At 72.1% G+C, this 56,233-nt stretch carries 55 protein-coding genes (1 of these 55 only partly in view); 35 read left to right on the forward strand and 20 right to left on the reverse strand.

From position 1 onward, the window contains the following. Nucleotides 1-348, forward strand: a 348-nt coding sequence (locus P696_RS0138435) for a hypothetical protein (RefSeq protein WP_026416483.1), incomplete at its 5' end; no start/stop codon positions are given. Nucleotides 349-803: 455 nt separating this feature from the next. Here P696_RS0138435 and P696_RS0138440 read toward each other — a convergent pair. Further along, nucleotides 804-1,154: a hypothetical protein gene (locus P696_RS0138440; RefSeq protein WP_026416484.1), complete on the reverse strand. Its 351-nt coding sequence runs from the start codon at nucleotides 1,152-1,154 to the stop codon at nucleotides 804-806. A 284-nt stretch (nucleotides 1,155-1,438) separates the two neighbouring features. Between P696_RS0138440 and P696_RS56660 the strand changes: the two genes are divergently transcribed. Then, nucleotides 1,439-2,008, forward strand: coding sequence for a hypothetical protein (locus P696_RS56660; protein WP_157430191.1), 570 nt, complete (start codon nucleotides 1,439-1,441; stop codon nucleotides 2,006-2,008). Between the two features lie 1,250 nt (nucleotides 2,009-3,258). After that, nucleotides 3,259-4,230, forward strand: coding sequence for a DUF8189 domain-containing protein (locus tag P696_RS0138445; RefSeq protein ID WP_026416485.1), 972 nt, complete (start codon nucleotides 3,259-3,261; stop codon nucleotides 4,228-4,230). 382 nt (nucleotides 4,231-4,612) lie between these two features. Here the strand turns inward: P696_RS0138445 and P696_RS50950 are convergent, their stop codons facing one another. Further along, the gene (locus tag P696_RS50950; protein WP_084338853.1) at nucleotides 4,613-5,524 is read right to left on the reverse strand and encodes a LysR family transcriptional regulator; all 912 of its coding nucleotides are present in this window, start codon (nucleotides 5,522-5,524) and stop codon (nucleotides 4,613-4,615) included. Nucleotides 5,525-5,605: 81 nt separating this feature from the next. Between P696_RS50950 and P696_RS0138455 the strand changes: the two genes are divergently transcribed. Beyond that, nucleotides 5,606-6,502, forward strand: a complete 897-nt coding sequence (locus tag P696_RS0138455; RefSeq protein WP_026416486.1) for an MBL fold metallo-hydrolase — start codon at nucleotides 5,606-5,608, stop codon at nucleotides 6,500-6,502. 83 nt (nucleotides 6,503-6,585) lie between these two features. Here the strand turns inward: P696_RS0138455 and P696_RS0138460 are convergent, their stop codons facing one another. Further along, complete coding sequence (locus tag P696_RS0138460) at nucleotides 6,586-7,125, reverse strand: DUF1062 domain-containing protein (RefSeq protein WP_245627970.1); 540 nt, start codon at nucleotides 7,123-7,125, stop codon at nucleotides 6,586-6,588. Between the two features lie 294 nt (nucleotides 7,126-7,419). Between P696_RS0138460 and P696_RS50955 the strand changes: the two genes are divergently transcribed. From P696_RS50955 to P696_RS50960, 4 genes are all read left to right on the forward strand, one after another. Then, the gene (locus P696_RS50955; RefSeq protein WP_051468814.1) at nucleotides 7,420-7,902 is read left to right on the forward strand and encodes a DsbA family protein; all 483 of its coding nucleotides are present in this window, start codon (nucleotides 7,420-7,422) and stop codon (nucleotides 7,900-7,902) included. A 98-nt stretch (nucleotides 7,903-8,000) separates the two neighbouring features. After that, a complete protein-coding gene (locus P696_RS0138470; RefSeq protein ID WP_026416488.1) occupies nucleotides 8,001-8,531 on the forward strand; it encodes a VOC family protein in 531 nt (176 codons plus the stop codon). After that, nucleotides 8,524-9,327 carry a MerR family transcriptional regulator gene (locus P696_RS0138475; RefSeq protein ID WP_026416489.1) on the forward strand — a complete coding sequence of 268 codons (804 nt, stop codon included), beginning with the start codon at nucleotides 8,524-8,526 and terminating at the stop codon, nucleotides 9,325-9,327. The genes P696_RS0138470 and P696_RS0138475 overlap by 8 nt, the downstream gene beginning before the upstream one ends. A gap of 298 nt (nucleotides 9,328-9,625) precedes the next feature. Next, nucleotides 9,626-12,325, forward strand: coding sequence for a GH92 family glycosyl hydrolase (locus P696_RS50960; protein ID WP_281175032.1), 2,700 nt, complete (start codon nucleotides 9,626-9,628; stop codon nucleotides 12,323-12,325). 17 nt (nucleotides 12,326-12,342) lie between these two features. On the opposite strand, the gene P696_RS0138485 is transcribed toward P696_RS50960, so the two are convergent. Beyond that, entirely contained in the window at nucleotides 12,343-13,227 is an 885-nt protein-coding gene (locus tag P696_RS0138485) for an aldo/keto reductase (protein ID WP_026416490.1), read from the reverse strand. Between the two features lie 14 nt (nucleotides 13,228-13,241). Then, the gene (locus P696_RS0138490) at nucleotides 13,242-14,186 is read right to left on the reverse strand and encodes an NAD-dependent epimerase/dehydratase family protein (protein ID WP_034489071.1); all 945 of its coding nucleotides are present in this window, start codon (nucleotides 14,184-14,186) and stop codon (nucleotides 13,242-13,244) included. 79 nt (nucleotides 14,187-14,265) lie between these two features. On the opposite strand from P696_RS0138490, the gene P696_RS0138495 reads away from it, so the two are divergent. Continuing rightward, a complete protein-coding gene (locus P696_RS0138495; RefSeq protein WP_245627995.1) occupies nucleotides 14,266-15,162 on the forward strand; it encodes a LysR family transcriptional regulator in 897 nt (298 codons plus the stop codon). A 14-nt stretch (nucleotides 15,163-15,176) separates the two neighbouring features. Here the strand turns inward: P696_RS0138495 and P696_RS0138500 are convergent, their stop codons facing one another. After that, on the reverse strand, nucleotides 15,177-15,935 hold the full coding sequence (locus P696_RS0138500; protein ID WP_026416493.1) for a class I SAM-dependent methyltransferase: 759 nt from the start codon (nucleotides 15,933-15,935) through the stop codon (nucleotides 15,177-15,179). A 73-nt stretch (nucleotides 15,936-16,008) separates the two neighbouring features. Between P696_RS0138500 and P696_RS0138505 the strand changes: the two genes are divergently transcribed. Beyond that, nucleotides 16,009-16,551 carry a winged helix-turn-helix transcriptional regulator gene (locus P696_RS0138505; protein ID WP_026416494.1) on the forward strand — a complete coding sequence of 181 codons (543 nt, stop codon included), beginning with the start codon at nucleotides 16,009-16,011 and terminating at the stop codon, nucleotides 16,549-16,551. Here the strand turns inward: P696_RS0138505 and P696_RS53395 are convergent, their stop codons facing one another. Continuing rightward, a complete protein-coding gene (locus tag P696_RS53395) occupies nucleotides 16,552-17,160 on the reverse strand; it encodes a GNAT family N-acetyltransferase (RefSeq protein ID WP_051468817.1) in 609 nt (202 codons plus the stop codon). Nucleotides 17,161-17,196: 36 nt separating this feature from the next. On the opposite strand from P696_RS53395, the gene P696_RS0138515 reads away from it, so the two are divergent. Then, complete coding sequence (locus P696_RS0138515; RefSeq protein WP_026416495.1) at nucleotides 17,197-17,724, forward strand: CGNR zinc finger domain-containing protein; 528 nt, start codon at nucleotides 17,197-17,199, stop codon at nucleotides 17,722-17,724. Here the strand turns inward: P696_RS0138515 and P696_RS56665 are convergent, their stop codons facing one another. Continuing rightward, nucleotides 17,725-18,084, reverse strand: a complete 360-nt coding sequence (locus P696_RS56665) for a DoxX family protein (protein WP_026416496.1) — start codon at nucleotides 18,082-18,084, stop codon at nucleotides 17,725-17,727. Between the two features lie 78 nt (nucleotides 18,085-18,162). Here P696_RS56665 and P696_RS56670 point away from each other — a divergent pair, with 78 nt between their 5' ends. Continuing rightward, nucleotides 18,163-18,762, forward strand: a complete 600-nt coding sequence (locus P696_RS56670; RefSeq protein ID WP_211245968.1) for a helix-turn-helix domain-containing protein — start codon at nucleotides 18,163-18,165, stop codon at nucleotides 18,760-18,762. 20 nt (nucleotides 18,763-18,782) lie between these two features. Here P696_RS56670 and P696_RS0138530 read toward each other — a convergent pair whose 3' ends face one another. Further along, the gene (locus tag P696_RS0138530; RefSeq protein ID WP_026416497.1) at nucleotides 18,783-20,135 is read right to left on the reverse strand and encodes a TrpB-like pyridoxal phosphate-dependent enzyme; all 1,353 of its coding nucleotides are present in this window, start codon (nucleotides 20,133-20,135) and stop codon (nucleotides 18,783-18,785) included. Nucleotide 20,136: 1 nt separating this feature from the next. Then, a complete protein-coding gene (locus P696_RS0138535) occupies nucleotides 20,137-20,421 on the reverse strand; it encodes an acyl carrier protein (RefSeq protein ID WP_026416498.1) in 285 nt (94 codons plus the stop codon). A 525-nt stretch (nucleotides 20,422-20,946) separates the two neighbouring features. Here P696_RS0138535 and P696_RS0138540 point away from each other — a divergent pair. Genes P696_RS0138540 through asnB form a run of 4 tightly spaced genes read left to right on the forward strand, consistent with a single transcriptional unit; the run spans nucleotide 20,947 to nucleotide 26,400 of the window. Beyond that, a complete protein-coding gene (locus P696_RS0138540; RefSeq protein WP_051468821.1) occupies nucleotides 20,947-22,152 on the forward strand; it encodes an acyl-CoA dehydrogenase family protein in 1,206 nt (401 codons plus the stop codon). Further along, on the forward strand, nucleotides 22,149-23,717 hold the full coding sequence (locus tag P696_RS0138545; RefSeq protein WP_026416500.1) for an amino acid adenylation domain-containing protein: 1,569 nt from the start codon (nucleotides 22,149-22,151) through the stop codon (nucleotides 23,715-23,717). Before P696_RS0138540 ends, P696_RS0138545 begins: the two co-directional genes overlap by 4 nt. Nucleotides 23,718-23,729: 12 nt before the next feature. Continuing rightward, nucleotides 23,730-24,527: an alpha/beta hydrolase gene (locus P696_RS0138550; RefSeq protein WP_026416501.1), complete on the forward strand. Its 798-nt coding sequence runs from the start codon at nucleotides 23,730-23,732 to the stop codon at nucleotides 24,525-24,527. Between the two features lie 49 nt (nucleotides 24,528-24,576). Continuing rightward, nucleotides 24,577-26,400 (forward strand): asparagine synthase (glutamine-hydrolyzing), encoded by a 1,824-nt coding sequence (gene asnB / locus P696_RS0138555; protein ID WP_026416502.1) that lies wholly within the window; start codon nucleotides 24,577-24,579, stop codon nucleotides 26,398-26,400. Between the two features lie 6 nt (nucleotides 26,401-26,406). Here the strand turns inward: asnB and P696_RS0138560 are convergent, their stop codons facing one another. Together P696_RS0138560 and P696_RS0138565 are read right to left on the reverse strand one after the other, a co-directional pair. Next, nucleotides 26,407-28,056, reverse strand: a complete 1,650-nt coding sequence (locus P696_RS0138560; RefSeq protein WP_026416503.1) for an AMP-binding protein — start codon at nucleotides 28,054-28,056, stop codon at nucleotides 26,407-26,409. A gap of 121 nt (nucleotides 28,057-28,177) precedes the next feature. Continuing rightward, nucleotides 28,178-30,499, reverse strand: coding sequence for a lantibiotic dehydratase (locus P696_RS0138565; protein ID WP_026416504.1), 2,322 nt, complete (start codon nucleotides 30,497-30,499; stop codon nucleotides 28,178-28,180). A gap of 92 nt (nucleotides 30,500-30,591) precedes the next feature. Between P696_RS0138565 and P696_RS0138570 the strand changes: the two genes are divergently transcribed. The 11 genes from P696_RS0138570 to P696_RS0138620 all read left to right on the forward strand — a co-directional run bounded on the left by P696_RS0138570 (nucleotide 30,592) and on the right by P696_RS0138620 (nucleotide 40,198). Further along, nucleotides 30,592-31,641: a ketoacyl-ACP synthase III family protein gene (locus tag P696_RS0138570; protein ID WP_026416505.1), complete on the forward strand. Its 1,050-nt coding sequence runs from the start codon at nucleotides 30,592-30,594 to the stop codon at nucleotides 31,639-31,641. A 221-nt stretch (nucleotides 31,642-31,862) separates the two neighbouring features. Then, entirely contained in the window at nucleotides 31,863-32,783 is a 921-nt protein-coding gene (locus P696_RS50975; RefSeq protein ID WP_034489074.1) for a sulfotransferase, read from the forward strand. Between the two features lies 1 nt (nucleotide 32,784). Then, the gene (locus P696_RS0138580; RefSeq protein WP_026416506.1) at nucleotides 32,785-33,564 is read left to right on the forward strand and encodes an SDR family NAD(P)-dependent oxidoreductase; all 780 of its coding nucleotides are present in this window, start codon (nucleotides 32,785-32,787) and stop codon (nucleotides 33,562-33,564) included. Nucleotides 33,565-33,576: 12 nt separating this feature from the next. Continuing rightward, complete coding sequence (locus tag P696_RS0138585) at nucleotides 33,577-34,404, forward strand: family 3 encapsulin nanocompartment shell protein (protein ID WP_026416507.1); 828 nt, start codon at nucleotides 33,577-33,579, stop codon at nucleotides 34,402-34,404. Next, the gene (locus P696_RS0138590) at nucleotides 34,401-35,261 is read left to right on the forward strand and encodes a transketolase (protein ID WP_051468823.1); all 861 of its coding nucleotides are present in this window, start codon (nucleotides 34,401-34,403) and stop codon (nucleotides 35,259-35,261) included. The genes P696_RS0138585 and P696_RS0138590 overlap by 4 nt, the downstream gene beginning before the upstream one ends. A 53-nt stretch (nucleotides 35,262-35,314) precedes the next feature. Further along, a complete protein-coding gene (locus P696_RS50980; RefSeq protein WP_051468825.1) occupies nucleotides 35,315-36,328 on the forward strand; it encodes a transketolase family protein in 1,014 nt (337 codons plus the stop codon). After that, nucleotides 36,303-36,470: a lysine biosynthesis protein LysW gene (gene lysW, locus P696_RS0138600; protein WP_026416509.1), complete on the forward strand. Its 168-nt coding sequence runs from the start codon at nucleotides 36,303-36,305 to the stop codon at nucleotides 36,468-36,470. The genes P696_RS50980 and lysW overlap by 26 nt, the downstream gene beginning before the upstream one ends. After that, on the forward strand, nucleotides 36,467-37,366 hold the full coding sequence (lysX, locus tag P696_RS50985) for a lysine biosynthesis protein LysX (RefSeq protein WP_211245970.1): 900 nt from the start codon (nucleotides 36,467-36,469) through the stop codon (nucleotides 37,364-37,366). The genes lysW and lysX overlap by 4 nt, the downstream gene beginning before the upstream one ends. After that, nucleotides 37,363-38,370 carry an N-acetyl-gamma-glutamyl-phosphate reductase gene (gene argC, locus P696_RS0138610; RefSeq protein WP_026416510.1) on the forward strand — a complete coding sequence of 336 codons (1,008 nt, stop codon included), beginning with the start codon at nucleotides 37,363-37,365 and terminating at the stop codon, nucleotides 38,368-38,370. The genes lysX and argC overlap by 4 nt, the downstream gene beginning before the upstream one ends. Then, complete coding sequence (locus P696_RS0138615) at nucleotides 38,370-39,170, forward strand: [LysW]-aminoadipate kinase (RefSeq protein WP_026416511.1); 801 nt, start codon at nucleotides 38,370-38,372, stop codon at nucleotides 39,168-39,170. Before argC ends, P696_RS0138615 begins: the two co-directional genes overlap by 1 nt. Next, the gene (locus tag P696_RS0138620; RefSeq protein ID WP_026416512.1) at nucleotides 39,167-40,198 is read left to right on the forward strand and encodes a M20/M25/M40 family metallo-hydrolase; all 1,032 of its coding nucleotides are present in this window, start codon (nucleotides 39,167-39,169) and stop codon (nucleotides 40,196-40,198) included. The genes P696_RS0138615 and P696_RS0138620 overlap by 4 nt, the downstream gene beginning before the upstream one ends. A gap of 54 nt (nucleotides 40,199-40,252) precedes the next feature. On the opposite strand, the gene P696_RS0138625 is transcribed toward P696_RS0138620, so the two are convergent. After that, entirely contained in the window at nucleotides 40,253-41,704 is a 1,452-nt protein-coding gene (locus P696_RS0138625) for an MFS transporter (RefSeq protein WP_034489078.1), read from the reverse strand. Nucleotides 41,705-41,769: 65 nt separating this feature from the next. After that, complete coding sequence (wrbA, locus tag P696_RS50990; protein ID WP_084338859.1) at nucleotides 41,770-42,483, reverse strand: NAD(P)H:quinone oxidoreductase; 714 nt, start codon at nucleotides 42,481-42,483, stop codon at nucleotides 41,770-41,772. A 94-nt stretch (nucleotides 42,484-42,577) separates the two neighbouring features. Here wrbA and P696_RS0138635 point away from each other — a divergent pair, with 94 nt between their 5' ends. Next, entirely contained in the window at nucleotides 42,578-43,021 is a 444-nt protein-coding gene (locus tag P696_RS0138635; RefSeq protein ID WP_026416514.1) for a MarR family winged helix-turn-helix transcriptional regulator, read from the forward strand. A gap of 64 nt (nucleotides 43,022-43,085) precedes the next feature. On the opposite strand, the gene P696_RS0138640 is transcribed toward P696_RS0138635, so the two are convergent. Next, nucleotides 43,086-44,018, reverse strand: a complete 933-nt coding sequence (locus P696_RS0138640) for a LysR family transcriptional regulator (RefSeq protein ID WP_026416515.1) — start codon at nucleotides 44,016-44,018, stop codon at nucleotides 43,086-43,088. 196 nt (nucleotides 44,019-44,214) lie between these two features. On the opposite strand from P696_RS0138640, the gene P696_RS0138645 reads away from it, so the two are divergent. Further along, nucleotides 44,215-45,369 (forward strand): coiled-coil domain-containing protein, encoded by a 1,155-nt coding sequence (locus P696_RS0138645; protein ID WP_026416516.1) that lies wholly within the window; start codon nucleotides 44,215-44,217, stop codon nucleotides 45,367-45,369. A gap of 78 nt (nucleotides 45,370-45,447) precedes the next feature. On the opposite strand, the gene P696_RS0138650 is transcribed toward P696_RS0138645, so the two are convergent. Further along, on the reverse strand, nucleotides 45,448-46,164 hold the full coding sequence (locus P696_RS0138650; RefSeq protein WP_026416517.1) for a MerR family transcriptional regulator: 717 nt from the start codon (nucleotides 46,162-46,164) through the stop codon (nucleotides 45,448-45,450). 62 nt (nucleotides 46,165-46,226) lie between these two features. Between P696_RS0138650 and P696_RS0138655 the strand changes: the two genes are divergently transcribed. From P696_RS0138655 to P696_RS0138670, 4 genes are all read left to right on the forward strand, one after another. Beyond that, entirely contained in the window at nucleotides 46,227-46,700 is a 474-nt protein-coding gene (locus P696_RS0138655) for a DUF6194 family protein (protein WP_026416518.1), read from the forward strand. Between the two features lie 92 nt (nucleotides 46,701-46,792). Next, a complete protein-coding gene (locus P696_RS0138660; protein WP_211245971.1) occupies nucleotides 46,793-47,221 on the forward strand; it encodes a hypothetical protein in 429 nt (142 codons plus the stop codon). A 48-nt stretch (nucleotides 47,222-47,269) separates the two neighbouring features. Next, nucleotides 47,270-48,412: a sensor histidine kinase gene (locus P696_RS0138665; RefSeq protein ID WP_034489080.1), complete on the forward strand. Its 1,143-nt coding sequence runs from the start codon at nucleotides 47,270-47,272 to the stop codon at nucleotides 48,410-48,412. Then, the gene (locus P696_RS0138670; protein WP_026416521.1) at nucleotides 48,409-49,017 is read left to right on the forward strand and encodes a response regulator transcription factor; all 609 of its coding nucleotides are present in this window, start codon (nucleotides 48,409-48,411) and stop codon (nucleotides 49,015-49,017) included. Before P696_RS0138665 ends, P696_RS0138670 begins: the two co-directional genes overlap by 4 nt. 84 nt (nucleotides 49,018-49,101) lie before the next feature. Here P696_RS0138670 and P696_RS0138675 read toward each other — a convergent pair whose 3' ends face one another. From P696_RS0138675 to P696_RS0138690, 4 genes are all read right to left on the reverse strand, one after another. Beyond that, on the reverse strand, nucleotides 49,102-49,905 hold the full coding sequence (locus tag P696_RS0138675) for an ABC transporter permease (protein ID WP_026416522.1): 804 nt from the start codon (nucleotides 49,903-49,905) through the stop codon (nucleotides 49,102-49,104). After that, nucleotides 49,902-50,876 (reverse strand): daunorubicin resistance protein DrrA family ABC transporter ATP-binding protein, encoded by a 975-nt coding sequence (locus P696_RS0138680; RefSeq protein WP_026416523.1) that lies wholly within the window; start codon nucleotides 50,874-50,876, stop codon nucleotides 49,902-49,904. Before P696_RS0138680 ends, P696_RS0138675 begins: the two co-directional genes overlap by 4 nt. A gap of 60 nt (nucleotides 50,877-50,936) precedes the next feature. Next, entirely contained in the window at nucleotides 50,937-51,785 is an 849-nt protein-coding gene (locus tag P696_RS0138685; RefSeq protein ID WP_026416524.1) for a DUF4097 family beta strand repeat-containing protein, read from the reverse strand. A 207-nt stretch (nucleotides 51,786-51,992) separates the two neighbouring features. Beyond that, nucleotides 51,993-53,111 (reverse strand): sodium:calcium antiporter, encoded by a 1,119-nt coding sequence (locus tag P696_RS0138690; RefSeq protein ID WP_342669060.1) that lies wholly within the window; start codon nucleotides 53,109-53,111, stop codon nucleotides 51,993-51,995. A gap of 473 nt (nucleotides 53,112-53,584) precedes the next feature. Here P696_RS0138690 and P696_RS55355 point away from each other — a divergent pair, with 473 nt between their 5' ends. Then, nucleotides 53,585-56,008: a cytochrome P450 gene (locus P696_RS55355; protein WP_245627971.1), complete on the forward strand. Its 2,424-nt coding sequence runs from the start codon at nucleotides 53,585-53,587 to the stop codon at nucleotides 56,006-56,008. Nucleotides 56,009-56,202: 194 nt separating this feature from the next. Then, nucleotides 56,203-56,233: the 5' end (the start) of an MFS transporter gene (locus P696_RS0138700; protein WP_245627972.1), read on the forward strand. It continues 1,361 nt past the right edge of the window; the window shows 31 of its 1,392 coding nt (coding positions 1-31); the start codon lies at nucleotides 56,203-56,205; its stop codon lies off the right edge, out of view.

Consider the following 56,233-nt stretch of genomic DNA (forward strand, 5'->3'; position numbering starts at 1 on the left):
CACGCCCGCCAACTCCCCGACCAGCTCGACGCGCCGCCCGTTCCCGAGGAGCCGTCCGGCCCCGCCGCGGACACGCCCGTGACGCTCGACCTGCCCGGCCTGCTCGCCGACCACCTGCGGGCCGTCGGCGACGACACCATCCGCAAGGTGCTCATCCGGGGGCGGATCATCCGCCGCGGCAAGGGCTACTCCATCCGCCTCACCGTGCCGCCCGAACTCCACCACGCCGCGCTGCACCAGAGCGCAGCCCCCGCCGCCGAGGGCGCCGGGCCGACCGAACACAAGGCCCACCGGGTGCACGCCACCCGCATCACAGCCGCTCAACAGCACAGGACGCCCGGCCGCTGACCAGCGCACCCCGCATCAATCCCCGAGTGAGTGTGGCCGCGAGAAGCAGGAACGGATGTCCACCCGTTCGAGCAACGTTCGCGCCGCCGGTGTTGTGGGATTGTCGATGAGATTCAGGAACGCTGTGGACGGCGTCCTGCTCTCGGGGCAGCCGAAGTCCGCGGGCCAAGACCGGGGATGAGGAACGGCCGGACAGCCGTTGGCGGTGCCCGCCGGTAGCGCGGCAGAGTAGAGGGACTGTCCCGGCTGGGGCATCACATCGCCCCAGGTCACCGCGCCGAGAGTGACAGCCCGCCATTTCGGCCCTCGTCGTTGGTGTCCCGAACCAGTGCCGAAACCCAGGGCAAGACCGACGCGCCACCGACGGGCGCGGCTCGCCGGTGGTCGCAGAGGGGCACGGCGTCCGCCGCCTCCTCCGGGTCACCTCCTGGTGCCTGGCAGGCGGGGACGGCGGGTCAGGGCGCTTCGAACAAGATCGCGGACACCCGGTGAGAGCCCTGGAAGTTCTGCTTCTGCCCCGGGTCGATGGTCGCCTCGGGCGTGCCGGTGCAGTCATTGGAGGTGAACAGCGAGGCGCTGTATTCAGTGTTGCGGTTGGCGGCCGACCGGGTCTGGAACGGGCTGTCCAGCGGGGCGCAGCCTTCCAGCTCAGGCTCCGGCACGTTCTTGGAGGTGCCGGTCTGGTTGGGCTGGCTCCACAGCACCAGGGCACCTCTGGCGGTGGTGGCGTTGGCCGCGCCGGTGCCAGGGCTGAGGGCGGCGGCCACCAGGACAGTCGCCGCGAGGGCCCGGAAGGGTTTCATCATGGGTGCTCCTTTCGAGGTCACCCCCCAAGCATTAACCATGGGTCGCCACGCGATGACTGTTGGTGATGCTTCTGAGGTGACGGGGCCATCCAAAGGGCGCCCCCCCAGGTCCTCACTTGTGGGTCGGTCGGCCTGTCGCTACTGACCGTTCCGATCCCCCCGCAGGCCGATCATCGCCAGTTACTGCCTTGTACCGCCAACGGCTGTCCGCAGGGTCCCCGCCCCGGAGACCGCGAGCGGGCCGTGGGCGAGTCAGTCGAGCCGGACGCCCGGGGAGAAGAGGGGTGAGCGAGATCGAAGAGCAGGACCAGGCGCTCTGGCCGAAGCCTTCACCGTTGGGATCTGCTGCGGCACTGGATGCGATGGCTTCGATTGCAGCGCCCCCGCTGGCAGGTTTCGCTCTCGCGACCATCGCCGTCGTAGCCCAGAGCGCAGGGTCGTTTCGGTGGCCAGGACTGTGCATCCTGTTCTGCGCTGCCACCGCGGCATTTCTGGTCATGTCAATCCAGTACGGCTTCACCGCCCGAGCGTTCTTCTACTCGCCCGCCGACATAGGGACTTGGTGGCCGGAAGCCTCCGATGACCGCACGCGGCAAGCGTGGTTGAAAGCCGAGCACGAGCAGCACCACGAGCAGTGGCGCCGGTACGCCACACGCGCACGATTCGCCTACAACGCCGGCGTGATCGCCTTGTCGCTCACTCTCGCGGTGCTCGCGGCTCCTCCCGCTGGAGCCGGCCAAGCCTCTCTGCGCTGGGTTGCCGCCGGGCTCAGCCTTCTTGCCGCAGCCGGGACAACGACGACAGCGATACGCCGCACACGAGTTCTCCCCAGGGCACGAACCGAGGAGCCATGAACCCCATCAGCCGCTGGATAACCCGTCTTCGCGACCGTAGAAGGATTCGACGGATTCGACGGGAAGCTCGCCGGATCGAGCCCGGCAGCGCCGGCCCAATCGGCAACTCAGGAGGGGGAACCGTGGGCCGTCCAGACCTCACCCCCTGCCCCGGCTGCCATGGCAGCGTCACGCACTTCCCCGGGTGCCGCTACACACCGATCTCCATGAACCGCATCAATGCAATGCGTGGCAGTTCGAGGGCTGTTCGCACACGCCTGAACAAGATGCTTCGCCCCTGACCAGGCACGACACGGGCCCCAGGCGACCCAAAACGACAAACTTTCCTGGACACTGTCGATTCCCGTAGTCGTGTTCATCAACGGCCCCCATGCTCGATCGGCGGCAGGCCGCCAACCGGTGTGCACACGACTTCAGATATCCGTGCAGAGGACTTCGGAAATCGACATCGGGAAGCTCGTGGAGCATCTCGCCACTCCGATGTGACAGGGAATGGGCCATTCCCTGTCACATCACGGGTTCGCGTGCGGGATCCACCGCGCCCGCATCTGCTGGGCGGCGTCCAGGGCGGCCTGTCCCACCAGATGGCCGTTCTCGGCCTCGGTGGTGGTGTCCAGTACGACGTAGATCGCGGCTTCGACGGTCCTCCGCTCCTCCTGGAGCTACTGCCGGGTGATTCCGTCGTACCGCTCCAGCCTGCCGGTAGATCCGTTGGGTCTGGCTCATCAGGGTCTCGTAGGTCGCGGGTGGGTCCGGGGTCTCCTCCATGGCTCCACGGTGCCACCTTGCGTTCCGCCGTGCTGGTCAGTGCCTGTTTCTCAACGCCTACGTGCGCCCTGTTCAGGAACAGTTTCGGGGGCACCGGGCCACGGCGGTCGTGGAGCTTCGATTCGTTCGGAGATCCGTCACCGTGATGCTTGTCCGATCGGATCTCGACGCTGCTGCTCACGTGTCGGGCGCGAGTGAGCGTCACACGCAGGCGTCACGGTGTGACGATTACAGAACGCGAACGAAGGCTCTTACGAAACCGCGATCAAGCAGACGTCTCACTCAAAGTGACACTCCACAAACCTTGAACTAAAACACAGGTGGCCCCACCCACCTCGCGGACGGCCCTCGTGTTGACTGCATCGGCTCATTGGCTTGTCGCCTCGGTCGAATACGATTGGTTGGTCCCAGCGGCGGTCCGTGGAGGTCATGGCGTGGCGACGTTCAGCTCGGAGCCCTGGGGTGGACAGTGGGATCATCGGATGACGCCGGCGGCGGTGTCGGGCCCACAGCGCCTCGACGTGTTCCTGCTGGGCACCAACTGGCAGCTGTACCACTACTGGTGGCCACGGGTGGGCGGCGGACAGCCCTTCGGTTTGGAGTCGCTGGGCGGTGGGTGGCTCCGCCAGGACGTGTCGGCGGTCCGCTGGCGCGGCCGTCTGGACGTGTTCGTCGTCGGTCCCGACGCGGCACTGCACCACTTCTGGCAGCTACCCGGTGAGCCCTTTCAGTCCGAGTCACTCGGGGGGCGCTGGCGCAACCCCGTGTCCAGAGCGGTCGCTCACGGGTCGGGACTGCACGTCTTCATCATCGGCGACGACTTCCAGCTGTGGCGCTACTCGACGCAACTCGTCGTCGCCGGTTCCCTGACCGTCCGACCGTTCGAACTCGAACCCGTCGGCGGCGGCCCCTACAACCCGGGCTACCCGTGGACCGGCAATCGCCGGATCGCCGCGACCTCATGGGGCCCCGACTGGTGGGACGCGTTCGTCGCCGACAACGACTACGGGCTCGTCCACCACTGGCGGCGACCAGACGGAGCGCCGTCCCACGAACTGCTGGCCCGTCGCCATGCGCAGTGGATCGACGCAGCCTCAGGCCGGCGCGGCCGCCTCGACGTGTTCACCCAACTCGAAGACCCCGACCTCGCCCCCCGGATCGGGCACCTCTGGCAGAACCCGGGCGAGGGATTCCGCTTCGAGGCGCTTGAGTACTACGCTCTCGGCGCCGCCCCACCGGCTGCCGTCACCTGGGGCTACCCCCGGCTCGACGCGTTCGTCCCCTCCGGCGCCGGCCTGCGACACCACTGGCAGGAGAACAACCCGTTCGACTCCGAGGACCTCGGCGGCGTCTGGGTCAACGGACGGGCAGCCGCCACGACATGGGGTCCGCGCCGCCTCGACGTTTTCGCCGTCGGCGACGACCACCAGCTCTACCACTACTGGCAAGGCTGACGTACCCCCAAACCCGGACGTCTCCACGGCCCACACACCGATTCTCACGCGCCGCGACCAACCCGCGCCAGAGATCAACAGCTCAGATCAGCGGATAGGACACAGCTTCTCAGACCTCGTCGTCGTCTTCGGAGGCGCCGGTGTCGCGTAGGTCGCGGATGGCGCCGGGCGCGAGTCCGGGAAGGGCGAAGGTGGCCGTCGCGCTGGAGCATGGTGACGACGTCGTAGGCCCGCACGGTCCCGGTGTAGATCGAGGTGACCACGCGGAGGATGTCCGGCTGAGACCGGTGGCAGACACGACGTCCTCCAACACCGCCGGAGCCGGGGTGGCCGCGGTGGTGTCGCGTCGCTGGTGGCGGGACGCGGCCGGCGCGTCGTCAGATCAAGCCCGTTCGGACCCGGTGGCGGGACGCTGAGCCGTCTGGTCACCGGGGCGCTGTCGGCTCGGGCGGTACGTGGCCGCTGCGATGCGGACGAACGAGGGGATCAGCGGGTTCGGGTCGTCCTTGTTCCACGCCGTCACGACGCGGCTCGGCGGCATGTCGGTCAGCGGTACCGCGGTCAGCCCCTTGGGCATGTCGTGGCCGAGCGGGGTCAGGCCCACCGTGCCGTTCCAGAGCACGGCGTGACGGCATTCCTGGACGGCCCGCACCACCGGCCCTTCGCGAGGTTCCTGGCCGTTCCAGTACGTCCACCAGGCCGGGTCGGTGCCGTCCGGGAACTGGAACCAGCGTCGGCCGGACAGGTCGGCCAGCACCAGGTGCGTGCGCTGGGAGAGGGGGTCGTCGTCGCGGAGCACCGCGCCGACCGGGTCGGCCCGCAGCTCGTGGACGGTCAGTCCCGTCTCGTCGAACGGCGCGCGGGTGAGGGCGACGTCGACCAGCCCGGCGCGCAGCCCGCAGGTCGGATCGGTCAGGTCGGCCTCGCGGATGCGGACCTCGATGCCCGGGTGCCGCGCGCGGAAGGCGTTGGCCAGCCGGACGGCATCCAGGTCGGTGCCGTCGCCGAGGAGGCCGATCGTGATGGTCGCGGGACCGGCCTCCGCCGCCACGCGCGCGCGGATCCGGTCGGCCTGGACGAGCAGCTCGCGCGCCTCGTCCAGCAGCACCGCACCGGCGGGAGTGAGGGAGACACCCGTGGAGGATCGGTTCAGCAGGGTCGCGCCGAGACCGGCCTCCAGCTGCTTGATCGCCCGGCTCAGCGGGGGCTGGCTCATGTGCAGCCGGGCGGCGGCCCGTCCGAAGTGGAGTTCCTCGGCGACCGCGACGAAGTAGCGCAACGTTCGCAGCTCCATGCTGCGACGATACCCGCGAAGTATCGGGTGTTTTCGCATCGGTCTTGGACGGGCGAGGTTCCGGGACGGTGGAATCGAAGCATGAACGCACCGCTGCTTCCCGACCCCGCCGTGCACGTCGACGGCGTCCAGGAGATCGCCCCGGACCTGCTGGTGATTCCGAACCGCGGGGTCCAGCTCGTCCCGAACATCGGCATCATCGGCGGCACGCACGCCGTCCTCGTGGTCGACACGGGCATGGGCACCGCCAACGCCGAGCAGGTCCTCTCCCTGGCGTCCACGGTGGCCCGGGGACGGCGGCTGTACCTGACCACGACGCACTTCCACCCTGAGCACGCCTTCGGGGCGCACGTGTTCGACGGCCACGCGACCTACATCGCCAACCGCGCCCAGGCGGACGACCTGAAGACGAAGGGGCCGGGCTACCTGGAGATGTTCCGCGGCTTCGGTTCGCCGGTCGCCGACCGCCTCGACGGCGACGTCCGCGTGCCCGTCCCTGACGTGGTCCACGACGACGGGTACACCCTGGACCTCGGCGGCCGGACCGTCCGGCTGCGGCCCACCGGCCGGGGACACACCAAGGGCGACCAGGTGATCGAGGTGCCCGACGCCGGTGTGCTGTTCACCGGCGACCTCGCCGAGGCGGGGCAGTTCGCGATCTTCCCCTGGTTCCCGCCGCACGACACCGACGTCTCCGGGATCGGCTGGCTCGCGGTGATGGAGCGGCTGGCGGACAACGGGCACCGGGTGGTCGTCCCCGGTCACGGCGACGTCGACGGCCCGCAACTGCTCGCGGACGTCCGCGACTACCTGCGCGAGCTCCGCGACGAGACCTGGCGGCGGCGCGACTCGGCGATGGACGAGGGCGACGTCCTGGCCGAGGTCCGGGCGCTGCTGGTCGAACGGCACCCCGAATGGGAGGGACGCGAATGGATCGAGAAGGGCGTCGGCTGCCTCTGCGCCGAACACCCCGCGTGAGCTCTGCCGAGCGGTGAAGCCTCGCGCGGGGTCGAGAGGTGAAGCCGCGGCGGGCCGGGTGGCCCGCCGCGGTTGGGTTCCCGCTAGTCCCCGGGCATCACGGTGAAGGTGAATCCGGTGCTCGTCGGACGGCGCAGGGAGGTTTCGGACTTGATCCGGCGCAGCACCTCGCTCCTGCTGAGGCCGAGCCCCTGCGCGATGAGCCGTTCCGGACGCACCGGCACCGGATCCGCGAAGGTGACCTCGACCTGGACCGGCCACGGGTCGTCCAGCCACTCCGACGGAGTGTCCAGCCGCCACGCCCCCGTCCAGTCCAGGGTGAAGCGGTTACGCCGGGCGAGCAGCGGATCCAGCAGCGTGGACGCCACCAGACCGGCGTCGTTGACGCGGTAGCCGCGGAGCTCGGCCGGGTCGAGGGACCTGACCGGCGCCCGGTCGTGCACGGTGATCTTGCTCGTCCGGTCGCAGGACACGCAGCGGACCAGCAGCCACACGTCCAGCAGCTTGCCGTTGGCGTTGACGCGGAACCTGCCCTCGCCGGTGGTGGCCGACTCCGACCGGCAGTCCACGCACCGCAGCGACAGCAGGGGCGGCCTGGTCCGGCGGATGACCCAGGGCAGCACGATATGAGGTTGTGAAGACATGATCTCTCTAGACCTGACACGAGGCCGATTGCGCGCGACCTCAAACGCTGTGTGACCGGGCGCGCGAGGGCAGCCCGGCGGAACCGACGGCGACGTCGGCTACAGGTGAGCGGAAGAAGGTGTCAGGTCTAAAGAGCAGGCGGGGTCACGCGGTCTGTCCTCTGTCTTCACTGCGATCGGGTCGCAGGCAACCTACGGGAAGGCGGAGGAAAGCCTCAAACGGTTTTCCGCCGCAACCTCGTCAGCGCTGCCGGGCTGCTCTCCAGGCCGCACATGCAGGACGTCGAGGCGGACGCGGCGCCACACGTCCTGCGCCTCCGGCGTTCTCCGCGTCCGGCGAGCAGGCGCCCGCGCATCGCCCGGATCCGGTCGCTGGGCATGGCCGAGGGGCTGGAGTTGAACCTGCAACTCGCCCGTCCGGTGAACACCTTCGACGCGCACCGGCTGGTCAAGCTGGCCGCCGTGCGCGGCAGGGCCGACCAGATGATGGAACTGCTGCTGCACGCGTACCACACCGAGGGTCTCAACGTGGCCGATGAGCAGGTCCTACGTCGGCTCGGCGGCGAGGCCGGACTGGACGGCGACGAGGTGCGCGCCGTCCTCGCCGGGGACGACCACGCCGAACAAATCCGCGCCGATCGACGCCGCGCGGCCGAGGCCGGTGTCACCGGCGTCCCCAGCCTGGTGATCGACGGCCGTCCGCCGGTCTCCGGTGTCCAGGCCGTCGCCGACTTGCAGCGGCTGATCGGGCACTGACGGACCAGCCTCCCCTTCCGGCCACAGCGGAGCCACAGGCGTGAGGCCCGCTCCCCTGGTTTGACCCTCACGTTGCGTGAGGCTCGAAGGTGGGCTCCATGAGTGACTACTACAACGCCTTCGAGATCAGCCCTGTGCCTTCTCCCGGCCCGGACGCGGTTCCGCCGGAACCGTTCCGTGGCATCTACGGGATGCCCGCCTTCGTGACGATCCCCACGAGCGATCTGGCGGAGTCGGTGGACTTCTGGACGCGCGGGCTCGGGTTCTTCGAGTTGTTCGGCATCCCCGGCACGCTGGTGCATCTGCGTCGGTGGGCCTTCCAGGACGTCCTGCTCGTCTCGGCGGAGAGCGTCCCGGAGCGGGCACCGGCGATGAGCTTCAGTTTCGCCTGCGTGCTCAGCCAGGTCGAACCGCTTGCCGAGGCCTGTCGCGCGCTGCGTCCGGGCTCGGTCGACGGTCCCCGGGACACTCCCTGGAACACCCGCGACGTGGAGGTGATCACGCCCGAGAACGCACGGATCATCGCCACCGCGGCCAAGCTCCTCGATCCCGCGAGCGAGGAGGCGCGGAACCTGGAGGCCATCGGGATCACCGCCCCGGGCGGCGGCGACAATGGGGAGCATGCCTGATGCCACCGATGCCGACGGCCTGACCGTCGGCCAGGTCTCGACGCGTCTGGGCGTGACGGTCCGCGCGCTGCACCACTGGGACGAGATCGGCCTGGCCCGGCCGTCGATGCGCACGGCCGCCGGATACCGGCTCTACACCGCTGATGATCTGGAACGGCTCCACCGCATCGTCGTCTACCGCGAGCTCGGGCTCGGCCTGGACAGGATTCGGACGGTCCTGGACGACTCGTCCGCGGACGTCCCCGGCGCGTTGCGGACGCAGCGCGCCCAGGTCGCCGAACGAATCGTCCGGCTCCAGAAGCTCAGCGACGGACTGGACCGCATGATCGACGCCCACGAGCGCGGCCTGCTGCTGACGATCGAGCAGCAGGCCGCGATCCTCGGCCCCCAGTGGAACCCGGACTGGCCCGCCCAGGCCCGCCACCGCTACGGAACCACCACTCAATGGCAGCAGTACGCCGAACGCTCCGCCACCCGCGGACCGGAGGAATGGCAGGCCGTCGCCGACGCCGTCGCCGACCTCGACCGAGCCCTCGCCGATGCGATGGACACCGGCGTCACACCCGGCAGCCCGGCGGCGAACCGGCTCGTCGAACGACACCGCGAAGTCTTCGCTTCGTACTTCCCGCTCACCCGGCAGATGCAGGTCTGCCTCGGCCGCATGTACGAGGCCGACCCGGGATTCGCCGCCCACTACAACGGCGTCCGCGCGGGCCTCGCCACATGGTTCCGCCAGATCATCGACGCCAGCGCCCGCGCCCACGACATCGACCCCGACACCGCGACCTGGCAGTAGACGGGCTCACCAGCGGCGCTCCGATACGCCTGGCAGGGCGGACGGTTCGGTTCGACCGGTCGGTGCCGTGGTCGAGCGGGACTCGGGCTGCACGGTCGAGGTGCCCGCGAATTACGTGAAGGATCTTCACGATTCGGGGTCGACCCGGTGATAATGGCGGTCCCTCCGGCTGCGACAACGTTGTCATGGCCGCCTCACCCCCCTCGGAGGCACCATGCTCGTCCGTGCAGGATCTGCCGTGACTCGACGCGCGCCTCGCAGGCCCCGTGTGACGCGGCGGGCGCTGCTGGCCCCGGTGATGTTGCTGACCGTGGTAGTCCCGCTGGCCGGTACGCCGGGCCCGGCATCGGCGCTGGCGGTATCGGCGCGGGCAATGTCGACACGGGCGGCGGGCGGCGGGAACGTGGACCGGGTCGATCCGTTCATCGGGACGACGGGCGCGAGCGACACCGAGTACGGCGGGATGATCCCGAGCACGGCTCCGCCGTTCGGGATGACGCGATGGTCGCCGATGACCCGCCAGAACAAGGTGAGCGTGCTGCCGTACCGTCTGGGCGACCCGAAGATCACGGGGTTCATCGGGACGCATCAGCCGGCGATCTGGATGGGCGACTCGGGGTACGTGGCCGGAATGCCCGGGGTAGGAGAGGTGAAGACCGCCGAGCGGGACCGCGGCCTGCCCTACAGCCACCGGGACGAGACGGCCTCGCCGGAACAGTACGCAGTCGATATGCATCCGTCGCCGGGGCAGACGCTGCGGGCCCGGCTCACCGCCACCTCCCGGGTCGGGTTCCTGCGCCTGACCTACCCGAAGGGGGCGGCGGCCAACTTCGTGGTCCAGGCGACCCGGAGCGGCGTCACCGGGAACGTGCACATCGACCCGGCGCGGCGTGAGATCACCGGCTACAACCCCGACCGGCAGGACAGCGGGCTGGGGCCGTTCAAGGCGCCGCACTTCAAGGGCTACTTTGTGGCCCGCTTCGACACCTCGTTCGCCGGTCACGGCACGGCGAACGGCGCGGTCCGGCACGACGGGCAGTCCGACCGGACGGGCCCGGACGTGGCGGGCTACGTGCGGTTCCCGGCGGGCGCGGTGACCGTCACGGTGCGGATCGCGACCTCGTTCATCTCCGTCGCCCAGGCGCGGGCGAACCTGGACGCCGAGATCCCGGACGGGCGCTCCTTCGACCAGACCGTGGCGCAGGTCAGGGCCGCCTGGGCCGCCAAACTCGACCGGATCCGCGTCCAGGGCGGCACCCGCCCCCAGCTGACCACCCTCTACACCGCGCTGTACCACGCACTGCAGTACCCGTCGGAGATGTCGGAGGGCGGACGCTACTACAGCGCCTACGACGACAAGGTCCACCGCGGCATCAGCTACACCGGGTACTCCCTGTGGGACACCTTCCGGGCCGAGAACGCCCTGCTGATCCTGCTCGCTCCCGAACGCGTCAACGGCATGGTCACCTCGATGCTGCAGGACTACCGGGAGGGCGGCTGGCTACCGGTCTGGAAGAACCTCACCGAGACCAACATCATGGTGGGCACCAACGCCGACTCGGTGATCGCCGAGGACATCGCCAAGGGGTTCCGCGGCTTCGACCTGAACCTGGCCTACCAGGCCGTCCGCAAGGACGCGATGACGCCACCGGACTACGACACCCTGCTGCCCTACTTCGACCGGGAACCGTTCGCGCCCGTCCAGGCCCGCGCGGGACTGACCGCCTACAAGAAGAACGGATGGGTCGCGGCCGACCACAGCTACGCGGCGGGATCGCGGACCCTGGACTACGCCTACGAGGACTACGCGGTCGCCCAGGTCGCCAAGGCGGCCGGCAAGACCTCCGACGCCGCCTACTTCCTGAACCGCAGCAAGAACTACCGCAAGCTGTACAACCGTGCGACCGGGTTCATGCAGGCCCGCAACCGGGACGGGTCGTGGGCGCCCGACGGCTGGGTCGAGGGCGACCAGTGGGCCTACACCGCCGACGTCCTGCACGACATCCCCGGCCTGATCAGGCTCAAGGGCGGGAACGCCGCCTTCGCCGCCTGGCTCGACGACCACTTCGGCGGCGGACACAACGACCCGACCAACGAGCCGAGCCACCACATCCCCTACCTGTACGACTACGCGGGCCAGCCGTGGAAGACCCAGCACCTGGTCCGGAAGATCGCCGCCACGGGTTTCCACACCGCCCCGGACGGCCTGCCCGGCAACGACGACTGCGGCCAGATGTCGGCCTGGTACGTCTTCTCCGCACTCGGCTTCTACCCGGTGAACCCCGCCTCCGGCCGGTACGCGGTGAGCAGCCCCCTGTTCGACAAGGTCACCCTCGACCTGCCCGGCTCCGCCCGGCCCCTGGTCATCAACGCCCCCGGCACCGCCACCCGTCCCTACATCCAGGGCCTGAAGGTGAACGGCCGACCCGTCGGCAGGCCGTTCCTCGCCCACACCGACCTGGCGCACGGAGGGAACCTCGACTTCACCATGAACCAGGCCCCTCAGCGCTGGGGCGCCACCACCACCCCGCCGCCGCTCAACCTCGCCCTCGACCGCCCCGCCACAATGATCAACGGAACCCCGGCGGCCCAGTGGGGCAAACCCACCGCCAACGCCGTCGACGGCTACCCCCAGACCATGGCGCAATCCACCGGCGGAGCCCCCTGGAGCCTCCAGGTCGACCTGGGCCGCGCCGCCTCCGTCGGCCGCGTCGTCGTCGACCCCGACTGGCAGAACCACCCCACGGCCTACGACATCAAGACCTCCACCAACGGCACCGACTGGACCACCGTGGCCCGCGACCCCGCCGCAGGCGGCACCACCGGCTGCTCCGCGCACGGTGTCAAGACCTGCGGCCAGCGCCGCACCTACGCCTTCACCCCGGTCAAAGCCCGCTACCTGCGTCTGGAGGTGCACAGCTGGGCCTCCGCCTGGACCGGCACCCCACTCCCCTGGAACGGCTGGGCCCTCAAAGAACTCCAGGCCTACTCGTCCTGACCTTGCCTGGCCCTGTCTCAGCTCGGCAGTGCCGGATCGAGTTGGGTCAGTTCTTCCTGGGTCAGCTTGATCTGGACGGCCTGGGCGGAGTCCTGGATGGAGGTCGGACGGCTGGCTCCCGGCACGGGGATCACGGCCGGGGAGCGGGTGAGCAGCCAGGCCAGCGCGAGTTGCTGGGGGCTGACGCCGTGCTCGGCGGCGATGCGGTGGAAGGCGGTGCCGCGCGAGGACGAGTCGGACGGGCCGTCCAGGGAGCTGCGGGAGATGCCGCCGAGCGGGCTCCAGGGCAGGAAGGCCAGGCCCAGCTCGGTGCTCAGCCGCAGTTCGGGCTCGCTGTCGCGGACGGCCGGCGAGTACCGGTTCTGCACCGAGACGAGACCCTCCCCGAGGATCTCGTGCGCCTCGCTGATCTGGGCGGTGGTCACGTTGGAGAGACCGGCGGCGCGGATCGTCCCGGCGTCGAGCAGGTCGCGCAGCGCGCCGACGGAGTCGGCCCAGGGGACGTCCGGGTCCGGCTTGTGCAGCTGGTACAGGCCGATGGCCTCGACGCCCAGGCGCTTGGCGGACGCCTCGGCGGCGCGCTTGAGGTGTTCCGGGGTTCCGGTGACGGTCCAGCCGCCGTCGCCGGGACGGCCGCGTCCTCCCTTGGTCGCGACCAGGACATCGGAGGTGTCGCCGCCGTAGCCGGCCAGGGCGCGGGCGATGAGGAGCTCGTTGTGCCCCTCCTCACCGGCGTGCCAGTGGTAGCTGTCGGCGGTGTCGATGAGCGTGACCCCGGCGTCGAGGGCGCCGTGGATGGTGGCGATGGCGCGCTGTTCGTCCGGGCGGTTCTCGATGGACAGCGGCATGGCTCCCAGGCCGATGGCGCTGACGTTGGTGTTTCCGATGCGGCGGTACTGCATGGTGACCCGGTTTCTCAGTTGGAGGGGGCCGCGGCGGCGGTGAGGGCTTCGGCGACGGCGGCGGGCAGCCAGTCGGTGGTGTGGGCGAAGCAGAAGCCCTGCGCCTTGGCGCGTGCGTTGCTCATGGCGTAGTGACGGTCGAAGGAGAACGGTGAGGCGGTCTCGTCCGGGGCGACGGTTCGGAACACGGGCTGCCGCCCGGCCTGCTCGGCGATCGCGGCGCTCAGGGCGCGCACGTCGAGCGGGCCGTCGGAGCAGGCGTTGACCGGGCCGGTGAAGTCGGTGGCCGTCGCCGCCCACAGCAGCAGGTCAGCCAGCTCCTCGTAGTGGACGAAGACCGTCGGCAGTGCCCCGGCGTGGACGGCGATCTCCTGGCCCTGGACGATGCGCTCGACGTAGTGCGCGAGGCGACCCGTGAAGTCCTGCGCGCCGCCGCCGAGCACGTGGGCGCTACGGACGGAGGCGAACTCGAACCGGGCGGCCTGCGTGAGGACGGCCTCGGCCTGGCGCTTGCCCTCGGCGTAGTGCGTTTCGAGGTACGCCTCGTCCTGCCAGGGCAGATCCGTCGACACCAGCCAGGTGGCCGGGTCCACGTTCTCCTCCGGCACCGGAGTGTGCGCCAGCACGGCCGGGAGCGCCGCGGTCGCCGGGTCGTAGACCTCGATCGTGGAGGTCATGACGTAGCGCCGAGCGCGGCCCCCGAAAGCGCGCACGGCGATGGCCGCCTGGACGGGCGTGTAGCAGACCTGGTCGACGACCACGTCGAACGTGCGGCTCCTGAGCGCCGCGACGAGGGCGGCCTCGTCGTTGCGGTCGACGACGAGGTGCTCGACTCCGGCGGGCGGCGGCACGGAGCCGCGGTTGATCACGGTGACCCGGTGACCGTCCGCCCGCAGGCGCTCCACCAGCACTCTTCCGGCGTACCGGCTTCCGCCGATGACACAGATCGCTTTTGGCATGCCTCCATCCTGGAGACCTAGGATCATCAGCAGAAGTACCGACCTACTGGACGCGCATTAAGGAAAACTGTTGATCGACGTGCAGCGGCTCCGCGTCCTGAGGGCGGTGGCGGAACACGGCAGCTTCAACCAGGCCGCCACCGCCCTCCGCCTCACCCCCTCGGCCGTCTCCCAGCACGTCGCCGCGCTGGAGCGCAGCCTCGGCGCCCAGGTCGTCACCCGCAGCACGCGTGGCGTCACCCTCACCCCGGCCGGCCAGATCATGTTCAGCGCCGCCGAGTCGGTCGTCGCCGAGCTCGAACACGCGAAACGGCAGGTCGACCGGCTCAGCACCGGACGCAGCCAGCTCACCATCGCCACCTTCACCAGCGGCGGGCGGCTACTGCTCCCCGGGGCCCTCGAACGGCTCATGACCGTCCACCCGGACACCGTCGTCCACGTCAGGGAGCACGAGCCCGAGGGAAGCCTGCCGCTCGTCCGCCAGGGCGCGGTGGACATCGCGCTCGCCTACTCCTTCGACGGCCCGCTGCCCGGACAGCAAGGACAGGCCCACAGCCTGCACTGGACGCCGCTCATGGACGACCCACTCCACGTCGTCCTGCCGGACGGGCACCCCCTCGCCGGACGCGACGAACTCCACCTCACCGAACTGGCCGCCGAGCCCTGGGTGCTCGGCTGCCTCAAGACCGAGGCGTACCTCCGCCGCTACGCCGAGCGCGCCGGCTTCTCCCCCGACATCCGCGGCACCACCACCGACTACTTCTTCGCCCGCTCACTCGTCGCCGCGGGCATGGGGATCTCCCTCATCCCCACGATCGCCCTGACTCCCCCGGTGCCGGGCCTGCACACCGTCCCGATCGCACCCCCGACCCCAACCCGCCACATCGGCGTCGCCGCAATCCCCCGCCGCCACGACCACCCCCAAATCACCACCCTCATCCAAGCCCTCCGCACCCAAGTAGCCCGGGCAGCCTGAGGGCGCCTTTCGTGTCAGGATTGTGGGCGGGCGTGGCCTAGGTAGGTGACTAGCGGGGGGCCGTTGGGGTCGAGGACGAAGTCGGTCAGGTGTGGGATCGCCTCGTCGTCGATCTTGCCTGCGCGGCGTGCGAGGGTGGCGCGGACGAGGTTGAGGACGTTCTTGGGCTTGAAAGAGCAGACGTCCTCGTTTCGCAGGCCGTGGGCGGCGAGGGCCGCGGCGATCTCGGCGGGTGTGCGTAGACGGGCGGCGGTGTAGCGGCCGGAGGGCATGATCCGGGTGAGCGGCAGCGCCTGGAAGGCCCCGAGGTAGATCAGCCTGGAGACGGGTGTCCGGTTCACGGTGTCGTAGAAGAGGACGCCGTCCGGCCGGAGCAGCCGGGCCGCGTGCGCGACGACCCGGTCGAGATCGCCGGTGATCTCGAAGGTGTCGGCGTAGAAGACGAGGTCGAAGGACGCGTCGGCGCGTCCGGGGTCCTCGGCGGGCGCGGTCACGAACTCGATCGGACCGCCGCCCGCCTCCCGGGCCATCGCGGTCGCCTCGGCGGACGGGTCCAGGGCGACGACGTCCAGCCCGAGTCCGGCCAGTCCGCGGGCGAGGAGTCCGCGTCCGCTGCCGACGACCAGGGCGGACCGTCCCGCGGGATCGATTCCGAGCCGGCGCAGGACCGAGCGCACGTACTCGAGCCGGACGTCCTGGAAGGTGAGGGCCCGGATGTGGCGGCCGTCGATGGCGCCGGCCGTACGCGAGTCGAGTTCGATGGACGGTCCCATGAGGCTCCTCCTCGTGAGTTTCCTTAGGGAACCCGACCATAGTCCCCTCAGGGAACTCACCTACACTCGGGGTGTGACCAGGACCCCGCTCGCCGACGTCGCGTGCTCGATCGCGCGCGCCACCGACCTGTTCGCGGACGCGTGGACGGCGCTCATCATGCGGGACGTCCTGGTGGGCGTGAACCGCTTCGACGACCTGGCGCGTGACCTGGGCATCTCGCGCAAGGTCCTGGCCGCCCGGCTCGCCCGCCTCGTCGAGGAGGGCGTCCTGACCCGCGAGCGCTACCAGGAGCACCCGCCCCGCGAGCACTACCTGGCGACCGAGAAGGGCAAGGACCTGTATCCCGTCCTGCTCGCGCTGATGCGCTGGGGCGACCGCTGGTACGGGGAGTCGGGCCCGCCCGTGCGCATCCGCCATCTGGAGTGCGGGCACGACACCGAGGCCGTCACCGCGTGCGGCCACTGCGGCCACGAACTCACCGCCGACAACACCACCCAACTGCCCGGCCCCGGAGGCCGCATCGGCCCCGGCACCCAGGTGCTCGGCCCCCTCCTCGCCTCCCGCAAGCCCCGGACGGACTCGACGAGCTCCTCACCTGAAGACGGCCGAGCCTGATCAAGTCGTCGCTGGACGGGTGGAGTCGTGGGTCCAGATGAGGCAGTCGTGCCAGGTGTCGTGGTCGGCGTCCGGGTGGGTCCAGGTTCGGCAGTGGCGGGGGATGTGCTGTTCGAACTGGAAGCCGACGCGTTGGGCGAGGCGTTGCGAGGGCTCGTTGCCGGGCTCGATCTCCAGCCAGATCCGGGGGGCGGCGAGGGCGTCGTGGGCCCACTCGGTCGCGGCGAGCGCGGCGCGGGAGGCGATGCCCCTGCCTCGCTCCTCAGGGCGGAGCCAGTACGCCAGCTCGATGCTCCCCGGACCGTCCGGGATCAGCCCGACCGCGCCGAGAAGCCGTCCATGGCGGACGATGCCGAGGCCGAACTGGCCTCCCTTGGCGGGGTCCCAGTCGGCCAGTGCGGCTTGCGCGTCGCCGGGCGAGTAGGGACCTAGGTGGGGGCCCCACAGGGATCGGCCCGGTTCTCCGCTCGTGGCCTCGACCAGCAGGGCGGCGTCGGCGGCGTCCAGGGCGCGAAGGCGCAGGTCGTCCCCCAGGTCCAGGTCCGGGAGCGGCGTCGGGCGCGCGGAGGTGGCGGCGGAGCTGGCAATGTAGCTGGTGTTCATGCCCATGCGGCCTACTATGGAGACAGGAAGGTAGGTGGTCAAGTGCAATACGTCGCCTACATCGGCAACATGGCCAGGCTGACCGTCGAACTGGTCAACGGCGATGACCCCAGTGAGCTGCGGCGGGAGTTCTTCCGTCAGCACCACGTCGCCGATCCGGACGCCGACGAGCTCGCGCGACTCCTTCCGCTGCTTCGCGACGCCGTCGCAACCGTGGCGGACGCGGGGGCGATCGCGCCCGTCAACCTCCTCCTGGAGAGGTTCCCGCCCGCGATGACCGTGAGCACGCACGACGGCGCGGGCGGGCCGCACCTGCACTTCGCGCGCGACGGGGAGGACCCCACGTCCTGGCTGGGACGCAGTTGCGCCGCCGCGCTCGCCCATGTGATCTGCGGCGATCCCCACGTCACCGTCGGGCGCTGCCAGGCGGACGGCTGCGAACGCTTCTATGTGGACGACTCCCGCAATCGCAGCCGCCGGTTCTGCTCCAACACCTGCGCGAGCCGAACTACGGTCGCCGCCTACCGGGCCCGCCGCAAGAACCGCGAGGCCAACGACCAGCCGGAATGATCAGGCGGTGGCCACCGCGATCGCCCAAGCGATGTACAGGGCGTTGACCAGCAGGCGGGCAACGGCCCCGACAGGCCGTTCGAGCAGGGCGGGACGGTCACGGCGGGCGTGCCGGAGGGCGTCGAAGTGGGACGCCAGGTACGCGGTGATCAGCAGGGCGGCGGCCCAGCCGCCCGCCTGCCTCCAGGCCAGCACCAACCCGCCCACCGCGATCTCCGCCACGCCGCTCAGTGCGACGATGGCCCCGGCGCCCCTGAGCCAGGACGGAACCAGAGAGCGGAAGTATCCGGGAACGACGAAATGCATGACTCCGACGACCATCATGAAGGCGGCCAGAGCGTAGGCGGTGAGATCTCGCATGCACCGACCTTCGCCCCGGACGTCCCCGCCGGGCTTGAACGAAACGATCGCCGCCTGGTCGCTGCGACCGGGGTCACCGTGTTCAGCGAGGCCCGTCCGTTCACCGTCGCCGAGCACCGGCATCCAGCGTGGAAGGTCGTCCTGCCGTGGGGCGGCCGGGTCACGGTTCGTCCGCCCGGCGAGCGGCCGATCAGCGCGCCCGGCGTGATCGTGCCACCGCAGTTCGCCCACGCCTGCTCGACCGACTCGGGGTTCACCGCCCTGTTCATCGACGCGTGGCTGCTCCCCGACGCGCTCGTGCCGACGCCCCTAGACGCGAGCACCGCGGAGGGACTTCTGGGCGATCCGTCTCTGGCCGCAGTCGCCGCGCTCATGGGCCCTTGCCCTGACCTGGACCCTCGGGTGGCGTGCGCCCTGCGCGCGGCCCCTGGCACTCCCCTCTCGGACGTCGCCGCGACGGTCGGCCTGTCGGCGCCGAGGCTTCGGGCCCTCGTCCGCGACTCCGTCGGAATCCCGCTCGTCCGGCTGCGGCGGTGGGCCCGCCTCCGCGCGGCGGTCACCGAGCTGCCCCGCGCATCGGTGGCCACCGCAGCGGCCGACGCGGGTTTCGCCGACCAGGCTCACCTCACCCGCACGGCCCGGGACTTTCTGGGCCGCACGCCCGCCTCACTTCGCTGATTCCGGGCAGCCACCCCTCGTCAGGGCGAATCGATGAGAGGCCGAAGGGACGCCTGGATCTGCTCGTCGGTGGGGACGACGTCCACGGTGTTCCCGGCCAGGTGGCTTTCATAGGCCGACAGGTCCAGGAGGCCGTGGCCGCTGAGGCTGAACAGGATGACCCGCTCGGCGCGTTCTTCGCGGGCCTTCAGCGCCTCGTCCATCGCGGCGGTCACGGCGTGGGCCGATTCGGGGGCGGGGACGAGCCCTTCGGCCCGCGCGAACGCAGCACCGCATTCGAAGACGCGGGACTGGCCGTAGGACGTCGCCTCCATCAGGCCCTTGTCGTACATGGCGCTGACGATCGGCGCGGCACCGTGGTAGCGAAGTCCTCCGGCGTGGATGTGGTAAGCCGTGAACGTGTGCCCCAGCGTGTACATCTTGACCATGGGCGTCACGCCCGAGTAGTCGGTGTGGTCCATGAGGTACCTGCCCCTGGTCATCTTGGGGCAGGCGTCCGGCTCGACGGCCAGGAACCGGGTCGCGGCGTTCTCCTCCCGCGCGGCGCGGTAGAACGGGAAGGTGATCCCGGCGAAGTTGCTGCCCGCGCCCATCGCGCCGATCACCACGTCGGGGAACTCCCCGGCCAGCCGCATCTGCAGGAGCGCCTCCTCGCCGATGACGGTCTGGTGCAGCAGGACGTGGTTCTCACCGCTTCCGATCGAGAACCGCGCCCCCTCGCGGGCGGCGGCGTACTCGATGGCCTCGGCGTTCGCGATGCCGAGGCTGCCCGGCGAGTCGGGGTCGGCGTGCAGCGCGGCCCGGCCCACCTCGGTCTCGGTGCTGGGACTCTCGATGACCCGGGCGCCGTTCAGCCGCATCAACGTGCCCCGGTACGGCTTCTGCCGGTAGCTGGAGCGCACCATGAACACGGTGCACGCCATGCCGTAGGGGTGGCACGCCATCGAGAGCGCGGTGCCCCACTGGCCCGCGCCCGTGCCGGTCACCATCTCCCGAGCCCCGGACCGGGCGTAGTAGTAGGCCTGCGCCAGCGCGGTGTTGATCTTGTGGCTGCCGGACGGGCTCGTGCCCTCGTACTTGAAATAGATGTGCGCGGGGGTGTCGAGTTCCTTTTCCAGCCTGGTCGCGCGATAGAGCGGCGTCGGACGCCAGCGCCGGTACTCCGCCCGAACGGGCTCGGGGATCTCGATGAAACGGTCACGGCCGATGCTCGGCCGGTACATGGAGAGCGGCAACTGCGGATTCAGCGTCTTCCGTTCGCCGTTCACCCGTGGCGCCGAGCGCGGCGCGGGCAGCTCGAACGGCAGATCCGCGAGGACGTTGTACCAATGCGTGGGAACCTGGTCCGCCTCCAGGTCGAAAGGCTGGTGCATGTTATTCGTCCGCGCCCTTCGCGTCGACGACCCGGCGGATCATTGCCACGAGACTTCCCACATCCGACAACTCGGCGGCCATCACGTCCTCGTCGTCGATCTCGATGTCGAAACGCTTCTCGACCTGGACGAGGATGTGCAGCAGGCTCAGTGAGTCCAGTCCCACCATCGGCGAGTAGAGCGAGGTCGTCTCGTCGAGCCGGTCGCGATCGACGCCCAATTCGAGCACACCGATCATGACGTCCTTGATCTCTGCAGCCAGATCCTGATTGTTGGCACGATCCACAGCTTGTCCCTCTTCTGCAGGCGTCGTCTCGGGGAATTTCCTTGCGGAACGGGAGGATTGACGGAAACAGATGTCCGGGAAGCCGGCCGCCCTCCGGCGACGGGACTTCGCGTGTCGACGGCTCGGGCCGCCGACCTCGTCCCGCCCGGGTCCCCTGGTCATGCCAGGCGGACCGGCCGGGAGCTGTCCACGGGCTGCGACGTTCACCACTGCGGTTGGCTGACGGTCGGTACCGTACGACAGGCATCTGCGCCATGCAAGAGATCATGTGGAATCCGATCCGCCGCCGAAGTTCACCCTTTCCAAGATCGCTTGTCTCATGGACAATGGGCAGCGGCCGATCCGGCCGAGCCCGGTTTTCCCCGCCGGCTCCCGTGAGGCGAGGGGTGGAGCATTGTGATTCCACACAGTGATGGAACGGTTACCCGTGCCGTCCGGCAGGTAATCGTTCTCCGATCCCGACCCTAGGTCCCCCGACTTCTCGACCGTCCTAGCCGGACCAATGTGTCGGCCGAACGGAGAGCCATGCGATTCGAATGGGATGACGATCAGGACGCGCTGTACCGGGATTTTCGCAGGCTCGGCGAAGAGGCGTTGAGCAAGGACGTCGCCGAACGCGACAGGGACGGCGTGTTCAGCCATGAGGATTGGAAGATCTGCGCCGAACACGGATTGCTCGGCCTGATACTGCCGCCCGAGTACGGCGGCTCCGGACGCGACCCCGTCGCCTATGTCCGCGCGATGGAGGGTTTCGGGCACGGCTGCCGCGACAACGGCCTGACGATGGCGATGGGCGCGCACATCCTGGCCGCCGAGGTCCCGATCTGGAAGTACGGGGACGAGGACCAGCGGCGCCGGTACCTGCCGGAGCTCGCCGCCGGACGGCTCATCGGGGCCAACGCGATGACCGAGCCCGGCAGCGGATCGGACGCGCTCTCCCTCACCACCACCGCCGAGCGCGACGGCGGCTTCTACCGCCTGACCGGGCGCAAGCTCTACGTCACGAACGCGCCGGTCGCCGACGTCTTCGTCGTCTACGCGACCGTCGGCCGGAACCTGGGCTTCACCGGGGTCACCGCGTTCCTGGTGGAGCGCGGCGACCCCGGCGTCTCGGTGAGGGGGCAGGCCGAGAAGATGGGGCTGCGCACCGCCCGCTGGGGAGAGGTCGAGCTGGACGGCTGCCGGATCCCCGCGTCCCGGCGCCTCGGAGCCGAGCGGCAGGGCGGGGCCGTCTTCGCGCGGACGATGGCCTGGGAACGGTCCCTTCTGCCCGCGCCGTGGCTCGGCGTGCTGGAACGCGAGCTCGACGAGTGCGTCCGGCACTGCCGCCGCCGTCGCCAGTTCGGCAAGCACATCGGGCATTTCCAGTCGGTCTCGAACCGGATCGTGGACATGCGGCTCCGGTGGGAGCTGTCCCGGATGCTCCTCTACCGGGCCGCGGCGGAACTCGACGGGCCGAAACCGACCATCTTCCCCGAGGCGGGCAAGCTGTACGTGAGCGAGGCCGCGGTGGAGATCTTCACGAGCCTGACGCAGATCTACGGCGCCCTCGGCTACTCGTCCGGCGGACGCACCGAACGCCACCTCCGGGACGCGGTCGGCATGACCATCTCGTCCGGCACCTCGGACATGCAGCGCGTGGTGATCGCCGGAAAACTCGGCATCACCTGGCCGGACACCGATGCGCCCACAGGCGCCCAGAGCAGCGACGGAAGCGGGGACGCGAGGTGAGCGGTCTCAACGACTACCTCCGCCACTGGGCCAGGACGCGGCCGGAGGCGCCCGCCGTCGAGTTCCAGGGCCGGACGCTGACCTACGGCGAACTGGACGCGCGCAGCTCGGCCCTCGCCGCCACCCTGATCCAGAACGACGTGGCCCCTGGCGACAGGGTCGCCCTGTGGCTGCAGAAGTCGGTCGAGTCGGTCATCGCCATCCACGGCGTCCTGAAGACCGGCGCGGCCTACGTGCCGATCGACCCGAGCGCGCCCTTCAAGCGGGCGGGCCACATCATCGGGCACTGCGACGTGGCCTGCGTGATCGCTCAGGACGACCGCGTCGACTGGCTGCGGGAGCAGTTCTCCTGCCCGATCGTGTCCGTCGGCTCCCGGCGGCCACCGGACGAATCCGTCCTCGGCTGGGAACAGGCGCTGGCCGCCACGGACGACCCGCCCATGCCGGACGTCGATCCCCAGAGCCCGGCCTACATCCTGCACACCTCGGGGACGAGGGGCACGCCCAAGGGTGTGGTGCTCTCCCACGGCAACGCCGTCGCGTTCGTGGAGTGGACGGTCGACGAGTTCGGCCTGGGACCCGCCGACCGGATCTCCAGCCACGCGCCGTTCCACTTCGACCTGTCCGTCCTGGACCTGTTCGCGACGTGCAGCGCGGGCGGCTGCGTGGTGCTCGTGCCGGAGAGCCAGGTCGGGCTCGGCGGCGCGCTCAACAAGTTCATCGCCGAGCAGCGCATCAGCGTCTGGTACTCCGTCCCGGGCGCGCTGACCCGGATGCTCGCGGCCAGGAACAGCGAGCTGCTCGCGGGATCGTCGCTGCGGGTCGTCCTGTTCGCGGGCGAGCCGTTTCCGCTCACGCACCTGCGGCAGATGCACGCGCTCGTGCCCGAGGCCGACTTCTACAACCTGTACGGGCCGACCGAGACGAACGTGTGCCTGTTCCATCCCGTCCGGGCGTCGGACGTCGAGCCGCACCTGACGCGGCCGGTGCCGATCGGCCGTCCCTGCCCGTACGCCGAGGCGTTCGTGATCGACCAGGACGGCCGTCCACTCGGCCGGGAGCCGGGGTGGTCCGGGGAGCTGTGCGTCGCGGGAGACTCGGTGATGCTCGGCTACTGGCGGGACGACGACCTCACGCGGTCCAAGACCGTGCTCATCCCGCAGGACGGCGCGGAGCCCCTGAGGGCGTACCGCACCGGCGACCTGGTCCGGATCGACGACGACCTGAACCATGTGTTCCTCGGACGTGAGGACGACATGGTGAAGATCCGCGGTCACCGCGTCGAGATCGGCGAGGTCGAGGCGGTCCTGTCGGCCGCGGACGACGTCCGGGAGGTCGCCTGCGTCGTGGTCGGCGACGGACCCGACGACCGCGCGATCGAGGCGTATCTGGTGCCGGAGGCCCAGCACGAGGGGGTCGAGGTCGAACTCGACGTCGGGCGGGTGCGGAGGCACTGCCTGGCCGAACTGCCGCGCTACATGGTCCCCGAGCGGTTCCACGTCGTCGCCGGGCTCCCGAGGACCGGGACCGGCAAGATCGACCGGCTCGCCCTGGCGCGGTCGTAGGCGGGCCGGGCGATGAAGGTTCTGACGGAGACCTGGTGGAGCGCGTCGATCGGCCGGGAGAAGACGGTGACCGTCCTGCTGCCGCCGAGCTACTCCGCGGTCGGCGGCCCGTTCCCGGTGCTGTACCTGCTGCACGGTTTCGGCGGGAACCGGAACACCTGGCTCCGGTGCGCCGACCTCGCGACCGTGGTCGACTCCCACCGGCTCGTCCTGGTCCTTCCCGAGTCGGGACGCGCCTGGTTCATCAACGACGCGAGGGGACGGCGCTACGAGGACTACCTGGTCGGCGAGGTCGTCGACCACATCGACGCGGGCTTCAACACCGTCCCCACCCGGGACGGACGGGCCGTCGGCGGCTTCTCGATGGGCGGGGCCGCCGCCCTCTACCAGGCGCTGCTGCACGGCGACCGGTTCTCGGTCGTGTGCAGCAACGGCGGCGCGTTCGAGGCCCCGCTGCGGGAGGGCGACCCGTACGACGGCTTCCGCGGCGACCGGAACCTGGCGATACCGACCACCAGGGACCACGAGCGCGTGTGGGGCCCGGTCGGCAGCGACGTCCGGCGCAGGTACGACCCCTACCGCCTCATCCGGAACCGCGGGCCGGAGCATCCGCTCGAGGTGTACCTCGACATCGGCCTGGACGACTACCCCCGGATGATCTCCATGAACCGGCGGACGCGGGACGCGCTGGCCGCCGCCTCCGTCCCCCACGAGTACCGGGAGCGTCCCGGCGGCCACGACTGGGACTTCGTCAACGCGGGGCTCCCCCGCCTCTTCGCGTTCACGCAGAGCCACCTCCTCTCCGCGTGACCTCCACGCCTTCCCCCTCTCCCAACGGACGACGACCAGAGGACTGCTCATGTGCGGCATCACCGGATGGGTCGACTGGACGCGGGACCTGCGGGAGCAGCGTCCCGTCATCTCGGACATGACACGGACGCAGGCCCCGCGCGGCCCGGACGCCGAGGGCGTCTGGCTCTCCGCGCACGCCGCGTTCGGGCACCGGCGGCTCTCGGTGATCGACATCGAGGGCGGGCGGCAGCCGATGCTGCGGACCGGACGGCGCGGCGAGCAGGCCGTCATCACCTTCAGCGGCGAGATCTACAACTTCCAGGAGCTGCGCGCCGAGCTGCGGTCGGCCGGCTGGACGTTCGACACCCGGTCCGACACCGAGGTGCTGCTCGTCGCGTATCTGGAGTGGGGTCCGGACTTCGTCCACCGGCTGAACGGGATGTTCGCGTTCGCCCTCTGGGACGACCGGCTGCGGCGGCTCCTGCTGGTGCGGGACCGGCTGGGCATCAAGCCGCTCTACTACGCCGCGCTGGGCGACGGGATCGTGTTCGGGTCGGAGCCCAAGGCGCTGCTGGCGCATCCCGAGATGGCCGCAGAGGTGGATCTGGAAGGGATCGCCGAGCTGATGGTCGTCCCCAGGGCCAAGACGCCGGGGCACGCGGTCTACCGGGGGATGCGGGAGGTCAGGCCCGGCCACCTCGTCGTCGCCGACGCGTCCGGCCACCAGGAGCGCCGCTACTGGCAGCTCGAGGCCCGGCCGCACACCAAGGACTTCCGTGCCACGACGGACGACGTCCGCGCGCTGCTCACCGACATCGTCGACCGCCAGCTGGTCGCCGACGTCCCGGTCGGGACGCTGCTGTCCGGCGGGATCGACTCGAGCGCGATCACGGCCATGGCGGCCCGGAGGGTCGGGGGCGGTCTGACCAGCCACTCGGTGAGCGTCCCCGCGCCCGCGAGCCCCGGCAGCGACGCCTGGCGGCCGAGCCCGGACGAGCCGTACGCGAAACTGGTCGCCGAGCGGCTCGGCCTCAAGCACCACGTCACCGAGGTCGGCACCGGCGACCTGGTCCAGGGCGTCGAGCTCGGGCTGCGGGCGCGGGACCTGCCCGGCTGGGGAGATCTCGACACCTCGATGTACCACCTGTTCCGGTCCGTCCGGGAGCAGTGCACGGTGGCGCTGTCGGGCGAGTCCGCCGACGAGATGTTCGGGGGCTACGCCTGGCAGATCGACGAGCGGTTCGTCCGGCACACCTCGTTCCCCTGGATGTACGCCAGGCGGCAGCCGCAGCACCTGCTCCGGGACGAGATCCGGCGCGCGATCCGGCCGGAGGAGTACGAGGCCGAACGCTACCGGCAGGCACTGGACGAGGTCCCGCGCCTGGACGGCGAGGATCCCGTCCGGCGCAGGCAGCGGGAGGTGTTCCACCTCGGCCTGACGCGGTGGCTGGGCGCGCTGCTCGACCGGAAGGACCGGATGAGCATGGCCGTCGGCCTCGAGGTGCGGGTCCCGTTCGCCGACCACCGGCTCGCCGAGTACCTGTTCAACGTCCCGGCGGAGCTGAAGGCGCACGGCGGGATCGAGAAGGCGCTGCTCCGCCGGGCCACCGCCGACCTCCTGCCGGAGGAGATCGTCAACAGGCCGAAGAGCGCCTACCCGGCCAGCCAGGACCCCGGGTACGTGGCGGCGATGCAGGACCTCGTCCTCGGCCTGCTGGACGAGCCGGACGCGCCGCTCTTCGCCCTCATGGACCGGGAGAAGGTCCGGACGGCGGTCACCTCCGAGCTGGACACCCTGCCCGGCCCGATCACCGCCCGGACCTCCGCGATCGGCCTCTCCTACCTCCTGGAACTCAACCGCTGGCTCACCGGGGTGCGCGTCGTCGCCTGACCCGGGTCAGGGCGTCCGGGGTGGCGGCACCGCCGCGTACCGCTCCCGCAGTTCCGCCTTCCGGATCTTGCCGGTCGCGGTCCTCGGCAGGTCGTCGACCACCTCGAGGCGCTGCGGCCAGTACGCCTTGGTCATTCCGGCCTCGTCCAGCGACCGTTGCAGCTCCTCCAGGGTGACCGGCGGTCCCGGCGGGGCCGGGAGGACCACGGCGGTGATCGTCTCGTCCTCGTGTTCGTCGCGGACGCCGATGACCGCGACGTCGGCCACCCCGGGGTGCCGTCCGATGATCGCCTCGAGGTCGGTGACCGGCGCGATGTTGGCGTTGCGCAGGATCATGTCCTTGGCGCGTCCGGTGATGCGGATGCCGCCGCGCCCGTCGGGACGGGCCAGGTCCCCGGTGTTGAACCAGCCGTCCGCGTCGAGTTCGGCGTCGTACAGGTGCTCCCGGCGGTAGTAGCCGAGGCACTGGGTCGGGCCCCGCACCCACAGGACGCCCTCGCCGTCGGTGCGGTCCGAGAGGGCGTCGATCCGCAGTTCCATGTCCGAGATGGCGCTGCCGTCGCTGTGCGCGGCCCAGTCCTCGGGGTCGTCCGGGCGGGTGACGGTCACCGGGCCGTTCTCGGTCATGCCCCAGAGCGAGTGCAGCTGGAGTCGGAAGACGTCCCTCGTGTCGCCGATGAAGTACGGCGGGATCGGCGCCGACCCGGTGATCAGGACGGCGAGTTCCGGGATGGCGCGCGGCCGGGCCCGCTGCTCCTCGATCAGGCTCAGCAGGTAGAAGGGCGCGCAGTAGAAGTAGGTGACGCCGTGCTCGGCCATGTGGTCGAGGGCGGCGCCGGGGTCCTTGGCGTCCTGGAAGGCCATGGTCCCGCCCAGCATCAGCGGAAGCAGCATGCCCTGCACGAGGCCGGTGTAGTGGGTGTACAGCGCGGTCGTGTACATGACGATCGTGTCGTCGAACCCGAAGACGTCCGCGGTGCCGCGCATGGACGCGTACAGGGTGTTCTGGCTGTGCAGGACGCCCTTGGGCTCGCTCGTCGTGCCCGAGGTGAACAGGATGAGGAACGGGTCGTCGGGGCCGAGTTCGCGTTCGTCGAGCAGGTGGCCGTGCCGCTCCTCCCAGGCGGTCCCGAAGAAGAACGACTCGAACTGCTCGGTGCCGTCCGGGCCGGGGCCGTCGGCGACGAACACGCGTTGCAGGGACGGCAGTTCCGCGGCGAACTCCGCGCCCAGCTCGCCCAGCCTGTCGCCGTTGTCCTCGGCCATGGTGACGAGCACCCGGGCCTCGGTAACGCGCAGCATGACGTCGAGCTCGCGGCGGCGGTAGGTCTTCATCAGCGGGCAGTACACGACGCCGGAGCGGATGCAGGCGAGCGTGAGGGCGGCCAGTTCCCAGCGGTCGGTGAGCTGGGCCGCGAAGACGTCGCCGGGCCGCAGCCCGAGCTCGACCAGGGCGCCCGCGCACCGGTCGACGGCCGCGGCGAGTTCCAGGTAGTCCAGACGGGTCGTCCGGCCGTCGGACTGCCGGCGGGCGATCAGCGCGGTCTTGCGCGGCGTCTCGCGCCCGGAGCGCCGCAGGTCGTCGAGGAAGGTCTCGTCCCGCCACCAGCCCTGGTCGCGGTAACGCTCGGAGGTCGTCGCGGCGATCTCGGCCATGTCTGCTCTCCCGTTCTGTCCTCGCCGAGGAATGGGTGTGCTCGAGCCGGTCGTTCGGGTCCGCCAGGAGTGAAGATCCATGATCTTGATCGGTTTGTCCAGGCTCGCGGTCGGCGAGAGGTCAGGCGGGCGGCCCGGGGCGTTCCGGGTCGCGGATCTGTATGCGCAGTTCGGAGGAGTAGCGGCGGCCCCGCGCGTCCTCCAGCCATGCCTCCTCGGGGCCGGGCAGCAGCTCGGTGAACGTCACGGGGACCCCGTCGCCGGACGCGTCGCGCGCCGAGCGGACCATCGAGGCGAACGCCGACACGGACCGGGGTCCGGTGAAGTCGACGTAGGTGGGTTTGATCTCCGTGCCGACCTTGGCGAACACGCGCTCCGGCAGCCCGAGCGAGGCGCGCAGGCGGCGGGCGGCGAGGTACTCGGGGACGGCGCCCTTCTTCGGGGCGATGCCCGTCTCGCCGACGGTCGTCCGCCAGGTCTCGCGGACGACGACCAGGCGGTCCAGCGTGACGCGCGGGTGGTGCGCGCCGGTGCCGATGCGTTTGAACGCCTCGGCGCCCAGCCAGCCGAACAGCAGCGAGAACACCTCGCGGAGCGGGCGGCGCGGCCCGTCCGGGCCGACGGCCTCCAGCGTCCCGTCGCGGTCGGTGACGGTGAGCGTGACGAGCGGCAGGACGCGTCCGGGGTCGGCGCCGGGCGCGGCCGTGAACGCGAGCTGGTGGTCGGTGGCGCCGAGCACCGGCGCGATGCGCGCGGTGTACTGCGGCCACCAGGTCGGGTACAGCGGGCGGAACTGCGGGCCGATGTCGGCCGCGGCGGCCTCGCGCAGCTTGTCGGGGTCGGGGTGCCGGTCGGTGAAGACGGCGCTGTCGAGCGTGGGCCCTGCGGTGTGCATCTCGCCGAGCACCAGGGTGAACTCCCCCGCCGCCAGCGCGGCGACGCTGGACGCGCCGATGTGCAGGTCGGGGCTGTGGATCCGGGCCGCCGCCCAGCCCGGACGGTCGGCCGCGAACAGCCGGGCCGCCCGGCCCGCGAGGTCGGCGCTGTCGAGGCTCAGGCGGCTCTCGCCGGACGTCGCGGCGTCGATCCCGGCCAGGTCGTTCCAGCGGCGGGCGAACTCGGCGGCGACCGCGTCCGCCGGACGCTCCGGGCCGCTCAGCAGGGGCTGGACGGCGTCCCAGAACAGGGGCATCGGCACGCCGTCCGCGCCCGGTTCCCGGAGCCGTTCGTAGAGCTTGCGGAAGGCTTCGTCGTAGGCCTCCGCCAACGCCGCCGAGACCCAGCGCGCGGCGGGCAGCAGCACCCGGCCGAACGGTCCCGACAGCGCCTCCAGGACCGGCCTGCCGAAGGAGATGTCCAGGTCGCGGACGGTGTCCTCGAAGCACACGCGCCGTCCCGCGTACATCTGCCCGTCCCGGCGTCGCGGCTCGGCCCCGGTCACGTCCGTGAACTCGGCGTCCAGGTTGTCGAGGGCGTCGGCCAGCGCGTCCGCGTCTCCGGCGGCCTCGGCGACGGCGTCGCGGGCCCGGTCGAGACGGTCGAGCCCGGCCAGCGCCAGCTCCCGGGCGCGCGGCTCGGGGATCGCTTCGAGCGTCTCGCGCAGGACGCGCTCGGCCCGCGAGTTGTAGGGCATGTTCACGCCCTGCCAGACGATCCCGCCCTCCACCAGCCGGTCGAGCACCGCGGCCTGGCGCAGGTCGGGGGCGATCTCGGCCGCGGCCCGGACGCCGTCGCACCGTGCCAGCACGGCCGCTTCGACATCGTCCAGGGGCACGGGGTCCTTGCCTGGCTGGAGGAGGTGGCCGTCCCGGACGGCCAGGTGCGGGTGGATTCCGGCGGGCAGCCAGGGCGCCACGTCGGGGTCGGTGAGCAGGGAGGTGACGTACGCCTCCAGCACCCAGAACTCGTAGGAGACCTGCCGGGACCGCACGAGTCCCGGGCCCGGGCGGGCGGTGACCGCCGCGTCCGCGTCCGGGTCGAGCGTGCCCCAGGTGACCGGGCCGAAGAAGCCGATGGTGTCGTTCTTGCCGCAGTAGCGCTGCCAGTAGCGGACGACCGCGCTCTCCCTCGCGCGCCGCCTGTGCCGGGCGCGGCGGAGCTCCTTGCCGGTCATCCCGCCCCCGGGGGACGGCTCGGGCTCGGCCAGCCGCGCCAGGTGGCGGGCCGCGCCGAGGTTCTGCCAGGTCAGGGCCTCACGGAAGAGAGGGTCGGTGGCCACCTTCAGGGCGGCGCGTCCCGCGTCCGCGAGGGCCGCGTCCAGGGCCCGGGTGAACTCGTCCTCGCTCGCGCGGCCTCCCAGGAAGGCGTCCGCGACGGCCGCGCAGCCGGGCGCGGCGAAGAGGGTGAGCCCGTCCGCCGGGAACCCGGTGGTCCGGAGGATCACGTCCTCCCAGACCGTCCATTCGGTACCGGGAAGCGGGATCGAATGCTCCTTGTCGCCCACGCGGCCTCCTGCCGACGCCGGAAACGGTTCTCCCCCGACGGTGATCACCCTAGTGTGATCACCGTCCGCCGTCACCGTCCCCGGAGGTGCGCATGCGCTGCGACGGCCTGTTCCTCACTGGTCTTTCCCATCATCTCCCCCCGCCCACCAGCGTGACGGAGGCGGTCGCGGACGGCCGCTACGACCCCGATGACCTGGCCGCCGACGAGTACGCCTCCATCACCGTCGCCACCGACGAGGCTCCCCCCGAGATGGCCGTCGCGGCGGCGCGGCGGGCGCTGCGGCGGGCGGGGGCGCCGCCGTCCGAGGTCGCGCTCCTGCTGCACGCGTCGACGTGGTTCCAGGGCGTCGACTACTGGCCCGCCGCGTCGTACGTCCACCACGAGGTGCTCGGCGACGACGGACGGCACGCGCCCGCGTTCGACGTCCAGCAGATGTGCGCCGGGGCGATCGGCGCGATCGAGCTCGCCGCCTCGTACCTGGCCGCCGACGCGTCCCGCCGCTGGGCCCTGGTCACGAGCGCCGACCGCTTCGGCGGCCCCGGTTTCGACCGGTGGCGCGCGGACGTGTCCGGCCTGGTCTACGGCGACGGCGCCGCCGCGGCGGTCGTCGGACGGGAGGGATTCGCCCGGCTACTGTCGGTTTCCACGGTCGTGGACACCACACTCGAAGGCATGTACCGGGGCGACGAACCATTCGCGACGATGCCCGGCCGCACGGTCGACGTGCGGTCCCGGCGCGCGGCGTTCGCGGCGTCCCTCGCGGACGGCGCGCGGCGGCTGGTCGGCGGCGTGAACGAGCGGATCGACCGGGGCCTGACCGAGGCCGTGGACCGGACCCTGGACGAGGCCGGGCTGAAGCTCGGCGACGTCGGCCGCGTCGTCTTCCCGAGCGTCGGCCTGCGCGTGCTGCGGACCCGGTACGCCGAACCCCTCGGCCTGGACGTCGCGCGCACCACCTGGGACTGGGGCCGCCGCACCGGCCACGTCGGCGCGGCCGACCAGCTCACCGGGCTGACCCACCTCGTCGAGTCCGGCCTGCTCGAGCCGGGCGAACGGGTGCTTCTGGTCGGGATCGGCGCCGGGTTCGCCTGGAGCTGCGCCGCCCTGGAGATCACCCGCGTCCCCGCCTGGGGAGCCTGACGCCGGGGCGGAACCGGCCGCTCACACCATGAAGCCGGACGGCCTCCGCGGCAAGCGGGGCCGCTCCGGCGTGCCGTCGTGGGCTCCGTCCGCGCGGTTCTGACGTCCGCCGCCGAAACATCGGTAACCGGTCGAGCCGGATGGTTCCTTTATTCAGAAGATCATGTTTTCATGCTGACTGACCAATTCGCGCCGGTCCTCCCAAGGGGTCGTGGTTGCCGATGAAGGTGCTCTACATCACCGGTTGGTGCCGTAGCGGAAGCACGGTGCTGGGCAACGTCCTCGCCGAGGTCCCCGGAGTGGTCCACGTCGGTGAGCTGCGTTTTCTCTGGCTCAACGGCGTCCTCGGCAGCGGCAGCAACGCCCGGTGCGGGTGCGGCCTGAACCACCGCGAGTGCCCGGTCTGGTCCCGGGTCCTGGAGGCCGTCCGGCCGGACGGCAGGACGCTCGACCAGCACGCCGCCGACGTCGTCGCGTGGCAGGAGGCCCACCGCACGCGGCACACCTGGCGGACGCTCCGCAACGCCCCGCCGCCCGGACACACGCCGCCCGGGCGCACGCCGCGTGACGGGTGGCCCGCCACGCTCGCCGCGACCTACGAGGCGATCGCCGAGGTCTGCGGCGCCCACACGGTCGTCGACAGCTCCAAGTACGCCTCCGACGCCGCGCTGCTGTCCGGGCTGCCGGGGATCGAGGCGTCCTACGTCCACCTGATCCGCGACCCGCGCGCCGTCGCCTGGTCCTGGATGCAGCCCAAGGAGTACACCGGACGCCGCTCCGCGCTGAACAGCACGCTGCACTGGACCGGCTTCAACCTGGCGGCCGAGGCCGTCGGCCGGACGCACCGCGCGGACGCGCTGCACCTGCGGTACGAGGACCTGGTGCGCAGCCCGGCCGGCGCCGTCGCCGACATCCTCAAGCTCATGGGGTACTCCGGTCCCAACCCCGTCGCCGCCGACGGGACGGTCGAACTCGGCGGCAACCACACCGTCACCGGCAACCCGAACCGGTTCGGCCGCGGGCGGACCCTCATCCGCGAGGACCGCCGATGGCACACCGACCTGCCCCGTCCACAGCGGGCCGCGACCACGCTCCTGGCGCTTCCGCTCCTGCGCCGGTACGGCTACGAGACGAAGGTGTGAGATGGATCTGGGACTGAAGGGGAAGGTGGCCCTGGTGTCGGGCGGCTCGTCGGGCATCGGCCTGGCGATCGCCCGCGACCTGGTCCGCGAGGGCGCCACGGTGGCGATCGGGGGCCGCGACGCCGGACGGCTCGCCAAGGCCCGCGACGAGATCTCCGCCGACCTCGGCGTCGAGGTCGGCACCCGCGTGCTCGACCTGCGCGACACCGACGCCGCGCGCGCCTGGGCCGACGACACCGCCGCCGAGCACGGCGCGCTGCACATCGTGGTCAGCAACGCGGGCGGCCCGCCCGCCGGGCCGACCGGCGCGTTCGGCCCGGACGGCTACCGCGACGCGATCGACCTCGCGATGATCTCCCACATCGGGTTCGTCCAGGCCGCGCTCCCCCACATGCGGCGTGCCGGGTGGGGGCGGGTGCTGATGGTCACCAGCGAGACGATCCGCGACATCATCCCCAAGTACGCGCTGTCGGCGATCGCGCGTTCGGGACTGGCCGCCTACGCCAAGACCCTCGTGCACGAACTGGGCCCGGGGGACGTCACCGTCAACGTCCTGGCGCCCGGCTTCACCGCGACGGACGCCCTGCTCGGCAGCCTTGAAGCCGGTGTCGACGTGGACGTGGAGACCGCCCGGATCGCCGAGCGGGAGGGCATCCCGCTCGGCCGGGTGGCCCGTCCCGAGGAGGTCGCGGCGGCCGGAACGTTCCTGTTGAGCGCCCGCGCGAGCTTCGTCACCGGAACCGTCCAGGTCGTCGACGGCGGCCGCTCCCTGGGGATGTGAACCTTGTCCGAAGTGCGCATGATGCTGGACGATCCCGAGCTGACCCGCCGCAGCCCGGGTGAGGAGTTCGCGCTCGCCCACGCCCGGTACGGGCCGAAGGCGGCCGTCGACCTGCGCGCGTCCATCAGCGATCTGTTCCCGCCCGCCAAGCGGCGGCCCCGGCTGACCGTCCGGCACCTGCTCCGCAAGGCGGTCGTGGACGCCGACGAGACCACCGTGTTCACCGAGCGCGCCGAGAACGTCGCGCCGGACGACGCCGCCCCCGAGTGGGAGTTCGAGGTCGGGTCGCGGACCGTCCGGACGCAGACCGTCCGGGCCGCGGTGCCGGTCCCGCCCGAGGTGCTCGCCGACCCGGCCGCGCTGGCCGCGTTCGTCGACTACCGGCTGCTCGTCCGGCTCGGGACCGCCGAGAACGACGTGCTGCTCAACGGTTCCGGCGACATCCGCGGGCTGCTGCGCACGCCGGGCATCCGCCACCGGGAGCCCAAGCCCACGGACCGGACGGCCGCCGCGACGCTGCTGGCCACCGCCGCGCTGTGCGAGTGGTACGGCGGCTCGGCCGACGGGATCGTCATGCATCCCGACGACTGGTGGCCCCTGGTGGACGACGGCGCCTTCCTCGAGCGGCTCTCCACGCAGGGCGTCAAGGTCAGCCGCACCCGCATGGTGCCGCCGGGGACGGCCCTGGTCGGCGACTTCACCGCCGCGGCGACCTTGCTGGACCGCCGCTCGTCCACGATCCGGCTGGACGGGAACGAACTGGTCGCCGAGATCCGGGAGGGACTCGCCGTGCACCTGCCCGGCCACTTCGTGCTCGCGACGCTCCCGGGCCGCCCATGAGCGACCCGGCGACGACAGGCCCGGCGGTTGGCGGCCCGGCGGCGGTGGAGCTGGCGGCGACGGCCCACCGGGTGCGGGAGCACATCGTCGGCATGTGCGCCGGTCCGGAGGGCGGCCACCTCGGCGGGTCGATGTCGCTGGTGGAGATCCTCACCCTTCTCTATTTCGACGTGCTGCGGATCGATCCGGAGCGTCCCGCCGCGCCGGACCGCGACGTGCTCGTCCTCAGCAAGGGGCACGGCGCCATCTGCCTCTACGCCGTCCTCGCCGAACGCGGGTTCTTCCCCGTCGGGGAGCTCGCGGAGTACGCGCGGCCGGGCAGCCGGCTGATGGGGCATCCCATCCGCGCGGTGCCCGGGGTGGAGATGCCCACGGGTTCCCTCGGTCACGGCCTCGCGCTCGCCAACGGCTTCGCCCTCGCCGACCCGGACCGGCGCTGCTTCGCCGTCATGGGCGACGGTGAGCTGCAGGAGGGGTCGGTGTGGGAGGCGGCGATGACCTCGGTGTCCCTCGGGCTGGGCAACCTGACGGCCGTCATCGACCGCAACCGTCTCCAGCTCACCGGACCCACCGAGGACACGGTCGGCCTCGAACCGCTCGCGGACCGGTGGCGCGCCTTCGGCTGGACGGTCCGGGAGGCCGACGGCCACGACTTCGACGCGCTGCGCGCCGCACTCGAGCCGGGCGGGCCGGCCGATGAGGGCCGTCCGACGGTGGTCATCGCGCACACCGTCAAGGGACGCGGGCTGCCGTCGGTCGAGGGCCGTCCCCAGTCCCACTACGCGACGCTGGGCACCCGTCAGGCCGAGCGTGCTCTGGCCGTGCTCCGCGCCCGGCACAGGAGGGCGACGGCATGACCGAACAGAGCCTCCACTCGAGACCGGAACACGCAGGCCCCGCAAAACCGCAGGTGAAGCCAACACCAGCGCGGTCGGCGCGGGAGGCGTACAGCGCCCTTCTGCCCGAGCTGATGCTCGCCGACGAGCGGCTGTACTGCCTCGACAGCGACACCGGGCTGTTCGCCCCGGACGCCTTCGCCGCCGTCCCCGGCCGTTACCTCAACCTCGGCATCGCCGAGCAGAGCCTGATGGGGACGGCCGCGGGACTGGCCGCGAGCGGGAAGATCCCGTTCGTCACCACCATGGCCACCTTCGCCGCGACCCGCGCGCTGGAGGCCATCAAGATCGACATCGCCTACAACGCGCTTCCCGTCCGGATCGTGGCCACGCACGGCGGGCTGGCCGCGGGCCATCTCGGCCCGACGCACCACGCGCTGGAGGACCTGGCCGTCATGCGGACGCTGCCCGGCCTCACCGTGGTCGTCCCCGCGGACGCGGGCCAGGCCGAGGCGGCGATCCGGCAGAGCGCGGCGCTGCCCGGCCCCGTCTACGTGCGGCTCGGCCGCAAGGCCACCCCGGACGTGGGCGGCGGAGCGTTCGAGATCGGCCGGGCCCAGTGGCTGCGGCCCGCCGGGGCCGGGGCGTCTCCGGACGTCGTCCCGCCGCCCGGGGACGTGGCGATCATCGCGTGCGGGCCGCATCCGGTGCTGGCCGCGCTGCGCGCCGCGGACCGGCTCGAGGCGCGCGGCGTCCGGGCGACCGTCCTGAACCTGCACACGCTGCGTCCGCTCGACGTGGACGCGGTCGTGGCGGCGGTCGCGGGGACGGCAGGGGCGGTCACGGTCGAGGAGCACTGGCGGTCCGGCGGCCTCGGCGGCGCGGTCGCCGAGACGCTGGCCGAGCACGCGCCCGCCCGGGTCGCCCGGGTCGGCATGCCGGACGTCTTCGCAGGTCGAGCGGGCGGTCAGGACGACCTGCTCGAGCGGTACGGCATCACGGGGGACGCGGTCGTCACCGCGGCCATCAACCTGATCACCGGAATCCCCGGAGGAAACACCGATGAGTCAGACCTGTCCCGAATGTGAAGGCCCCGTCGAACTCGCCGAGCCGGTGCGGCTGAGCGAGATCGCGCAGTGCGCGGACTGCTCCAGCGAGCTGGAGGTGGTCGGCCTCGACCCGGTCGCGCTCGCCCTCGCGCCCGAGATCGAGGAGGACTGGGGAGAGTGAGGCCGCTGGCCGTCCTGGCCTCCCGGGTGCGGTACGAGGAGAAGCGGATCTTCGCCGCCCTGGAGCGCCGCGGGGTGCCGTACACGCACCTCGACACCCGCCGCTTCAGTGTCGAGCTCGGCGGCGGGACGACCGGGCCGTCCTGCGCGGCGGCCCTGAACAGGGAGATCTCCCACAGCCGCGCGCTGTACGCGTCCATGCTTCTGGAGGCGCGGGGCGTCGCGACGGTCAACCGGTCGGACGTGATCGCCGTGTGCGGCGACAAGCTGCGCACGTCGCTGGCGTTGGAACGTGCCGGGGTCCCGTCGCCGCGCACGGCGGTCGCGCTCAGCCCGGACGAGGGCGCCGACGCCGCCGAGCGGATGGGGTTCCCCGTGGTGCTCAAACCGCTGGCGGGCTCCTGGGGACGGCTCGTCGCGGCGGCCCGCGACCGCGACTCCGCCGAGGCCCTGCTGGAGCACCGCGCGGCCCTGCCGTCCCCGCTGCAGCACATCGTCTACCTGCAGGAATTCGTCGACAAGCCGGGCCGCGACATCCGGGTCATCGTGGCCGGGGACCAGGTGGTCGGGGCGACCTACCGCTACTCCGACGGCTGGCGCACCAACGCGGCGCGGGGCGCGCGCTCCGAGCCGTGCCCGCTCGTCCCCGACCTGGTCGCCCCGGCGCTCGCGGCGGCGCGCGCGGTCGGCGGCGGCGTCCTGGGCGTCGACCTGGTCGAGGGCCAGGACGGTCCGCTGGTGCTGGAGGTCAACCACGCCGTGGAGTTCCAGGGGTTCCAGGCCGCGCACGGCGACGCCGTGGACGTGGCGGACGCGATCGTCGCGTACGCCGTCGCGGCGGCCGAGCGCAACGAAGAGGCCCTTGAGAACGAGGACGCCCTTGAGGAGGCGCGGTGATCCGGGCCTCCGTCATGGGCGCCGCCGGATACCTGGGCGGCGAGCTGCTGCGGCTGCTCGTCGGGCATCCCGAGGTGGAGATCGTCCAGGCGGTCTCCACCCGGTTCCCGGGGCGGCGCGTCGACTCCGTCCACCCCAACCTGCGCGCGCAGACCGACCTGGTGTTCAGCGCGGCCGACGACCTGACCGGCTGCGACGTGCTGTTCCTCGCGACGCCGCACCGGACCACCATGACCCTCCTCCCCGGGGTCCGGCCCCGGGCCGGGACGGTCATCGACCTGTCCGGCGACTTCCGTCTGCCCGACACCGCCGTCTACGAGCGGTACTACGGCGTGCCGCACACCGCGCCCGGCCTGCTGGGCGAGTTCGTCCCCGGCGTCCCGGAGATGTTCCGGGACGAGCTGGCCAAGGCCGACCTGATCAGCGTGCCCGGGTGCATGGCGACCGCGGCGATCCTCGCGTTGCGTCCGCTGGCCGGGCTGGTCGGCCAGGACGTGCAGATCGACGCGCGGACCGGGTCGTCCGGCTCGGGCGCCATGGCCGGGGACGGCAACCTGCACGCCGAGCGCAGCGGCGCGATGCGGGTGTTCGCTCCCGTGCGGCACAGGCACGAGGCGGAGGTGTCGCGGCTGACCGGGCTGAACGCGCGGATGACCGCCACCGGCGTCGAGGCCGTCCGCGGCGTGCAGGTCGTCTGCCACGCCACCGGGACGGCCGACGAACGGACGATCCGCCGCGTCTACCGCGAGCACTACGGCGACGAGCCGTTCGTCCGGATCGTCGCGCACCGCAAGGGCGCCCACCGGCTCCCCGACCCCAAGCTGCTGTCCGGCACCAACTACTGCGACGTCGGGTTCGCCGTGGACGGTGAGCGGATCACCGCGATCGCCGCGCTGGACAACCTGGTCAAGGGCGGTGCGGGCGCGGCGGTGCAGTGCCTCAACATCCGCACGGGCCGGCCCGAGACCCTGGGCCTGGGGTTCCCCGGCCTGCATCCGGTCTGATGGGCGTCACCGTGGTCAAGTGCGGCGGCGCGGTGCCCGCCGAGGCGGTCTGCGCCGACCTCGCGGACCACGTCGGCGAGGTCGTCCTGGTGCACGGCGGCGCGCCGGAGATCGCGCGGCTGTCCGGCGAGCTGGGCGTGGCGTCGCGCACGCTCGTGTCGCCCAGCGGCGTGACCAGCCGGCACACCGATCCGGCCATGCTGGACGTCGTGACGCTCGCCCTCACCGGACGGGCCAAACCGCGGCTGCTGCGTTCCCTCGCAGGGCACGGCATCCCGGCCGTGGGTCTGACCGGCCTGGACGACGGGCTGCTGCAAGCCCGCCGGAAGGCCGCGCAGCGGGCCGTGCGCGACGGCCGGACCGTCGTCGTCCGGGACGATCACAGCGGGCGCGTCACCGAGGTCCGGCCGCGGGTGCTGCGCGTCCTGCTCGACGCCGGGTTCGTCCCGGTGGTGTCCCCGCCCGCGACCGGCGAGGACGGAGCGCCGGTGAACGTGGACGCCGACCGTGCCGCGGCGGCGATCGCGGCCGCGCTCGGCGCCGAGCGGCTCGTCCTGCTGACCTCGGCTCCGGGGGTGCTGCGCGACGCGTCCGACGCCGGGAGCCTGCTCGGCCGCTGCGCGCTCCCCCACGAGGGCCCGGTGCCCCACGCGGCGAGCGGCGGCATGCACCGCAAGCTGATCGCCGCCCGCGAGGCGCTGCTGGCCGGCGTCCCCCGGGTGTCGGTCTCCGACGGACGGATCCCCCACCCGGTCACCGCCGCCCTGGGCGGCGCCGGCACCACCTTGGAGATCTCTTGAGCACCCCGGTCGACCTGCTGCACGACATGCTCGCCATCCCTTCGCCGTCCGGCGGGGAGGACAGGCTCGCGCGGTTCCTGGAGAAGGCCATGAACGACCTCGGCCTCGCCGCGCGCCGCGACGAGGCCGGGAACGTGATCGGCGAGACCGGCGCGGGGAACGGGCCGGTGGTGATGTTCCTGAGCCACCTCGACACCGTGGACCGTCCGCTCCCGGCCCGCCGCGAGGACGACCGGCTGACCGGCCGGGGCGCCGTGGACGCCAAGGGCCCGCTCGCCGCGATGATCTGCGCCGCCGCGTCCCGGCCGTCCTTCCCCGGGACGATCCGCGTCGTCGGGGCGGTCGAGGAGGAGCGGTTGTCGCGCGGCGGCGAGCATCTGGCGCGGACCCTCCCGGCGCCGGACGCGCTGCTGGTCGGCGAGCCGAGCGGCTGGTCCCGCGTGGTGCTGGGTTACAAGGGCAAGATCGACGTCGGCTACCGGGTGACGCGTCCCGCGACGCACTCGACCAATCCGACCGCCAAGGCGACCGAGGCCGCCGTGGCGTTCTGGCACGACCTGCTCGACGCCCTCGGCCCCGAGCGCGACCACGGCGCGTTCGGCCTGCCCGCCGCCACCCTGCGCGGGATGCACGGCGATCCCGTCGAGGCGTGGCTCGACATCGACTGCCGGATCCCGGTCGGGTTCGACGCCGGGTCCTTCGCCGAGCGGCTCCACGCGTGCGCGAACGGCGGCGAGGTCACAGTCGTCCGGCACGTCCCGGCGGTGCGGAGCGGACGGTCCGACCCGGTCGTGCGGGCGGTGTCGGCGGCCATCCGGCAGTGCGGCGGTGAACCCAGGCCCACGCTCAAGACCGGCACGTCCGACATGAACACCGTGGCGCCGCACTGGACCATGCCGATGGCCGCGTACGGCCCCGGCGACGGTTCCCTGGACCACGGGGACGACGAGCACATCACGATCGACGAGTACCTGAAGGGCGTGGACGTCCTCACCAAGACCCTGGACGAACTCGCCGCCGCCCTGTGACCTGGCACAGGACGACGGCGGGTGGTCCAGCTCTCCACATCAGGCGTTCGTGATTCAGTGTCCGTCGTGTTCGGGTGCCTCGGCGCGGCGGCGCCCCGGCAGCAGCATCCCGACCACCGCGATGGCCACGCCGAGCCCGGCGGCGATGAGGAACACCCGGTCGTACCCGGCGGCGAGGACGGCCGGGGTGGCCTTCCCCTCGACACCGGCGCCCGCCACCGTCGCGAGCACCGCCAGGCCGATCGCGCCGCCGACCTGGTTGGACGTGGCGGCGAGCCCGCCGACGACTCCCGCGTCGCCGCCGGGGACACCGGCGGTCGTCGCGGCCATGAGGGTCGGGAAGGTCAGGCCGATGCCGACCGCGATGAGCAGCGTCGGCCCGAGGACGCCGACGGCGTATCCCGTGCCCGCGTGGGCCTGGGAGAGCCAGCCGAACCCGGCCAGGAAGGCGAGGCTGCCCGCCGCGAGCAGGGCGCGGACGCCGAGGCGCGGCAGCAGGGGCGCGGCCCAGCGCGCGGTCAGCATGAACACCGCCGCCGCGGGCGTCTGCCCGAGTCCGGACTTCAGGGCGCTGTAGCCGAGGACGTCCTGGAGGAAGAGCGAGGTGAAGTACCACATCGCGATGCCGATCCCGCCGAACAGCAGGAGCGCGCCGCCGCCCACGGCCACCCCGCGCAGGCGCAGCAACCGCAGCGGCATGATCGGCTGGCGCGCGAACCGCGCCTCGACCAGGGCGAACACGGCGAGGAGCAGCACGCCGCCCGCGATCGGCCCGGCGGCCTGCGCGGACGTCCAGGCGTGGTCGGCGGTCCGCATGACTCCGTAGATCAGCGCGGCGAGCCCGGCGGTCGCGGTGACCGCGCCGACGATGTCGAGGGACTGCGTCCGGTCGGTCCGGGTGGCGGTGAGCGCGGTCAGGGTCAGCGCGATCAGGACGGCGCCGATCGGCACGTTGATCAGGAAGACCCAGCGCCACGACAGGCCGGTGGTGAGGGCGCCGCCCGCGAGCGCGCCGGACAGGCCGCCAACCCCGCCCGCGGCGGACCACGCGCCGAACGCCCTGGCCCGCGCGCGCTCCCCGGTGAAGTAGGTGTTGATGACGACCAGCGTGGCCGGGGCCATCATGGCCGCGCCCACGCCCTGCGCGACGCGGGCCGCCACGAGGGTCTCGGCGGTGGTCGCCAGGCCCCCGGCCAGGCTCGCGCCGGAGAACAGGGTGAGCCCGGCGGCCAGCGTCCGGCGCGGGCCGAACAGGTCGGCGGCGCGTCCGCCCAGCAGCATGAATCCGGCGAAGGCGAGCAGGTAGCCGTTCACCACCCAGGCCAGCCCGGCGCCGGTGAAGCGCAGGTCCCGGTCGACCGAGGGCAGCGCGACGTTCACGATGGCCGAGTCGAGGATCACCATGAACTGGGCGGCGCACGCCAGCGCCAGGACCAGCCAGGCCGGCCTGGTGCGCGCCTTCGGGGGCGTGCGTTGAACGGTCGATGTGGACACATGGGACGCCATGGGACGCCTCCTGATCGTAAGGAGAGTTCTGGGGGCGGACGGGGGATGCGAGGTGACTCCGCAGGTCACGCGACCTGCGGAGCCTTGTCGGCCTCGCGCCCGGCCTCGGCCTCGGGCCCGGTCTTGGTCGCGAGGGCGGACGCGTCGTGGCTCGCGTCACCGCCGGTCAGGTCGGTGCCCGCCTTCAGCCGGAGGGCCGTCCGGGCCAGCCGCCCTCCCTGGTACCGGGCCGCGTCGAGCACCGCGGGCTGGAGGTCGTCCCCGGACGGTCCGGTCACCGCGGACGCGCCGTAGGGGTTGCCGCCCGCGGCGTACACGGCCGGGTCGGTGAATCCGGGCGGGACGATCAGCGCGCCCCAGTGGTAGAAGACGTTGGCCAGCGACAGGAGCGTGGCCTCGCTGCCGCCGTGCCGGTTGTAGGCGGAGGTGAAGGCCGTCACCGGCTTGTCGGCCAGTCCGCCCTCGTGCCACAGGCCGCCCGCCTGGTCGATGAACTGCTTGAGCTGGGCGGCGGGGGTGCCGAAGCGGGTCGGCGTCCCGAACGCCATGGCGTCCGCCCAGGCCAGGTCGTCCACCGTGGCCACCTCGACGCCGCTTGTGGCGTCGACGTGCCGCCGCCACAGCGGGTTCTGGTCGATGGCGCCGTCGGAGGCCAGTTCGGCGACCCGCCGCAGCCGCACCTCGGCCCCGGCGGCGCGGGCGCCCTCGGCCAGGGCCTCGGCGAGGGTGTGCACGGCTCCGGTCGCGCTGTAGTAGACGACGGCGATCTTGATGCTCATGGGGGCTCCTCGAGGTCACGTAGGATTAGTTAGGCGCATAACGTTAGGCGCATAATAATTAGCCGCGTAACTATGTTGTCAAGGAGAGGCGCTCATGGACTTCGACCAGGCCGACACCGTCAACCAGGCCATCCGGCGGCTGAGCCTGCGCCACCGGGCCAGGACCGCGGCCCTGCTCACCCCGCTCGGCCTGCACCCCGGCCAGGAGGTGCTCCTGCTCGAACTCGCCCGGACGGGCCCGATGATCCAGGCCAAGCTCAGCGACGCGCTCGGCGTCGAGCCGCCCAGCGTCACGCTCATGACCCGCAAGCTGGAGGCCGCCGGGCACGTCCGCCGCACCCCGTCCCCGGACGACAAGCGCGCCAGCGTCGTCGAGCTCACGGGCAGCGGCCGGGCGCTCGCCGACCGGCTCAGGGAACTCTGGTGCGCGCTCGCGGAGGAGACCGTGAGCGGCCTGCCCGCCGAGGCCGTGGCGGAACTCCCCGGCGTCCTCAACACGCTGGCCGGCAACGTCACCGCCAAGCGCGCCGCCACCTGAGGCGGACACCGGGACGGTGGGATCGGGCGGAGGCCCTCCCGCCCACCGTCTCGGGGGGGACCGGTTAGAGACCCGGGAAGAACAGGCGGTCGGGGGCGGGCATCCACACGTCGTCGGCGGCGAAGGCGCGCTGGTGTTCCCGCACGTGGGCGATGAGCCGCGGCAGCGCCGGGTGGCGGTTGGTCCTGTGCCACATGAGCGACCAGGGATAGACCGGCGTGGGATCGGTGACCGGCACGTGGACGATGTCCGGGTGGCCGGTGAGCTGGGTCTTGCTGGCGAACGTGATGAGCTCCGCCGAGTCGCCGATCCGCTCCATGATGTGGGCGGCGCCGAACACCGGCCCGGACGTGTCGATCCGGACGCCGAACTCCGCGCTGAGGAAGTCGTAGTACTCGGCCCACTCGCTGTCGCGCGCGTTCCCGGGCATCCAGGCCGTCAGGCCCGACAGCTCCTTCAGGGGGACGCGCCCGCGCCGCGCCAGCGGGTGGCGGCGGCCGACCAGGACGGGGATCGGTTCCAGGCAGGCCGGGACCCGCTCGATGCCGGGCGGGAGCGGGCCGGTGACGCGTCCGAACGCCGCGTCGATCGACCCGTCGGACAACGCCGTCCAGCGCGGGACGGTGCTGCGGGACACGACCATGTCGACGTCCACGTCACCCGCCTCGTAGAAGTCGCGGACGATGTCGACCGGCGCCGCGGCACGGGCCAGCACGTCGACGCGCAGGGCGCGGCGGCGGACGCGGAACATCGCGGTCGCCTGGTCGGCGAGCCCGATCAGCGCCCGGGCCTGCGGGAGGAACGCCGCGCCGTCCTCGGTCGGCCTGGCGCCGCCGCGGGAGCGGCTCAGCAACGAGACGCCCAGGTCCGCCTCCAGCCGGGCGATCCGCTTGGACACCGCCTGCTGGGTCATCGCCAGGTCGTCGGCGGCCCCGGTGAAATGCCCGACGTCGACGACGGCGAGAAAGGCCCGGACGGCACCGAGGTCGAGCTCCATCCACAACTCCCCGTTGTCACCAGTAGGCGTGTTCGCGTTGGACGCCCCGTAGAAGGCCCGGGTCCGATGGGCGCGATCGGACCTCTCGACAACCACGAGGAGTACCAAGTGTCCCAGCCGGAGCGACCCGCCGCCGTCACGACCGCCGCGACAACGCTTTCGTGGTCGGCGGAACGCCCGCTGTTAGGGTTCCGCCATGGCAGAGGCGCGGGGCGACGTGGTGGACCGGCTGGTCGAGCCGGTGGCAGAGGACGGAGAGGCCCCGCACGGGCGCTGCAAGGTGTGCCGACGAGAGTTGCCCGCGCCCGCCCGCCGTAGCGACGGCAAGGGGAAGGGCGGGCGGCGACGCCTGTACTGTCCCCCGCCCGCCACGTGCAAGGAACAGGCCGCCGCCGAGCGGGACACCCGCCTGGCCTCGGCCATCGCCGACCCGCTGGCCTTGGTCGTCGCGGTCGCCGAGGAGTCGGCCCCGGTGATGACCGAGCTGGCCGCCAGCCTGAGCGGTGTTCTGGAAGCGTTGGGCGGCATCGAGCGGAATGCCCGGCAGGAGGTCCTCGCCGCGCGCGAGGAGGTCGCCGAGGCCGGGCAGCGGGTCGCCGCCGCCGAGGACCAGGTCGCGGACGCCGAGGAGCGCGCCGTCCAGTCGGTGGCCCAGGCCACGCGTGCCGAGGAGGCGCGACGAGCCGCCGAGGACGAGGCCCGAGCCGTCCGGGAGCAGGCCGTCCAAACGCAGCGGCAAGCGGCCGAGACTGTCGCGGCGCACCAGCAGGCGCGGGACGCGGCCGAACGCGCGGCGCAGCTGGCCAAGCAGGCCGAGGCGTCCCTCGCCGAACGGCTCGACCAGGCCACGGCGCACCTGACCGAGGAGCGCACGGCCCGCCACGTCCTCCAGGAAGAACTCACTGCCTGCCGGGCTGAGCTGGCGGAGGCGCGGGCCGAGACCCGCGCCGCCACCGACAACGCGGAGAGAACCGACCGCGAGGCCGTCCAACGAATCGCTGCGACCGAGCAACAGTCCAGTCAGCTGGTCGCGGCGGCCGAACGCGCGACCGCCGCCGAGTCCGCCCGCGCCGACCGTGCCGAGCAGGCCGCCGGCCGTGCGGAACAGGCCGCCGACCAACTGCGCGGCCAGCTCACCAGCCAGCAGCAGGCTGCCGACGAGGTCCGGCAGGAGCTGCTCCAATTGCAGGCCCGGATGCAGGCCCTCACCGCCGAACGCGACACCGCCCGCGCGGACGCCGACCGCCTCCGTGAACGCGCCGTCACCGCCGAAGTCCGCGCCCAGACCCTCCAAGAACAACTGACCGCCCGCCAGAACACGCCCCCACCTCAGCCGGAAGCGGCCCCGTAATACTCGACGCTGTCGAAATAACCGGCTTCCAGGCGCGGCTCCCGCATCGTCGTGCCCTCAGGAAACCCACCCCGGCTCCTAGTCGCCCTGGACGATCGCCAGGACGGAACTGAGGGCGGCGGCTGCGTCGAGAAGGGCTCTTGAGCGGGAGGTGACGTCGGCGTCGCGGGCCTGCAGGGCGGCCTCGACGTCCTGCAGGCGGCGACCGCCGCGTAGGGCGGGCATGAGGTCGCGGAGCGGGTCGATGCGGTATCCGGCCGCGCGGAGTTGGTGGACGATCCGCGCGTCCCTGACCTGGGACGGGCTGTACCGGCGGGCCCCGGCGACACGGTCCGGGACGACGAGGCCCTCGGCGTCCCAGTGCCGGAGCGTCGAGGGCCGGACGCCCAGGGCGGCGGCGAGTTCGGAGACGGTCATCGCGTCCGAGGCCCGGACGTCGGCGATCGGCTCGCCGGAGATCGCCCGGACGGCGTCCCGGGCCTCGCGCAGGGAAGCGCGTTCGGCGTCGAGGCGGGCGTGCGCCGCGTCCAGCAGCGCGAGCATGCGGGAAGGCGAGGCGTCGTGGACGGCCCGGACGATCACCTTCGCGTCGACCGGCCCCACCGCGGCGGCGAGCGCGCGATACGCCAGCGCCGACCGCACGTGGACCTCTCCGTAGCGGCGGTAGCCGGAGGCGGTACGCGTCGCGGGCGGCAGGACGCCGTCCCGCTCCAGGTTCCTGATCTGCTGCACCGAGTAGCCCGCGCGTTCCGCGACGGCGCTCGTCCGAAGTTCCCCTGAGTTGAGACCTGGCAAGCCCTGAGCCCCCGGTTTCCGCGTCAAGCCTCCACAAGCACTTCAATGTAACGCTTGAAGGCATGACCATGGATGAGATCATCGCCTTCGTGGACGGCCTCGACGGCGTCCTGACGCTGCGGCCGGGGCCCGGGGACGGCACCCCGGAGCTCGCGTGGGGCGACGCGTTCTTCTACTACTCCCCCGACGGCACCGTCCCGACGACGGTCCAGCCCTTCGCGACGATCGTGACGAAGGACTACCCGGGGGACGAGACGTCCCGCCTGAACCGCCCGGACGCCTTCCGCGTGAACATCGCCGCGGGCCGGGACGAGTTCGTCCGCCGAACCGGGCACGCGCCGCGCGAGCCCGTCGCGGGCGACGCCGATCCCGGGACGCCCGACACCCTGATCGCGCATCCCGTTTACGGCTCTCTCGGATGGCTGGCCGTGGTGAATCCGGGCCCGAACACCGACGCGGCGGTCCACGACCTGCTGCGGCTCGCACACGACCTCGCCCGAAAGCGTCACCAGCGCCGCGACGACCGAACGCGGTAGCCCACTCCAGCGATGGCCCATGACAAATGTCATGGGTGGGTGAGGAACGAACTCACTGGGCCGGCCAGGTGCTCCGGAAGCACCATGAAGCCATGACGAACAAGGCAACGGGAACCCCGAACGAAATGGCCGGCAATCCGAACCACGTGACGGCATTCCGCCGCATCAAGGCCCTGGTCGGCGTCTACGCCGGCATCAGCGTCCTCACTTTCGCCGGGCTGGTCGCCTACCGGAACTCCTCCTCGGTGACGCAGCCGGTCTGGGTCCGCCTCAGCATCGTCGCGGTCAGCTCGCTGATCCTGTTCGCGCTGACGCTGCGGGCCTCGCGCGGCTCGCGGGGCGCGTTCCGGCGGCTGCGGATCCTGTCGGCGGTCATGCTGGTCGCGATCGTCGTGATCGTCTCCCTGCCGGGCATGTTCCCGGCCTGGATGCGGATCGAGCAGGCCGTCTGCGGGCTGCTCCTGCTGGGCGTGGTCGTGATCTCCAGCGGCCGGGGCCTGCGGGCCGCCTTCAGCCGATGACCGGCGGGAACAGCGGGGTACGACGGTGGTGGTGTTAGCGTGCGGGCCATGGGAGAGGCCGTGAACGCGCAGGCGGAGGGCGGGTCGCCGGGCGGCGACCCGCTTCGCTGGGCCATCGGCTGGCGGCGGGCGACGCTCGCCGCCGGAATGTTCGTTTATCCGTTCGTCTGCATGGTCGGGGTGACGCAGTTCTCCGAAGGCGCCGCGGCGTTCACCGGATACACCCTCGCACTCGCTTTCTGCGGCCTTTACGCGATGGCCGCCGTGGCTTTCGCCCGGCGTTTCCGCCGCCGTTTGTGGTTCCTGTTGGCGGGGATGTTCGTGGTGTTCGCCGCCGAGCTTCCGTTCGCCCGCACCCTGGCCTTCTACCTCCTCGCCGTCATCGTGTCGTTCGTGGCGCTGACGGCGCCCCGCCGCTTCCCGCTCGTCCTGGGCGCGGCGGTCGCGATGACGCTGCTGGTGCCGTGGGCGGTGCGCCCCTGGCACACCGGTCCGGGCTGGCTCGAGGCGGTGATGCTGGTGTTCACCGCGCTGGTCGTTCGCGGGTACGCCGAACTCGCGGGCGCGAACCTGGCGCTGCTGGAGGCACGCGCCGAGGTCGCCCGGCTGGCGTCGGAGGCCGAGCGGAACCGCATCGCCCGCGACCTGCACGACCTGCTCGGGCACTCGCTCACCGCGATCACGGTGAAGAGCAACCTGGCGCGGCGGCTGGCCGAGGGCGGCGCGGAACGCGCCGTCGCGGAGATCACCGAGGTGGAGCGGCTGTCCCGGCACGCGCTCGGCGAGGTCCGCGCCGCGGTGTCGGGCTACCGCGAGGTGACGCTGCCCGGTGAGCTGGCGCGCGCCCGGGAGCTGCTGCGCGCGGCGGGCGTCACCGCCGACCTGCCGTCCGCCGTGGACGTCGTGGACCCCGCGCACCGGGAGCTGTTCGGCTGGGTCGTCCGGGAGGGGATCACCAACGTGGTGCGGCACGCGCGCGCGACCCGCTGTACGGTCACCCTGTCGGCGGCGGAGGTGGAGATCGTGGACGACGGTGTGGGCGGCGCGGCGGCTCCCGGCAACGGCCTGACCGGGCTGCGTGAGCGGGTCGCGGCGGCGGGCGGTGAGGTGGAGCAGGGGCCGGTGGGCCCGCGGGGCTGGCGGCTGCGCGTCACGATCGGCACGCCTCCCTCCCCGGGCACGTCGTCATGACGATCCGGTTGCTGCTCGCCGACGACCAGGAGCTGATCCGCACGGCGCTCGCGGCGCTGCTGGATCTGGAGGACGACTTCGAGGTCGTCGCGCAGGTCGGGCGCGGGGACGAGGTCGTCGCGGCGGCCGAGCGGGCCCGTCCGGACGTGGCGCTCCTGGACGTCGAGATGCCCGGCCTGGACGGCCTGGCCGCGGCGGCGGTGCTGGCCGGACGCGTCCCGGACTGCCGGGTCGTCATCCTCACCACGTTCGGGCGGGCCGGATACCTGCGCCGGGCGATGGAGGCGGGCGCGGTCGGGTTCGTGGTGAAGGACGCCCCGGCCGAGGCGCTCGCGGACGCGATCCGCCGGGTGGTGCGGGGCGAGCGCGTGGTCGACCCGGCGCTGGCCGCCGCGACGCTGGCGGCGGGCGCGTCCCCGCTGACCGCGCGGGAGCGGGACGTGCTGAACGCGTCGCGTTCGGGCGCGAGCGTCGCCGGGATCGCGGGCAGGCTGTTCCTGTCGGAGGGGACGGTCCGCAACTACCTGTCGGCGGCGATCGCGAAGACCGGCACCCAGAACCGGATGGAGGCGCTGCGCGTCGCCGACGACCGCGGCTGGCTCTGACCGTCCCCGGGGACGGCCGTTCCCTCACGCGCCGAAGGCGCCCTCCCCGGGCGGGGCAGGGCGCCAGGTGCGCCGGTCGGCGCGTCAGGCGCTGACCGTCTTCTTGTAGAGGCGCGTCGCCAGCGGGACGAACACGACCAGGAGGACGACGATCCAGAGCAGCGAGGCCGGGATGGCGTGCTGCATGGGCCAGGCGTCGGAGGTCCTCAGCGCGGAGCTGGTGTTGCCGAACAGCTCGCGGGCGGCCTGGGTGAAGGTGGAGATCGGGTTCCACTCGGCGATGACGCGCAGCGGCGTCGGCAGCTTGGAGCTGTCGAGGTAGGCGTTGGAGATGAACATCAGCGGGAACGAGACCATGGTGGCGACGTTGTTGAAGCTCTCGGGGGTGCGCAGGGCGAGCGCGACGGTCGCGGTGACCCAGGAGAAGGCGTAGGCGAACAGCAGCAGCAACCCGAACCCGAGAACGGCCTCGCCGGGCGAGGAGTGGACGCGCCACCCGACGACCAGGCCCATCGCCGCCATCACGACCAGGCTGGACAGGTTCATCAGCAGGTCGCTGACGGTCTGCCCGATCAGCACCGCCGACGGCGCCATCGGCAGGGAGCGGAACCGGTCGTAGATGCCCTTCTGCAGGTCCAGCGTCAGCGTGTACCCGGTGGTCTGCGCCCCGATGATCACGGCCTGGACGAAGATGCCGGGGATCAGGAACTCCTTGTACGACATCCCCGGGATGTCGATGACGCTGCCGAAGACGTAGGCGAACATCAGCACGAACACGATCGGGAACATGATCGCGGCGCCGAGCAGGTCCGGGGACCGGCGGATCTTCAGGGTGTTGCGCCTGGCGATCGTCCAGCCGTCGACGATCGGCATGGTGAGCGAGGTCATCGGGCGGCCTCCTCGGCCTTCGTGTCGGCGCCGGACGCCTGGCGTCCGGTGAGGGTGAGGTAGACGTCGTCGAGGGTGGGACGGCGCAGGCCGGCGTCCCGCACCCGCACTCCGGTGTCGGCGAGCCTGCCGAGGATCTGGCGGAGCGCCTCGGCCCCGTCGGTGACCGGCACCGTGAGCCGGAGCGATTCGGGGTCGGTCTGCATCGCTCCGACGGCGAACCAGGCCAGCGCCTCCCGCGCGGTGTCGAGTTCGCCGGGTTCGGTGACCGACACCTCGACGCGGTTGCCTCCGACCTGGTCCTTCAGCGCGTCGGTGGTGCCGCGGGCGATGGCGCGGCCGTGGTCGACGACCAGGACGTCGTCGGCCAGGCGTTCGGCCTCGTCCATGTACTGGGTGGTGAGCAGCAGCGTCGTGCCGCCCGCGACGAGTTCGGCGATGGTGTTCCAGAGCGCGTTGCGGGCGCGGGGGTCCAGGCCCGTGGTGGGCTCGTCCATGAACAGCACCGGCGGGTCGGCGACCAGCGCCCCGGCGAGGTCGATGCGCCGCCGCATGCCGCCGGAGTAGCCCTTCACCGGACGGTCTCCCGCCTCGACCAGGTCGAAGCGTTCGAGCAGTTCGCGGGCGCGCGCCTTGCTGCGTTTGGCGCCCAGGTGGTACAGGCGTCCGACCATCTCCAGGTTCTCGGCGCCCGTGAGGTGCTCGTCCACGGCCGCGTACTGGCCGGACAGTCCGATGTGCGCGCGCAGACGCATGGCGTCGTCGACGACGTCGTAGCCCGCGACGACCGCGCGGCCCTCGTCGGGGCGCAGCAGCGTGGTCAGCACCCGCACCGTCGTGGTCTTTCCCGCGCCGTTCGGTCCGAGGACGGCCAGCACCGTCCCTTGCGGGACCGAGAAGCTCAGGCCGTCCAGGGCCTTCACTTCGCCGTACCGTTTGACCAGGCCTTCTGCTGTGATCGCGTCGCTCATGGGGAGTCTCCTCGCCGGATGTCTCGGGGGGTTCGGGCCGGTGCCTCAGGGGCGGCCGGGTCAGGCGCGGCGGATGTCGATGTCGCCGTAGCCGGTCTGCACGTGCACCTCGACGACGGTGGTCTCGGTCGTCTCGGGGCCTTCGGCGGGGGTGAGCGCGTTGCGGACGACGCCGTGCTTGGAGTGGACGTCCAGCCAGGCGGCGGAGCCCTCGGTGATGCCGACGCCGACCTTGCCGTAGCCGGATTCGAGGTTGACGGTGCCGCGCGACACCTCGTCCACCCGGATCCGTCCGTAGGCGGTCCTGGCGGCGACCCCGGCGTGCGCCCGACCGACGGTGACGTCGCCGGTGCCGGTCCGCAGCTGGACGTCGTCCGCCGCCTCGCCGACGCCGATGTGGCCGTTGGACGACTTCAGCGTGAGGGGGCCGTCGGCGAAGCCGACCTTGATCGCCCCGTTGGAGGTGGTCAGCTCGGAGGGGCCGCCGACCCGGTCCACGAAGATCTCGCCGTTGGAGGTCCTGGCGTCCAGCGGGCCGGTCCACTCCAGGCGCAGGTCGCCGTTGGAGCTGTCCACGACGGTCTCGCCCAGCGGGCCGGTGGAGATGACGTTCGCCGAGCCCCTGGCCTGGACGCGGGAGCCCATCGGGAGGTCGACGGTCACGTCGGTGAAGCCGCGCCAGCTGCGCAGCTGCGCCAGGCCCTTGGGCCTGGGGCCCTTGACCAGCAGCCGTCCGCCGGAGAACTCGACGATCGTCCGCTCGGCGGCGTCGACGCTCGCCTCCTCCGACGGCTCGGTGGGTCGCACGTCCACGACGGTGTCGGCGCGGTCGCTCGCGTTGACCGTGATCTGGCCCGCGTAGATCTCGATCTCGACGGAGATCGGTTCGGGAGTCTCGAAAACGTCCATGCCTCAACTATGACGCCACAATGACGTCACGTCAAGCACGATTGGCGTCATCTCGCTCAGCATCGGCGTCATGTGGCGTCATGCGCTGACGCAGCCGCCCTCACCTGAACGCCTCCGCCGCGACGAAACAGTCGCGGCGAAGGCGTTCAGGTGAGGAAGGACGCGCCGTCAGCGGACGTCACGTCGACGTCAGCGGCATCATCGGGATCAGAGGATGACGACCAGCCCGGCGGCGAACACCAGGTAGAAGGCACCGGTCCAGGCGAGGCGGACGGGGGTCAGCTTGTGGGCGCGCAGGGTCGCGAGCAGGTAGGCGATCGCGACCATGGTCATCGCGCCCGACCAGATCAGGGCGTGGTCGAACTTCCAGGGGGTGAACAGCAGGCCGAGCCCGGACGGGACGGTCGCCTGGATCATCATCGCGCCGGAGATGTTGGCCAGGGCGAGGCTGGTCTTGCCCTGCCGGACCCAGATCACCGCGTTCATGATCTCGGGAAGCTCGGTGGCGACCGGGGACAGCAGCAGCGCGGTGACGGCGGCGGGCAGCCCGATCATCGGGCCGATCGCGTCGAGCTGGTGGACGAACAGCTGGGACGCGAAGAAGATCACGGTGAGGGTCGCGAGGGTCTGGACGGCGACCGCCCAGCCCGCCGGGACCTCCCGGCGCGGCTGCAGCTTCAGCGGCTCGAGGTCGATCTCCGCCCCGGCGCCGCCGTCCTCGTCGCCGCCGCTCATCTCGCGCCAGAAGTAGACCGCGTAGACGGCGAAGAACACCACGCCGAGCCAGGGCTTGAAGGCGAAGGCGACCAGGCCGAGGCCCACCTTGAACACGAACACCGCGAGGAACCAGCGCTGGTCCTTGGCCAGCCGTGCGGCCTCGGCGGGGTCGGTGAGGACCTCCGAGGCGGCGGCCCCGGGGCCTCTCGCCTCGCCCCGGCCGTCCGCGCCGGTGGCGGACCCACCCGGGACCGCCGCGGCGAGCCGTGCGCGGTCACGGGAGCGGCGCGTCCACAGCAGCGCGACGCCGGTGACGGCGTAGGCGACGGTGGCGAGGGCCAGGGGCCCGCCCATGGCCGCGCCGACGCCGATGTCCTTACCGGCCTCGCCGTCCCCGGTGGTGACGGCGACGAGGGTCACCACCGACTCGGGGAGCGCGGTGCCGAAGGCGGCCAGGACGGTGCCGACCGCCATCTTGCCGACGTTCAGCCGGTGGCCCAGCCACTCGACGGCGTTGACGAACCACTCACACGACAGATAGATCGCCACGGCACAGGCGATCAGAAGGACGAAATGCCACACGTCCGGTACCCGCTCCTCCCGCGTCACCGGGACCGAGGCCGGGGGGCCGCTCGGGGGCGTCCACGGAGACCTCGATCCCGGCCGACGACGCGTCTGGTCATCGACAAAAAGGGATCGAAGGTCTCGCCCGTCCGCCTGAGGCGGACCCGGTCACCGGGAGCCAGTGGCTCCAGTGTGTCGACGACCGGTTCGCAGGGCTACTCCCCTTCGCGCCAGCGACTCTACCCCATCGGCGGGCGGAGACCGCCGAGTCGCTGCCTGGAGGCCCTCCGTACACCACCGGGTCGGCGCCAGACCGTCCCAAAGAGGGGCGCACCGTCGCCCGCGTCCGCGACGCCGGTCCGAAGACCTCTCAAAGGCCGTCAGGGGCGGTCCGGAGGGCGGGCGGCGGGGTTGGTGACGGAGCCGGAATCGGGACGGCAAATCCCAGTCAAACCGCATGTCCCGAGGGTTGCGGATCGGCAGGATCGGACCACGATGCGTGCGGGCCCGGTGTGCCGATGCCACCGGGACTCCGCGCCGCAGCACGGCCCGGCAGGGCGCACCGCGACGCGCGGGCCCGCCGGAGCCGGGGCCGCGGCGCGGGGCACGACCTCAACGGCGAGTGGACGGGGGCGCGGATGACGGTGGAGACGGCGACGGACACCGTGGCGGGCAAGGCGGCGGGCACGGTCACCGGGTTCCGGATCCCGGAGATCTCCCTGCCCTTTCCCGGCCCGGTGCGACGCGGCGACGCGGACCGGTTGCGGGCCGGGGTGTGCGGGTGGGCGGAGGAGCGGGGCCTGGTCGGTCCGCGCGGGCGGACGCGGCTGGAGTCGTCCCGGCTGCTGGACCTCGGGATCGCGCTGACGGGGCGGGCCGAGCCCGAGCGGGCCGAGGTGCTGCTGGCCTGGTTCCTGTGGGTGCTCCTGCTGGACGACCGGGTCGACGACGGCCCGTGGGCGGGCGACGGCGTGCTGGCGGACTTCTCCGAGTCGGCGTTGTCGGTGCTGACCGGCGACGCGGGGCGCGGCGGGGCGGCCGACCCGATGCTGGTGGCACTGGCCGAGGACCTGTGGCCGAGGACGTCGGTGCTCGCGGGCCCGGCATGGCAGGGCAGGTTCGCCGGGCACCTGTCGCGGCACCTGACGGCGCAGTGCGCGATGGTGGAGCGCCGCACGACGGGGCGGTCGATGCGGCTGCCGGGGTATGTCGTGCTGCGCCGGGACCTGTTCGGCGCGGACGTGTTCTTCGACCTGTTCGAGGCGGTGGACGGGATCGCGCCGCCGGACGACAGGGTGACGGCGGGGCTGCGGGCCGCCGCGGCCGACGTCATCTCCTGGACGAACGACCTGTTCTCGGTGGAGAAGGACCTGGCGTTCGGGGAACGCGCCAACCTGGTGTTGCTGCTGCTGAGCGAGAAGAACGCTGGAACGCTCCAGGAGGCGGTGGACCAGGCCCGTACGCTGATCGCGGACCGGGCCGCCGACTTCCAGATCCTCCGGCGCGGGCTGCCTCGCGGCGCGCGCGACTCGGGACGCCTGGCCGACCGGCTGCGCCGCGCGATGCGGGCGTCGCTGGACTGGCACCGGTCGGTGCCACGATACCGGCCGCGCACCGCCGCGTCCGTCGCCGCCGCGTCCGCCGCGGCGTCGGGTCCGGGCGGCTCGGCGGGAACGCGGGCGGGGTCGGCGCGCGGGGGCGAGTCGTGCGGCTCGGAGATGGTCGATCCGTCGAGGACGCCGCCCAGCCTGCTGTGGCCGGAGTTCGAGCGCGACCCGTACCCGCTGTACCGGCGGCTGCGGGAGGAGTTCCCGGTCGTCCGGGACGAGCCGCTCGACGCGTGGCTGGTCAGCCGGTACGCCGATGTGCGGATCGGGCTGTCCGATCCCCGGTTCACCTCGCGGAACTACGCCTGGCAGCTCGCGCCGATGTTCGGCCGGACGGTGCTGCAGATGGAGGGCCGCGAGCACGCGGCGCACCGGTCGTTCCTGACCCCGGCGTTCCGGGGGCGGGCGCTGACGTGGCTGCGCGCGGCGGTCGAGCGCACGACCAACGACCTGGTGAGCGACCTGGTCGCCCGCGCGCGCCGCGGTGAGCGCGCCGTGGACCTGGTGGACGGGTTCTGCCATCGCCTGCCGATCACCGTGGTGGTGACGGCGCTCGGGCTGCCGGTCGCCGACGCGCCGCTGTTCCAGGACTGGTACCAGGCGGGCTTCTCCTACCTGAGCAACTACCGGCAGGACCCGGCGACGTTGGAGCGCGGCATGTCGGCCCGCGACGAGCTGTACGCCTACCTCGCCCCGTACGTGGCGCGGCGCAGGATCGCGCCCGGCCGGGACCTGCTGTCGGTGCTGTGCACGGCGGAGGTGGAGGGCGATCCGCTGCCGGACGACATGGTGCTCGGCTTCTGCGGGATGCTGCTGGGCGCGGGCGGCGAGAGCACCGACAAGGGGATGCGGTCGCTGCTGGCGAACCTGCTGGACCGTCCCGAGCACCTGGCCGCGATGCGGGCCGACCCGGACGGGCTGGCGTCGGCGTGGGTGGAGACGCTGCGCCGGGACCCGCCGGTGCAGGTGGTGCTGCGGCAGACCGAGGAGGCGGTGGACCTGCCGTCCGGGCGGGTGCCCGGCGGCGCGACGGTGGCGTGCCTGGTGGGCGCGGCGGGCCGTGACCCCGAGCGGTTCCCCGACCCGGACCGCTTCGTTCCGTCCCGGCTGGCGCACGACCCGGACCGGCAGTTCACCGCGGCGGCCGGGCACCTGGCGTTCGGCGCGGGACGGCACTTCTGTCTCGGCTCGCAGCTGGCGCGCGCCGAGGCGGAGGTCGGGATCCGGGCGCTGCTGGAGGCGTTCCCGCGCATGCGCTGGGCCGACGGTTTCCGTCCCCGGTACGGCGGCCTCCTCACCCGCGCGCCCGAGAAGCTGATGGTCGAACTCCGCTGATCCGTTCCGTCCGGGCGTGCGCACGTGTGCGAGCCCGGACGCGCCCGCGCCCTGACCGCACGCTCAGATGCGTTGCTCGGTTTGGGGTGCGGGATCTGGAGTCACGGGATGTAAGTGCGGGTGGGGGGCCTTGCCCCCGGGCCGGACGGGACGTTTCGAGGTTCGGCGAAACGTCCGCGGGTGACCCTGGGCGCATGAGCTCCCCCACTGATATCCGCCCTGAGG

Source organism: Actinomadura oligospora ATCC 43269 (assembly GCF_000518265.1).
Lineage (GTDB): Bacteria > Actinomycetota > Actinomycetes > Streptosporangiales > Streptosporangiaceae > Spirillospora > Spirillospora oligospora.

Bases quoted from the DNA above. Each gene is read 5' to 3' on its own strand.
- P696_RS0138440 (WP_026416484.1), bottom strand. From the start codon at position 1,154: ATGATGAAACCCTTCCGGGCCCTCGCGGCGACTGTCCTGGTGGCCGCC.
- P696_RS0138445 (WP_026416485.1), top strand. From the start codon at position 3,259: ATGACGCCGGCGGCGGTGTCGGGCCCACAGCGCCTCGACGTGTTCCTG.
- P696_RS50950 (WP_084338853.1), bottom strand. From the start codon at position 5,524: ATGGAGCTGCGAACGTTGCGCTACTTCGTCGCGGTCGCCGAGGAACTC.
- P696_RS0138455 (WP_026416486.1), top strand. From the start codon at position 5,606: ATGAACGCACCGCTGCTTCCCGACCCCGCCGTGCACGTCGACGGCGTC.
- P696_RS50955 (WP_051468814.1), top strand. From the start codon at position 7,420: ATGCAGGACGTCGAGGCGGACGCGGCGCCACACGTCCTGCGCCTCCGG.
- P696_RS0138470 (WP_026416488.1), top strand. From the start codon at position 8,001: ATGAGTGACTACTACAACGCCTTCGAGATCAGCCCTGTGCCTTCTCCC.
- P696_RS0138475 (WP_026416489.1), top strand. From the start codon at position 8,524: ATGCCTGATGCCACCGATGCCGACGGCCTGACCGTCGGCCAGGTCTCG.
- P696_RS50960 (WP_281175032.1), top strand. From the start codon at position 9,626: ATGTTGCTGACCGTGGTAGTCCCGCTGGCCGGTACGCCGGGCCCGGCA.
- P696_RS0138485 (WP_026416490.1), bottom strand. From the start codon at position 13,227: ATGCAGTACCGCCGCATCGGAAACACCAACGTCAGCGCCATCGGCCTG.
- P696_RS0138490 (WP_034489071.1), bottom strand. From the start codon at position 14,186: ATGCCAAAAGCGATCTGTGTCATCGGCGGAAGCCGGTACGCCGGAAGA.
- P696_RS0138500 (WP_026416493.1), bottom strand. From the start codon at position 15,935: ATGGGACCGTCCATCGAACTCGACTCGCGTACGGCCGGCGCCATCGAC.
- P696_RS53395 (WP_051468817.1), bottom strand. From the start codon at position 17,160: ATGGGCATGAACACCAGCTACATTGCCAGCTCCGCCGCCACCTCCGCG.
- P696_RS56665 (WP_026416496.1), bottom strand. From the start codon at position 18,084: ATGCGAGATCTCACCGCCTACGCTCTGGCCGCCTTCATGATGGTCGTC.
- P696_RS0138530 (WP_026416497.1), bottom strand. From the start codon at position 20,135: ATGCACCAGCCTTTCGACCTGGAGGCGGACCAGGTTCCCACGCATTGG.
- P696_RS0138540 (WP_051468821.1), top strand. From the start codon at position 20,947: ATGCGATTCGAATGGGATGACGATCAGGACGCGCTGTACCGGGATTTT.
- P696_RS0138550 (WP_026416501.1), top strand. From the start codon at position 23,730: ATGAAGGTTCTGACGGAGACCTGGTGGAGCGCGTCGATCGGCCGGGAG.
- asnB (WP_026416502.1), top strand. From the start codon at position 24,577: ATGTGCGGCATCACCGGATGGGTCGACTGGACGCGGGACCTGCGGGAG.
- P696_RS0138560 (WP_026416503.1), bottom strand. From the start codon at position 28,056: ATGGCCGAGATCGCCGCGACGACCTCCGAGCGTTACCGCGACCAGGGC.
- P696_RS0138570 (WP_026416505.1), top strand. From the start codon at position 30,592: ATGCGCTGCGACGGCCTGTTCCTCACTGGTCTTTCCCATCATCTCCCC.
- P696_RS50975 (WP_034489074.1), top strand. From the start codon at position 31,863: ATGAAGGTGCTCTACATCACCGGTTGGTGCCGTAGCGGAAGCACGGTG.
- P696_RS0138580 (WP_026416506.1), top strand. From the start codon at position 32,785: ATGGATCTGGGACTGAAGGGGAAGGTGGCCCTGGTGTCGGGCGGCTCG.
- P696_RS0138590 (WP_051468823.1), top strand. From the start codon at position 34,401: ATGAGCGACCCGGCGACGACAGGCCCGGCGGTTGGCGGCCCGGCGGCG.
- lysW (WP_026416509.1), top strand. From the start codon at position 36,303: ATGAGTCAGACCTGTCCCGAATGTGAAGGCCCCGTCGAACTCGCCGAG.
- P696_RS0138615 (WP_026416511.1), top strand. From the start codon at position 38,370: ATGGGCGTCACCGTGGTCAAGTGCGGCGGCGCGGTGCCCGCCGAGGCG.
- P696_RS0138625 (WP_034489078.1), bottom strand. From the start codon at position 41,704: ATGGCGTCCCATGTGTCCACATCGACCGTTCAACGCACGCCCCCGAAG.
- wrbA (WP_084338859.1), bottom strand. From the start codon at position 42,483: ATGAGCATCAAGATCGCCGTCGTCTACTACAGCGCGACCGGAGCCGTG.
- P696_RS0138635 (WP_026416514.1), top strand. From the start codon at position 42,578: ATGGACTTCGACCAGGCCGACACCGTCAACCAGGCCATCCGGCGGCTG.
- P696_RS0138640 (WP_026416515.1), bottom strand. From the start codon at position 44,018: ATGGAGCTCGACCTCGGTGCCGTCCGGGCCTTTCTCGCCGTCGTCGAC.
- P696_RS0138645 (WP_026416516.1), top strand. From the start codon at position 44,215: ATGGCAGAGGCGCGGGGCGACGTGGTGGACCGGCTGGTCGAGCCGGTG.
- P696_RS0138655 (WP_026416518.1), top strand. From the start codon at position 46,227: ATGACCATGGATGAGATCATCGCCTTCGTGGACGGCCTCGACGGCGTC.
- P696_RS0138660 (WP_211245971.1), top strand. From the start codon at position 46,793: ATGACGAACAAGGCAACGGGAACCCCGAACGAAATGGCCGGCAATCCG.
- P696_RS0138665 (WP_034489080.1), top strand. From the start codon at position 47,270: ATGGGAGAGGCCGTGAACGCGCAGGCGGAGGGCGGGTCGCCGGGCGGC.
- P696_RS0138670 (WP_026416521.1), top strand. From the start codon at position 48,409: ATGACGATCCGGTTGCTGCTCGCCGACGACCAGGAGCTGATCCGCACG.
- P696_RS0138675 (WP_026416522.1), bottom strand. From the start codon at position 49,905: ATGACCTCGCTCACCATGCCGATCGTCGACGGCTGGACGATCGCCAGG.
- P696_RS0138680 (WP_026416523.1), bottom strand. From the start codon at position 50,876: ATGAGCGACGCGATCACAGCAGAAGGCCTGGTCAAACGGTACGGCGAA.
- P696_RS0138685 (WP_026416524.1), bottom strand. From the start codon at position 51,785: ATGGACGTTTTCGAGACTCCCGAACCGATCTCCGTCGAGATCGAGATC.
- P696_RS55355 (WP_245627971.1), top strand. From the start codon at position 53,585: ATGCCACCGGGACTCCGCGCCGCAGCACGGCCCGGCAGGGCGCACCGC.